57 protein-coding genes (1 of these 57 running past the window's edge) are annotated in these 57,671 nt (G+C 41.4%); 14 read left to right on the plus strand and 43 right to left on the minus strand.

The window, feature by feature from the left end:
* Positions 1-799 precede the first annotated feature (799 nt).
* From rplQ to H5180_RS14670, 18 genes are all read right to left on the minus strand, one after another.
* Entirely contained in the window at positions 800-1,201 is a 402-nt protein-coding gene (rplQ, locus tag H5180_RS14585; protein WP_016710207.1) for a 50S ribosomal protein L17, read from the minus strand.
* A 39-nt stretch (positions 1,202-1,240) separates the two neighbouring features.
* The gene (locus H5180_RS14590) at positions 1,241-2,227 is read right to left on the minus strand and encodes a DNA-directed RNA polymerase subunit alpha (RefSeq protein WP_145241913.1); all 987 of its coding nucleotides are present in this window, start codon (positions 2,225-2,227) and stop codon (positions 1,241-1,243) included.
* A 24-nt stretch (positions 2,228-2,251) separates the two neighbouring features.
* Positions 2,252-2,872: a 30S ribosomal protein S4 gene (rpsD, locus tag H5180_RS14595; protein ID WP_016710205.1), complete on the minus strand. Its 621-nt coding sequence runs from the start codon at positions 2,870-2,872 to the stop codon at positions 2,252-2,254.
* 21 nt (positions 2,873-2,893) lie between these two features.
* Entirely contained in the window at positions 2,894-3,280 is a 387-nt protein-coding gene (rpsK, locus tag H5180_RS14600; RefSeq protein WP_002959471.1) for a 30S ribosomal protein S11, read from the minus strand.
* A gap of 12 nt (positions 3,281-3,292) precedes the next feature.
* Positions 3,293-3,649: a 30S ribosomal protein S13 gene (gene rpsM / locus H5180_RS14605; RefSeq protein WP_145241916.1), complete on the minus strand. Its 357-nt coding sequence runs from the start codon at positions 3,647-3,649 to the stop codon at positions 3,293-3,295.
* A 125-nt stretch (positions 3,650-3,774) separates the two neighbouring features.
* Entirely contained in the window at positions 3,775-3,888 is a 114-nt protein-coding gene (gene rpmJ, locus H5180_RS14610) for a 50S ribosomal protein L36 (RefSeq protein WP_002959476.1), read from the minus strand.
* A gap of 22 nt (positions 3,889-3,910) precedes the next feature.
* On the minus strand, positions 3,911-5,239 hold the full coding sequence (gene secY / locus H5180_RS14615; RefSeq protein WP_145241918.1) for a preprotein translocase subunit SecY: 1,329 nt from the start codon (positions 5,237-5,239) through the stop codon (positions 3,911-3,913).
* Between the two features lie 10 nt (positions 5,240-5,249).
* A complete protein-coding gene (rplO, locus tag H5180_RS14620; protein WP_064668467.1) occupies positions 5,250-5,684 on the minus strand; it encodes a 50S ribosomal protein L15 in 435 nt (144 codons plus the stop codon).
* Between the two features lie 5 nt (positions 5,685-5,689).
* A complete protein-coding gene (gene rpmD, locus H5180_RS14625; RefSeq protein WP_016710201.1) occupies positions 5,690-5,872 on the minus strand; it encodes a 50S ribosomal protein L30 in 183 nt (60 codons plus the stop codon).
* Between the two features lie 3 nt (positions 5,873-5,875).
* Positions 5,876-6,382: a 30S ribosomal protein S5 gene (rpsE, locus tag H5180_RS14630; RefSeq protein WP_002959485.1), complete on the minus strand. Its 507-nt coding sequence runs from the start codon at positions 6,380-6,382 to the stop codon at positions 5,876-5,878.
* A 9-nt stretch (positions 6,383-6,391) separates the two neighbouring features.
* Positions 6,392-6,742 carry a 50S ribosomal protein L18 gene (gene rplR, locus H5180_RS14635; protein WP_008115388.1) on the minus strand — a complete coding sequence of 117 codons (351 nt, stop codon included), beginning with the start codon at positions 6,740-6,742 and terminating at the stop codon, positions 6,392-6,394.
* Positions 6,743-6,751: 9 nt separating this feature from the next.
* Positions 6,752-7,285, minus strand: a complete 534-nt coding sequence (rplF, locus tag H5180_RS14640; RefSeq protein WP_145241920.1) for a 50S ribosomal protein L6 — start codon at positions 7,283-7,285, stop codon at positions 6,752-6,754.
* Between the two features lie 13 nt (positions 7,286-7,298).
* Positions 7,299-7,691 (minus strand): 30S ribosomal protein S8, encoded by a 393-nt coding sequence (rpsH, locus tag H5180_RS14645; protein WP_145241923.1) that lies wholly within the window; start codon positions 7,689-7,691, stop codon positions 7,299-7,301.
* A gap of 21 nt (positions 7,692-7,712) precedes the next feature.
* On the minus strand, positions 7,713-8,018 hold the full coding sequence (gene rpsN, locus H5180_RS14650; protein ID WP_058562128.1) for a 30S ribosomal protein S14: 306 nt from the start codon (positions 8,016-8,018) through the stop codon (positions 7,713-7,715).
* 10 nt (positions 8,019-8,028) lie between these two features.
* A complete protein-coding gene (gene rplE, locus H5180_RS14655; protein WP_016710195.1) occupies positions 8,029-8,568 on the minus strand; it encodes a 50S ribosomal protein L5 in 540 nt (179 codons plus the stop codon).
* Positions 8,569-8,584: 16 nt separating this feature from the next.
* Positions 8,585-8,899 (minus strand): 50S ribosomal protein L24, encoded by a 315-nt coding sequence (gene rplX / locus H5180_RS14660; protein WP_016710194.1) that lies wholly within the window; start codon positions 8,897-8,899, stop codon positions 8,585-8,587.
* Positions 8,900-8,909: 10 nt separating this feature from the next.
* A complete protein-coding gene (rplN, locus tag H5180_RS14665; protein ID WP_011329449.1) occupies positions 8,910-9,278 on the minus strand; it encodes a 50S ribosomal protein L14 in 369 nt (122 codons plus the stop codon).
* 277 nt (positions 9,279-9,555) lie between these two features.
* On the minus strand, positions 9,556-11,496 hold the full coding sequence (locus H5180_RS14670) for an AsmA family protein (protein ID WP_182758461.1): 1,941 nt from the start codon (positions 11,494-11,496) through the stop codon (positions 9,556-9,558).
* A gap of 238 nt (positions 11,497-11,734) precedes the next feature.
* Here H5180_RS14670 and H5180_RS14675 point away from each other — a divergent pair, with 238 nt between their 5' ends.
* From H5180_RS14675 to H5180_RS14690, 4 genes are all read left to right on the plus strand, one after another.
* Positions 11,735-12,154 (plus strand): hypothetical protein, encoded by a 420-nt coding sequence (locus H5180_RS14675; RefSeq protein WP_145241927.1) that lies wholly within the window; start codon positions 11,735-11,737, stop codon positions 12,152-12,154.
* A gap of 8 nt (positions 12,155-12,162) precedes the next feature.
* Complete coding sequence (locus H5180_RS14680) at positions 12,163-12,363, plus strand: helix-turn-helix transcriptional regulator (protein WP_145241929.1); 201 nt, start codon at positions 12,163-12,165, stop codon at positions 12,361-12,363.
* 148 nt (positions 12,364-12,511) lie between these two features.
* Positions 12,512-13,675 (plus strand): hypothetical protein, encoded by a 1,164-nt coding sequence (locus H5180_RS14685; RefSeq protein ID WP_145241931.1) that lies wholly within the window; start codon positions 12,512-12,514, stop codon positions 13,673-13,675.
* Between the two features lie 289 nt (positions 13,676-13,964).
* On the plus strand, positions 13,965-14,642 hold the full coding sequence (locus H5180_RS14690; RefSeq protein WP_145241933.1) for a TorF family putative porin: 678 nt from the start codon (positions 13,965-13,967) through the stop codon (positions 14,640-14,642).
* Positions 14,643-14,784: 142 nt separating this feature from the next.
* On the opposite strand, the gene H5180_RS14695 is transcribed toward H5180_RS14690, so the two are convergent.
* The 3 genes from H5180_RS14695 to H5180_RS14705 all read right to left on the minus strand — a co-directional run bounded on the left by H5180_RS14695 (position 14,785) and on the right by H5180_RS14705 (position 16,548).
* Positions 14,785-15,678 (minus strand): aldo/keto reductase family oxidoreductase, encoded by an 894-nt coding sequence (locus tag H5180_RS14695; RefSeq protein ID WP_182758462.1) that lies wholly within the window; start codon positions 15,676-15,678, stop codon positions 14,785-14,787.
* A gap of 229 nt (positions 15,679-15,907) precedes the next feature.
* Positions 15,908-16,237 carry a Bor/Iss family lipoprotein gene (locus H5180_RS14700; RefSeq protein ID WP_145241937.1) on the minus strand — a complete coding sequence of 110 codons (330 nt, stop codon included), beginning with the start codon at positions 16,235-16,237 and terminating at the stop codon, positions 15,908-15,910.
* The gene (locus H5180_RS14705; RefSeq protein WP_182758463.1) at positions 16,234-16,548 is read right to left on the minus strand and encodes a Bor family protein; all 315 of its coding nucleotides are present in this window, start codon (positions 16,546-16,548) and stop codon (positions 16,234-16,236) included. Before H5180_RS14705 ends, H5180_RS14700 begins: the two co-directional genes overlap by 4 nt.
* Positions 16,549-16,740: 192 nt before the next feature.
* Between H5180_RS14705 and H5180_RS14710 the strand changes: the two genes are divergently transcribed.
* Positions 16,741-16,929: a hypothetical protein gene (locus H5180_RS14710; RefSeq protein WP_182758464.1), complete on the plus strand. Its 189-nt coding sequence runs from the start codon at positions 16,741-16,743 to the stop codon at positions 16,927-16,929.
* Between the two features lie 212 nt (positions 16,930-17,141).
* Entirely contained in the window at positions 17,142-17,516 is a 375-nt protein-coding gene (locus tag H5180_RS14715) for a DUF5329 domain-containing protein (RefSeq protein ID WP_145241943.1), read from the plus strand.
* A 55-nt stretch (positions 17,517-17,571) separates the two neighbouring features.
* On the opposite strand, the gene H5180_RS14720 is transcribed toward H5180_RS14715, so the two are convergent.
* Together H5180_RS14720 and H5180_RS14725 are read right to left on the minus strand one after the other, a co-directional pair.
* Positions 17,572-21,150 (minus strand): M1 family aminopeptidase, encoded by a 3,579-nt coding sequence (locus H5180_RS14720; protein ID WP_182758465.1) that lies wholly within the window; start codon positions 21,148-21,150, stop codon positions 17,572-17,574.
* 11 nt (positions 21,151-21,161) lie between these two features.
* On the minus strand, positions 21,162-22,043 hold the full coding sequence (locus H5180_RS14725) for an ABC transporter ATP-binding protein (RefSeq protein WP_182732365.1): 882 nt from the start codon (positions 22,041-22,043) through the stop codon (positions 21,162-21,164).
* A gap of 557 nt (positions 22,044-22,600) precedes the next feature.
* Between H5180_RS14725 and H5180_RS14730 the strand changes: the two genes are divergently transcribed.
* Positions 22,601-23,278, plus strand: a complete 678-nt coding sequence (locus tag H5180_RS14730; RefSeq protein ID WP_145241949.1) for a nitroreductase family protein — start codon at positions 22,601-22,603, stop codon at positions 23,276-23,278.
* Here H5180_RS14730 and H5180_RS14735 read toward each other — a convergent pair.
* Genes H5180_RS14735 through H5180_RS14745 form a run of 3 tightly spaced genes read right to left on the minus strand, consistent with a single transcriptional unit; the run spans position 23,271 to position 27,916 of the window.
* A complete protein-coding gene (locus H5180_RS14735) occupies positions 23,271-24,332 on the minus strand; it encodes an efflux RND transporter periplasmic adaptor subunit (RefSeq protein ID WP_145241951.1) in 1,062 nt (353 codons plus the stop codon). The two genes, H5180_RS14730 and H5180_RS14735, sit on opposite strands and share 8 nt — an antisense overlap.
* The gene (locus H5180_RS14740; RefSeq protein WP_182758466.1) at positions 24,322-27,609 is read right to left on the minus strand and encodes an efflux RND transporter permease subunit; all 3,288 of its coding nucleotides are present in this window, start codon (positions 27,607-27,609) and stop codon (positions 24,322-24,324) included. Before H5180_RS14740 ends, H5180_RS14735 begins: the two co-directional genes overlap by 11 nt.
* 4 nt (positions 27,610-27,613) lie before the next feature.
* On the minus strand, positions 27,614-27,916 hold the full coding sequence (locus tag H5180_RS14745) for a metalloregulator ArsR/SmtB family transcription factor (RefSeq protein WP_149983086.1): 303 nt from the start codon (positions 27,914-27,916) through the stop codon (positions 27,614-27,616).
* A 130-nt stretch (positions 27,917-28,046) separates the two neighbouring features.
* Here H5180_RS14745 and H5180_RS14750 point away from each other — a divergent pair, with 130 nt between their 5' ends.
* From H5180_RS14750 to H5180_RS14760, 3 genes are all read left to right on the plus strand, one after another.
* The gene (locus tag H5180_RS14750; protein ID WP_149983085.1) at positions 28,047-28,235 is read left to right on the plus strand and encodes a DUF2892 domain-containing protein; all 189 of its coding nucleotides are present in this window, start codon (positions 28,047-28,049) and stop codon (positions 28,233-28,235) included.
* 1 nt (position 28,236) lies between these two features.
* Positions 28,237-28,581, plus strand: a complete 345-nt coding sequence (locus tag H5180_RS14755; protein ID WP_182732369.1) for a rhodanese-like domain-containing protein — start codon at positions 28,237-28,239, stop codon at positions 28,579-28,581.
* 79 nt (positions 28,582-28,660) lie between these two features.
* Positions 28,661-30,442 (plus strand): alkaline phosphatase, encoded by a 1,782-nt coding sequence (locus tag H5180_RS14760; RefSeq protein ID WP_182758467.1) that lies wholly within the window; start codon positions 28,661-28,663, stop codon positions 30,440-30,442.
* A gap of 87 nt (positions 30,443-30,529) precedes the next feature.
* Here H5180_RS14760 and H5180_RS14765 read toward each other — a convergent pair whose 3' ends face one another.
* The 9 genes from H5180_RS14765 to H5180_RS14805 all read right to left on the minus strand — a co-directional run bounded on the left by H5180_RS14765 (position 30,530) and on the right by H5180_RS14805 (position 41,774).
* Complete coding sequence (locus H5180_RS14765) at positions 30,530-31,444, minus strand: DMT family transporter (protein WP_145241963.1); 915 nt, start codon at positions 31,442-31,444, stop codon at positions 30,530-30,532.
* Positions 31,445-31,711: 267 nt separating this feature from the next.
* Entirely contained in the window at positions 31,712-32,008 is a 297-nt protein-coding gene (locus H5180_RS14770; RefSeq protein WP_182758468.1) for a hypothetical protein, read from the minus strand.
* Between the two features lie 2 nt (positions 32,009-32,010).
* Entirely contained in the window at positions 32,011-32,301 is a 291-nt protein-coding gene (locus H5180_RS14775) for a hypothetical protein (protein ID WP_182758469.1), read from the minus strand.
* Between the two features lie 37 nt (positions 32,302-32,338).
* Positions 32,339-32,881 carry a PH domain-containing protein gene (locus H5180_RS14780; RefSeq protein ID WP_064668490.1) on the minus strand — a complete coding sequence of 181 codons (543 nt, stop codon included), beginning with the start codon at positions 32,879-32,881 and terminating at the stop codon, positions 32,339-32,341.
* A gap of 125 nt (positions 32,882-33,006) precedes the next feature.
* Positions 33,007-37,317, minus strand: coding sequence for an alpha-1,6-glucosidase domain-containing protein (locus tag H5180_RS14785; protein WP_182758470.1), 4,311 nt, complete (start codon positions 37,315-37,317; stop codon positions 33,007-33,009).
* Between the two features lie 21 nt (positions 37,318-37,338).
* Entirely contained in the window at positions 37,339-40,245 is a 2,907-nt protein-coding gene (locus tag H5180_RS14790) for a TonB-dependent receptor (protein ID WP_182758471.1), read from the minus strand.
* A gap of 303 nt (positions 40,246-40,548) precedes the next feature.
* The gene (locus H5180_RS14795) at positions 40,549-41,166 is read right to left on the minus strand and encodes a LysE family translocator (protein ID WP_145241971.1); all 618 of its coding nucleotides are present in this window, start codon (positions 41,164-41,166) and stop codon (positions 40,549-40,551) included.
* A gap of 9 nt (positions 41,167-41,175) precedes the next feature.
* Positions 41,176-41,364, minus strand: coding sequence for a hypothetical protein (locus tag H5180_RS14800; protein ID WP_145241973.1), 189 nt, complete (start codon positions 41,362-41,364; stop codon positions 41,176-41,178).
* 11 nt (positions 41,365-41,375) lie between these two features.
* Positions 41,376-41,774 carry a DUF3224 domain-containing protein gene (locus H5180_RS14805; RefSeq protein ID WP_145241975.1) on the minus strand — a complete coding sequence of 133 codons (399 nt, stop codon included), beginning with the start codon at positions 41,772-41,774 and terminating at the stop codon, positions 41,376-41,378.
* A 78-nt stretch (positions 41,775-41,852) separates the two neighbouring features.
* On the opposite strand from H5180_RS14805, the gene H5180_RS14810 reads away from it, so the two are divergent.
* Complete coding sequence (locus H5180_RS14810; RefSeq protein ID WP_145241977.1) at positions 41,853-43,634, plus strand: ABC transporter transmembrane domain-containing protein; 1,782 nt, start codon at positions 41,853-41,855, stop codon at positions 43,632-43,634.
* Between the two features lie 103 nt (positions 43,635-43,737).
* On the opposite strand, the gene H5180_RS14815 is transcribed toward H5180_RS14810, so the two are convergent.
* Both H5180_RS14815 and H5180_RS14820 read right to left on the minus strand, forming a co-directional pair.
* Positions 43,738-44,370 carry an OmpA family protein gene (locus H5180_RS14815; protein ID WP_149983073.1) on the minus strand — a complete coding sequence of 211 codons (633 nt, stop codon included), beginning with the start codon at positions 44,368-44,370 and terminating at the stop codon, positions 43,738-43,740.
* Positions 44,371-44,447: 77 nt separating this feature from the next.
* Positions 44,448-45,242: an ABC transporter substrate-binding protein gene (locus tag H5180_RS14820; RefSeq protein ID WP_182758472.1), complete on the minus strand. Its 795-nt coding sequence runs from the start codon at positions 45,240-45,242 to the stop codon at positions 44,448-44,450.
* 122 nt (positions 45,243-45,364) lie between these two features.
* Here H5180_RS14820 and chrA point away from each other — a divergent pair, with 122 nt between their 5' ends.
* A complete protein-coding gene (gene chrA / locus H5180_RS14825) occupies positions 45,365-46,513 on the plus strand; it encodes a chromate efflux transporter (protein WP_149983071.1) in 1,149 nt (382 codons plus the stop codon).
* On the opposite strand, the gene H5180_RS14830 is transcribed toward chrA, so the two are convergent.
* From H5180_RS14830 to speA, 3 genes are all read right to left on the minus strand, one after another.
* Positions 46,476-47,735, minus strand: coding sequence for a mechanosensitive ion channel family protein (locus H5180_RS14830; RefSeq protein ID WP_145241985.1), 1,260 nt, complete (start codon positions 47,733-47,735; stop codon positions 46,476-46,478). The genes chrA and H5180_RS14830 overlap by 38 nt on opposite strands.
* A 140-nt stretch (positions 47,736-47,875) precedes the next feature.
* Entirely contained in the window at positions 47,876-48,757 is an 882-nt protein-coding gene (locus tag H5180_RS14835) for an acyltransferase (RefSeq protein ID WP_145241986.1), read from the minus strand.
* 64 nt (positions 48,758-48,821) lie between these two features.
* A complete protein-coding gene (gene speA, locus H5180_RS14840; RefSeq protein WP_145241988.1) occupies positions 48,822-50,699 on the minus strand; it encodes a biosynthetic arginine decarboxylase in 1,878 nt (625 codons plus the stop codon).
* A gap of 203 nt (positions 50,700-50,902) precedes the next feature.
* Here speA and speE point away from each other — a divergent pair, with 203 nt between their 5' ends.
* A complete protein-coding gene (speE, locus tag H5180_RS14845; RefSeq protein ID WP_145241990.1) occupies positions 50,903-51,766 on the plus strand; it encodes a polyamine aminopropyltransferase in 864 nt (287 codons plus the stop codon).
* A gap of 276 nt (positions 51,767-52,042) precedes the next feature.
* Here speE and H5180_RS14850 read toward each other — a convergent pair whose 3' ends face one another.
* The 3 genes from H5180_RS14850 to H5180_RS14860 form a co-directional block, all read right to left on the minus strand.
* Positions 52,043-53,644 carry a methyl-accepting chemotaxis protein gene (locus H5180_RS14850; protein WP_182758473.1) on the minus strand — a complete coding sequence of 534 codons (1,602 nt, stop codon included), beginning with the start codon at positions 53,642-53,644 and terminating at the stop codon, positions 52,043-52,045.
* 67 nt (positions 53,645-53,711) lie between these two features.
* Positions 53,712-54,935 carry a hypothetical protein gene (locus tag H5180_RS14855; protein WP_182758489.1) on the minus strand — a complete coding sequence of 408 codons (1,224 nt, stop codon included), beginning with the start codon at positions 54,933-54,935 and terminating at the stop codon, positions 53,712-53,714.
* Complete coding sequence (locus tag H5180_RS14860; RefSeq protein WP_182758474.1) at positions 54,928-55,557, minus strand: methylamine utilization protein; 630 nt, start codon at positions 55,555-55,557, stop codon at positions 54,928-54,930. Before H5180_RS14860 ends, H5180_RS14855 begins: the two co-directional genes overlap by 8 nt.
* A 210-nt stretch (positions 55,558-55,767) precedes the next feature.
* Between H5180_RS14860 and H5180_RS14865 the strand changes: the two genes are divergently transcribed.
* Positions 55,768-57,671, plus strand: partial view of a glycoside hydrolase family 97 protein gene (locus H5180_RS14865; protein WP_182758475.1) — the 5' portion only. 139 nt of this gene lie beyond the right edge of the window; only the first 1,904 of its 2,043 coding nucleotides appear in the window; it begins with the start codon at positions 55,768-55,770; the stop codon falls past the right edge of the window.

Genomic DNA, 57,671 nt, shown 5'->3' on the forward strand with positions numbered 1-57,671 from the left:
ATTGCTTTATATTGTTAAAGAACGTTGCGGTTAAAGTTAAACTTTATCTCGCTAGGGCTGCGCATATTACGCTGTCCTATTTTTTTGTCAACACTTAATTTTAAACTTTATTAAAAATCTAAACTTAAGTTTTACTCGACTAACTGATTAACTCTTGCCTCGCTAAGCGTTGCTGTCTGCCGTCTCAGTGGGGTCGCATTATAGGGAGATCCAAAAACAGATCAACCTTTTTTTGAAGAAAACTTAAAATAAAACACTGTTCGCTGAGTATTTAAGCTAAACGCTCAAAAACAACACTAAACTAGACTGTTTTTAACTATATAAGTGTAAGTTAAATGAAGAAACCCAGATTCAATCTTTAATCGAAAAAACGATCCACTACTGAAATGATCAATATTTTGATCAAATGACCTAAGTTTATAATCTTTACCTATGTATATTGTTAATAACTTATGAGGGTCAAACACTGACAGTCGCAGTTATCACGCATTTAAATCATAGATAAAAGTAGACTCTATAGATTTATACAGCTACATATTCAGTAGCAAGATAACTTTCAAAGCTATAAATGTTATTACCGACCATGAAATTTAAATTAACAAGCTAGTTGAATAACAAATGGTTATTCAGGGAAGTAGATTCTAGTGACGCTTAGTGGGCTTACAAAGATGTTGGTTTGATAATGGTATAGTTGAAATGTTGCGCTATATACAGGGATACTGATAGCAATATTATTTTTTGCCAAATTTTAGATATTAAAAAGCCGAGCTTATGCTCGGCTTTTTGGTGTCTTTAAGACTTACTCAGCAGACTGCGCGTCTTCTTGAACTTCTTCGTTCGCAGATGTGCGACCTACTAGTTCAATATAAGCCATTGGTGCATTGTCACCAGCACGGAAGCCACACTTAATAATACGAGTGTAACCACCTGGACGGTCTGTATTGCGAGGACCGATTTCACTGAACAACTTACCAACTACTTCTTTATCACGCGTGCGAGCAAACGCTAAACGGCGATTTGCTACACTGTCAGTCTTAGCCAGTGTGATTAAAGGTTCAATTACACGACGTAACTCTTTCGCTTTTGGCAAAGTAGTTTTGATGATTTCATGTTTCACCAAAGAACCTGCCATATTGCTGAACATCGCTTTACGATGGCTGCTGTTACGGTTTAATTGACGACCACTCTTACGATGGCGCATGACCCTATCCTTCTAACTAAACTAATATAGTGATTTAGATTATTCAGCTAGGCTTGCAGGTGGCCAATTTTCTAGGCGCATACCTAGAGATAGACCACGTGAAGCTAGCACGTCTTTAATTTCAGTCAGAGACTTCTTGCCTAAGTTAGGCGTTTTAAGAAGCTCGACTTCTGTGCGCTGAACTAAATCACCGATATATTGAATTTGCTCGGCTTTCAAACAGTTTGCTGAACGCACTGTTAGTTCAAGATCATCAACTGGACGAAGTAGAATAGGATCGAATTCTGGCTTCTCTTCTTTCTCTTCTGGCTCAGTAACATCACGTAAGTCTACGAATGCTTCTAGCTGCTCAGCTAAGATAGTCGACGCACGGCGGATCGCTTCTTCTGGATCTATAGTGCCGTTTGTTTCCATATCAATGATTAACTTGTCTAAGTCTGTACGTTGTTCAACACGTGCTGATTCAACCGAGTACGCAATACGTTCAACTGGGCTAAATGATGCATCAAGCAACAATCTACCAATTGGACGCTCATCGTCATCAGAGGATAAACGGCTAGATGCCGGCACATACCCACGACCACGTTCAACACGAATTCGCATGCTGATCGCACTATTATCTGCCGTTAAATGACAAATAATATGATCTGGGTTGGCAATGGTTACATCGCCGTCGTGCTGAATATCAGCCGCAGTCACAGGGCCTACACCAGACTTAGTCAGGGTAAGAAAAACTTCATCTTTACCTTCCAAAGTAACTGCTAGACCTTTAAGATTTAACAGAATTTCAATGATGTCTTCTTGTACGCCTTCTTTCGCGCTGTATTCGTGCAACACACCGTCGATTTCAACTTCGGTTACTGCACATCCTGGCATTGACGAAAGAAGTATACGGCGTAAGGCATTCCCAAGAGTATGACCGAAGCCACGCTCTAATGGCTCTAAAACTACTTTAGAACGAGTTGGGTTAATAGCGTCGATATCGACTAACCTTGGTTTTAGAAATTCTGTAACAGAACCCTGCATTTTATCCTCTCTTAACTCTTAACTTTACTTAGAGTAAAGTTCGACGATTAGTTGTTCATTGATGTCCGCAGACAGGTCTGAACGCTCTGGTAGGCGTTTGAAATTACCTTCCATTTTCTTACCGTCAACTTCAACCCAAGTCGGTTTTTCACGTTGCTCGGCTAGTTCTAGAGCAGCGATGATACGAGCTTGTGTCTTAGACTTTTCACGGATAACTACTACATCTTCTGGAGTAATTACGAATGAAGGAATGTTCACTACACGACCATTAACTAAAACCGCTTTGTGGCTTACTAACTGACGTGCTTCAGCACGTGTGCTTGCAAAACCCATGCGGTATACAACATTGTCTAAACGTTGCTCTAAAAGCTGTAACAAGTTTTCACCTGTGTTGCCCTTAAGGCGAGCAGCTTCTTTGTAGTAGTTACGGAATTGCTTTTCTAATACACCGTAGATACGACGTACTTTTTGCTTTTCACGTAATTGTAAACCGTAATCAGATAAGCGACCTTTACGAGCGCCGTGCTGACCAGGTGCAGTCTCAAGTTTACACTTAGAGTCGATAGCTCTTACGCCGCTCTTAAGGAACAGGTCAGTACCTTCACGACGACTCAGCTTGAGCTTAGGGCCCAAATATCTTGCCATGTTATTTCTCCTAACCTATTGTTAAACGCGACGTTTCTTCGGTGGACGACAACCATTGTGTGGTATTGGCGTCACGTCAGTAATGTTGGTGATACGGTAACCAGCAGCATTCAAAGCACGTACAGCAGATTCACGACCTGGACCTGGACCTTTGATGAAAACTTCTAGATTTTTTAAACCGTATTCTTGAGCAGCAGTACCTGCACGCTCTGCAGCAACCTGAGCAGCGAATGGTGTAGATTTACGTGAACCACGGAAACCTGAACCACCGGCAGTAGCCCATGATAGTGCATTACCTTGACGGTCGGTAATTGTAACAATAGTGTTGTTGAAAGAAGCATGAACATGAGCCATACCATCAGCAACTTGCTTTTTAACCTTTTTACGACGAATTGGTGTCTTAGCCATAATACTATCCCCTTATCGCTTAATAGGCTTACGAGGACCCTTACGGGTACGCGCGTTAGTCTTTGTTCTTTGACCACGTAGTGGTAAAGAGCGACGGTGACGTAGGCCACGGTAACAACCAAGGTCCATAAGGCGCTTGATATTCAAAGTAACTTCACGACGAAGATCACCTTCTACAGTGTACTTGCCAACTGCTTCACGCAATACGTCAAGTGTTTCGTCTGAAAGTTCACCGATTTTTGTGGTTTCGGCGATACCAGTCGCTACTAAGATAGCCTTAGAGCGAGTCTTACCTATGCCATAAATAGCTGTTAAACCAATAACTGCATGTTTATGATCAGGGACGTTAATGCCAGCGATACGGGCCACTAACACATCTCCTATATTTGAATTCGGTTATCATCTGTTTGAAGAGCCCGTAAGGATACTCAAACGAAGACCAAATCACAACTGAAAACACAGGCCGAGAAACCTCAGCCTGCACGACTTATAAATTAACCTTGCCTTTGCTTATGCTTAGGCTCACTGCAAATTACACGTACAACACCGGCACGTTTAATAACTTTACAGTTACGGCATATTTTCTTAACGGAAGCACGTACTTTCATTGCTCAACTCCGTAAACTGACCTTATCGACCGTAGCCTTTAAGGTTCGCTTTTTTCAGCACAGAATCATATTGATGAGACATCATATGAGTCTGTACTTGTGCCATAAAGTCCATGATCACAACAACGATAATCAAAATTGATGTACCGCCGAAGTAGAATGGCGTTTGCCATGCCATGGTCATGAATTCGGGCACCAGACAGATAAAGGTTATATACAAAGCACCTGCCAATGTCAGGCGTGTCATCACTTTATCAATGTATTTCGATGTCTGCTCGCCTGGACGAATACCTGGGATAAATGCGCCAGATTTTTTCAGGTTATCTGCTGTTTCACGTGGGTTAAAAACCAACGCTGTGTAGAAAAAGCAGAAGAAGATAATAGCCGCAGCTAAAACTATTGCATACAAAGGCTGACCTGGAGTCAACGTTGTAGCAATCGCTTGTAGCACATCAGCGACAGGACCTTCACCCTGGCCGAACCAGCTGGCAATAGTACCAGGGAACAGAATTATACTGCTAGCAAAGATTGGTGGAATAACACCCGCCATGTTTACTTTTAGTGGTAAATGCGTGCTTTGGGCAGCAAATACTTGACGACCTTGTTGGCGCTTTGCGTAGTTAACGACGATACGACGTTGTCCACGTTCAAAGAACACTACAAGATAAGTAACAGCGAATACGATTACCGCAATCAATAACAGTGCTAAAACATGTAAATCACCTTGGCGCGCCATTTCGGCTGTCGAACCAATAGCAGACGGCAGGTTAGCTACAATACCAACAAATATTAGAACTGAGATACCGTTACCGATACCACGTTCAGTTATTTGCTCGCCCAACCACATCAGGAACATAGTACCAGTTACTAAACTCACCACTGCGGTGAAGTAGAAACCGAGACCTGGGTTAACAACTAACCCGTCCATCATACCCGGTAAGCTTGTGGCAATACCGATCGATTGGATAGTAGCAAGCAAGAGCGTGCCGTAGCGTGTGTACTGGCTAATTTTCTTACGACCTTGTTCACCTTCTTTCTTAAGCTCTATAAACGGAGGATACATATGCGTTAATAGTTGCGTAATAATTGAAGCTGTGATGTAAGGCATTATACCCAGTGCTAACACCGAAGCGCGCTCAAGCGCACCACCGCTGAACATGTTGAACATTTCAACAATGGTGCCCTTTTGTTGCTCGAAGAAATCGGCAAGTACAGCGGCGTCAATCCCAGGGATTGGCACAAATGAACCTAGACGGTAAATAATGATAGCGCCCAATACGAATAGTAATCGACGTTTCAATTCCGAAAGCCCACTTTGTGCACTTTGTGTATCTTGACCTGGTTTAGCCATTAGTACTTCCTTAGTCTTCTACCTTGCCTCCGGCGGCTTCGATAGCTTCGCGAGCACCTTTAGAGGCTTTAAGGCCTTTAACGGTAACAGCGCGTGAAACTTCGCCAGATTTAACAACTTTAACGAACAGAACGTTCTTTTTAACTAGACCAGCTGCCTGTAGCGTACCTAGGTCTACCACATCGCCTTCAACTTTAGCGATCTCGTATAGGTTTATTTCTGCAGATACTAAAGATTTGCGAGAAGTGAAACCAAACTTAGGTAGACGACGTTGCATAGGCATTTGACCGCCTTCAAAACCAACGCGTACTTTACCGCCAGAACGTGACTTTTGACCTTTGTGACCACGGCCACCAGTCTTACCTAGACCAGAACCGATACCACGACCAACACGTTTACCAGCAGATTTAGAACCTGCAGCAGGAGAAAGTGTATTCAAATGCATTCGAATTACCCCTCAACCTTAACCATGTATGAAACTTGGTTGATCATACCACGTACACATGCTGTGTCTTCTAACTCAACAGTGTGATTGATACGACGTAAACCAAGACCGCGTAATGTAGCTTTATGTTTCGGTAAACGACCGATAGAGCTCTTTACTTGTGTTACTTTTACAGTTTTATTAGCCATGGTTTACCCCAGAATCTCGTCTACTCGAAGACCACGTTTTGCAGCGATCGACTGAGGAGAATTCATATTCTCAAGAGCTGAGATCGTTGCACGTACAACGTTGATCGGGTTAGTAGAACCGTAACATTTAGAAAGTACGTTCTGCACACCAGTAACTTCTAGTACTGCACGCATAGCACCACCTGCGATGATACCAGTACCTTCAGATGCTGGTTTCATAAACACAAGAGAGCCAGCATGACGTCCTTTAACAGGATGCTGTAATGTGTTGCCATTTAGGTCTACGTTGATCATGTTACGACGTGCTTTTTCCATTGCTTTTTGAATAGCAGCTGGAACTTCACGTGCTTTACCATAACCGAAACCTACTTTACCTGCGCCGTCACCAACTACAGTTAGTGCAGTGAAGCTAAAGATACGACCACCTTTAACTACTTTAGACACACGGTTCACCGCGATTAGCTTTTCAGCTAGATCAGGCTGTTGTTGCTTTGCTTCTACGTTAGCCATTGTCTACTCCTAGAATTGCAAACCGGCTTCACGCGCAGCATCTGCTAGCGCCTTCACACGGCCGTGATATTTAAAGCCACTGCGATCAAAAGCAATCTTTTCGATGCCTTTGTCAGCCGCACGTTCAGCAACCGCTTTACCAACTGCTTGCGCAGCTGCAACGTTGCCTGTGCCTTTAACTGTTTCGCTAATAGCTTTCTCAACAGTAGAAGCAGCAGCCAGTACATTACCCTCAGCGTTTACAACTTGAGCGTAAATGTGACGTGGCGTGCGGTGGATAACAAGACGCGTTGTGCCTTGTTCAATATAATTTCTACGAGTGCGTTTAGCACGACGTAGACGAGCTGTTTTTTTATCCATCGTCTTACCTTACTTCTTCTTAGCCTCTTTACGGCGTACATTCTCATCTGAATAACGAACACCCTTACCTTTATAAGGCTCAGGTTTACGGTATGCACGAATGTTAGCAGCTGTTTGACCAACTAACTGCTTATCTACGCCCTTAACTAGAACTTCTGTTTGGCTTGGAGTTTCAATCGTAATTCCTTCAGGAACTGCGAAATTAACTGGGTGTGAGAAACCAAGAGTTAAATCTAATGTTTTACCCTTAGCTGCAGCACGGTAACCAACGCCTACTAACTGAAGTTTCTTCTCGTAACCTTCATGCGTACCAACAATCATATTGTTGATTAGAGCGCGAGCAGTACCTGCTTGTGCCCATGCATTGGCTACGCCTTCACGAGGTAAAGTTGTAATAACGTTGTCGTTAAGTTGTACTTCAACTGCAGAGTTGATAGTACGCGTTAATTCGCCGTTTTTGCCTTTAACTGTGATGTCCTGGCCTTTTAATGTAACTTCTACACCGGCAGGAACATTAATTGGTGCCTTTGCTATGCGAGACATAGTTCCCCTCCGATTAAGCTACAAAACCAATGATTTCACCACCAACACCAGCACTACGTGCGGCGCGGTCTGTCATTAGGCCTTTAGAAGTTGATACGATAGCGATACCTAGACCACCCATTACCTTTGGTAATTCGTCACGTCTCTTATAGATACGTAAACCAGGGCGGCTAACACGCTGGATATTTTCAATAACAGCTTTGCCTTCGAAGTATTTCAACTCGATAGAAAGCTCAGGTTTAACATCACCGCTGATTGTGAAATCAACGATATAACCTTCATCTTTTAATACTTTAGCTAATGCTACTTTCAGCTTTGAATTAGGCATCGTTACAGATACTTTTTTCGCTGACTGACCGTTACGAATTCGTGTAAACAAATCCGCGATAGGATCTTGCAAGCTCATAGTCTTACTCCCGTGATTCTATTACCAGCTAGCCTTTTTAAGGCCAGGAATTTCACCGCGCATAGCTGCTTCGCGAACTTTAATACGGCTCATGCCGAATTTGCGAAGGTAACCATGTGGGCGGCCCGTAATGTTACAACGATTACGTTGACGTGCAGGGCTAGAATCACGTGGTAAAGCTTGTAGCTTAAGTACCGCGTCCCAACGATCATCGTCAGATGTTTTCACATCACTGATGATAGCTTTTAGTGCTGCGCGCTTTTCAGCGAACTGAGCAACTAATTTCGTGCGCTTTGCTTCGCGCGCTTTCATAGAATTCTTTGCCATAACCCTACCCTTATTTCTTGAATGGGAAGTTAAACGCTTCTAACAACGCACGGCCTTCCTCATCTGTTTTCGCAGATGTAGTGATTGTGATATCCATACCGCGTACGCGGTCTACTTTATCATAATCAATTTCTGGGAAGATGATTTGTTCACGTACGCCCATGCTGTAGTTACCACGTCCATCAAAAGACTTAGCACTTACACCACGGAAGTCACGGATACGTGGGATAGCGATTGAAACCAAACGCTCAAAAAAGTCCCACATACGCTCGCCGCGTAGGGTTACTTTACAACCAATTGGGTAGCCTTCACGTACTTTAAAGCCAGCAACAGATTTGCGTGCTTTAGTAATGAGTGGCTTCTGACCAGCGATTGCTTCTAGATCCGCAACAGCGTTGTCTAGAATTTTCTTGTCAGCTAGGGCTTCGCCCACGCCCATATTCAATGTGATCTTTTCGATCTGAGGGACTTGCATGACAGAGCTGAAACCAAACTTCTCTTGAAGTTCAGCAACTACTTTGTCTTTATATACTTCATGCAGTTTCGCCATCATTCTACTCCAACTATTAGATAGTTTTACCAGTAGATTTAAAGATACGTAATTTCTTACCATCTTCAATCTTGAAACCTACACGATCTGCTTTACTCGTTTCCGAGTTGAAGATCGCAACGTTTGATACGTCAATAGACGCTTCTTTCTCAACAATACCACCTGGCTGGTTCAATTGTGGAACCGGCTTTTGGTGCTTCTTGATTAAGTTAATGCCTTCGACAAATACTCGACCAGACTCGGTAACAACTGAAAGCACTTTGCCGCGCTTACCTTTGTCTTTACCTGCTAGAACGATTACTTCGTCATCACGACGGATTTTTGCTGCCATGATTGACTCCTTACAGTACTTCTGGGGCTAGTGAAACGATTTTCATGAACTTATCATTACGAAGTTCGCGAGTCACAGGGCCGAAAATACGTGTACCAATTGGCTGCAAGTTATCATTTAAGATAACAGCCGCATTGCTGTCAAAACGGATCAAAGAACCATCTGGACGACGAACGCCTTTCTTAGTACGCACAACTACCGCGTTTTTAACATCACCTTTCTTCACTTTACCGCGAGGAATCGCTTCTTTAACAGAAACTTTAATGATGTCACCAATCGCTGCATAACGACGGTGCGAACCGCCTAAGACTTTAATACACTGCACTTTGCGAGCGCCGCTGTTATCAGCAACTTCCAGCTGAGTTTGCATTTGGATCATGTTAATGACCTCCGGTGTAGTTATTACAACTGTCTTAAATTTGTTTAAAATCAAGACATTTAGGTTAAAAACCACTCAAAAAACAATCTAGTTGTCTCCCAAGGGCGGGCAATTGTATCAGCATTGCGGGGGTAGTGGTAGGTTATTTTTTAATTAATTTAGAATAACGAGGATGGTTGTTTTGTCGATGAAACATATTTTGCTATTTTAGCATTGATTATAAAACAATCAGGGCAATTTTATGCCCTGATTGTTTTATCACCGAATAAAATCGGCATTATTTGCCAAACAAACCTTTTAACTTATCTTTAATTTTATCTTTCGCTTTTTCTTTTACTTCATCTTCTGCCGCTTTGCTTACATCTAAGCTGATGCCAACATCATGAAATGGTCCTTTGATTCGCACTGGAATTTTAAAGCCGGTACTGTCATCTTGGGTACCCTGTCCTTCGAGTGAATCGACTATGCCTGTCACTAAGCGGTAGTTAACTGTTGTTGCAGGTAGATTAACATCCCCTTCACCACTAATACGTACTAATGGACTTAACAAACTCAGATCTGTGTTTTTACCTACGCCATTGGTAAAGTTAAAGCTACCCGTTAGCGCAGAGAAGTCGGTTTGCTGGGAATTATCAAAGCCAGTATCTAGTCCTTGTGATATTGCACCAAAGTTACCCTTAATTAGCTCTTTGCCTTTGCGAACCATTTCAGCAATGTTGGCGCCTTTTACTGCACCATCGGCAAATTCAAATGCTAGTTTACCCTGCAGGGCACTCATAAAGTCTTTTTGGCTCTGACCTGATGTTGCTAAGTCCCAATTGAGTGAGCCTTTGCCCATTAGCTTATCGAAGCCAGCGGCATCTGTTAGCAATGGTTGTGCATCTATTTTATCTAACGAGAAGTTGGTGCTGATTTTGTAAGGGGCTTGTTTCGCATTAACCGTTACTGTGCCTTTACCATTACCTTCGTAGGCGGCAAACTTATCTAGGCTGATTTTTGCTACGCCTTTGTTAAGGTTTACAGTGAATTGATTAGCACCAAGTTTGATTTCATTTGCTTTTAAGCCACTTGAACGGATCACCACATTCGCATCTAAGGCATTTAAGCCACTTAAATCCATTTTTGTGTCATCCCATACAATTGGTTTGGCTGGCTCGTCACTTTTAGGTTCTGGTTTATCTGCTGGCGCTACCACCTCAGGTAAGTAAGGATTTAAGTCCAGCATACCTAAATCGATGTCAGCATTAACGGCTAAACGCTTACCTAAATTAAGCTCGCTTTTTCCTTTGATCTCTAATGCATCAAGAGTGGCGACTAATTCAGCTAGGTTGAACTTATCACCTTGCATACGCATTTTGCCGCTAACACTAAATGCATTAAAGGCGCTTTCTTTAGCGTTCAGCTCGACTCCCTGCCATTTAGCAATGTCTTTTACTGAATCACCACTGAGCGCTAATTGACCTTGAATATCTTTACCTTGACCGGCTATTAAGCCTTTAAACTCAACATCAACTAACTTTGAAGTGACATCAGTTGTCACATTAAATGTATCACCTTCTATTGCTTTAGCTGGGTTATCAACTGTTACATCAAGCTCAAAGCGCTCTTGCATATAAGTGATCCCACCTTTTACTTCGAGTGATTTATGCAGTGAAGGCAGTAAAATAGCTAATTCTAAATCGCTAATTTGCTGTTTAGCTCCCGTTTGACCATCTAAATAAGTAAACGACCCACCATATATAGCTACTTCACCTAATTGAATATCAAAGTTTTCAGGTAGTTTGACTGCCTCACCTGCTTGAGTTTGCTGCTCAGGTTTCGTAGCTACTGCATCAAATAACTGCCAGTTAGCTTTACCATTTTTATCTGTTTCAAGCAGAATGTTTGGTTCATTGATCACAAACTTTTCTAGTTTAAGTTCACCACCAAATAGCGAAAACCAAGGAATATGAACTGCAAGTTGCTGCATGCTTGCCATATCTGCACGTGAGCCAGTTTTCATATTGGCAAAATGCACATCTTCAAGTTCAAGCTTCAAAGAAGGAAAAACGGATAATGTTTTATCGCCTTTAATAGTTAAAGTACGCCCTGTGGTTTGCTCAACCTGCTCAGAGACTTTATTAAAAATGGCATCGGTTGGAATTAAAAACGGTGCAGCAATAATTAAAGCAACAAGCAATAATAATATGACACCAATAACTTTAAATAAGGTCTTCATGATGGTCCTTTCAAATGTGCAAATAATGTTCTTATCATAGCGGGAGTTAGCATTAAAATCATTGTGCAACGAATAAAAATGCTATTCCCTGCATTCTACATTGAATATATGAATTGTGACTGAAATATTTTGATACCTTTAGGTTACAAAAAACAACTTGACCAAATGATACCCCAAGGTTACATTGATACCTGTAGGTTACAAAAATATAAATTAACACTTTCACAGGATGGACTTTATGAAACAACAAGATATTAAAACCGAAGAAAAATTTATGAACCAAAACGCATGGTTTTCGATCTTCATGGGTATAACCTTACTAATTATTAGCGTTTACCCCATGCTTAATCACACATCAGCACCGCTGCTGTTTTTAGGAAGTGCTGCTTTTCTTGGTTCATTTTTTATGTTTGTGATCAGAGGTGGCTTTACATGGAAATTAAGTTACCGCCTGACTTATAAAGATGAGTATTTAAATACTATAGACACGATAGCCTATAAACATGTTGTACTCGCTCTGCTGTTTAGCATGGGGGCGATATATTTAGCTTCAGATAACCTTGCTGTTGATGTAACACACAGTACCATGGCCACCTTTTACTTAGCTGTTATGAGTTTGGTATATGGCTTTTCAATTTTTTGGCAAAGCCGTGATTAGGAGGTAATGTGCAAAACCATATAGCTGAATTTCGCAAAGCCGCTGGGCTTTCACAGCAAGAGCTAGCCGATGCTATCGCCGTTTCACGCAAAACAATCAGCACGGTCGAAACATCACGCTTTACACCTTCAGTGATCATTGCATTGAAGATAGCTCGGCAGTTTGAAACTACTGTGGAGCAGTTATTTTCACTTGAAGAAGCAGATTAACCCCTTTAAATGCAATCTTGTGCAGATTTAACTTATCAAGATTGCATCCCCTGTATTCTCCGGTATGATGCACAGCCCTGTTGTTTTAAGACGTTTTGCGCTAAAATTAAACAACTGAAAAATGTATTTAACCGGAGTACCATCAGGCATGAAAAAATTGCTCATTTCACCTTCACAAATGGCATTAGGCGAACAAGAAGGCCATATTTATCAAAATATTCTAAAGCAGGCTTCTGAAATCAGCTTAAACCTGATGGCGGTGAAAATAGAAAATCATCCTGAAGACTTCTTAGGTTGGTGCTATGAACTACTTAATGCTAGCCGTGACCGTATTAATCATGACTTACTCGAAACCAATCAATTACCAATTTTAAAAAAGCTTAATGACTTATTAGTTTCAGCAATTAGCTTCTTACAATTGAAAACATTACGCGTAGCACCTTGGCCTGTAGTTAGTGTATTTATAGAGCAACATAAAGATGTGTTAGCCCTTGATGAACAGTTACGCCTTGCCAACTATATAGCTGGTATTCGCGAGCAATCACTGAAAGAGATGATCCCTGAAGATTTATTAGCATTTAGTGGCAAACATACTTCTGCACTGGATCCAAGTAGTTATAATTTTGATGTTGAATGGTTTAGCTCTACTAAAAGCGCCAAAGCTTTTCATCAAATGCTTGCCGACCTGCCTGCATTATTTGATGAAGCATTAGCACATATACCTTTAGAAGGTGAAGTAACTGAAGCTGATTACCAAGAATTTGTGGTCAAATATTTAAAAGCCTTTACTGATAGCAATGAAAAGCCAACTCTTGCACCGGCAACTCGTCTATTAGCAATGCGCCGCCCAGATGTTTTTACACCAATTAATAACACCCGTTTAGATGCACTTTGCTCAGCATTGGCTATTACTAAATTAAATAATCGTGACTTTGCGCGTTATTGGCAGGATATTGTCCAAGCAGTTCATGGTATGTCTTGGTTTAAAATGGCAAGTGGTGACAGCGAGCTGGATCAACAACTTGTTGCAATCAAAGCGTTAATTCCGTGCTTTTTCTATCACGCAGACAAAAACACGCCTGAAAACTCTAACTACATCAAGTTATTGAGTAAACCAAAGCGTACAACAACCACTGGCACTAGAAAAGTGCGTCGTGGTAAAGAGTCTGCTGAAATACTTGTTGATCGCGCACTTGCTGCTGACGATATGCCTGAGCATATTCGCGCAAAGCGTGATTCAATTATCAGCGAAGTACAAAAAGGCCGTGGCGTGAACGAAACAATCAGCCTAATGCGTACTATTTTTGGTTAAACCACAGTAAAAAATACAAAAACCCGCTGCAACTGAGTTGTGCATGCGGGTTTTTTTACGCACCAATAAAGTGCGCAGGCTTCGTAAAAAACAATCTCCTCCTTTCACTATAAATATTTATACCTTTGTTTATAAAGTAATTTAAATATAAATTATTGCTTTTCATTTAACTTGGCACAAGCAGTGCAATTATCCTGGTAGACAACTAAAAATAGGATCCGCAATTATAGACTGCAATCTAATTAATAATTGCGAGCCAAAAAATCAGCATAACAACAGGATACCAAACATGTTAAAACTAAAATCAGCAATTGCGATCAGCACACTTGTACTCATGGGTGCAACATCTACAGCAGCATATGCAGAAGTAACAGCCAATGCCGCAGCAACTTCAAACTACTTATGGCGTGGTCAAGAACAAACCGGTGGTGATGCTGCAATTTCAGGTGGTATTGATTATGCCAACGAATCAGGTTTTTATGCTGGTACTTGGGCTTCAAATGCAAGCTGGGCCGATGAAATGACCTACGAGCTTGATCTCTATGCTGGTTTTGGTGGCGATATTAATGAAAATATGAGCTACGACGTTGGCTACATCTATTACGCTTACCCTGATGCAGCTTCTGGCGCAGACGCTGATTTTTCTGAAATTTACGGTAGCATCAGTATGGGTGGCTTTAGCTTTGGCGCATCAGTTCTTGCAACTTCAGCCGCAAGCGGTGATGGCACAGACTTTGGTGATTCGTTATACCTGACTGCAGATTACGGTTTCGCAGTTGGTACTAATGGCACTGAAATGGCTTTACACTTAGGTCACTACTCTGGTGATTTTATTGGTGATGACGATATCATCGACTACGGCGTATCTATCTCTAAAGATGGCTTCACTTTTGGTCTATCTGATACCGATATGGATGACAGTGATATTAAGGCTTACGTTGCTTTTTCAATGGACTTTAGCCTATAAAAAAGAATGTGTTACTTGCTGCAACACTAAGGGCCGTAAGGCCCTTTCTCGATCTTGGTAAGCGGTAAAAGCGACTAAGTTCAGATTTTATGTCAAGACTTACCCTAAACTCAGACTGCTTATAGCTTAAAACTTACAACTCCTATGGCACACTGTGCCCTGTTGAACCCTGCCAAATACGATACCATTGTTCACGACTGAGTTTTAACTGCTTAGCGGCAACAGCCGATTTAACACGCTCAATGTTGCCAGTACCCAGTACCACTGATGGGGAACTTGGGTGCATTAATAACCACGCGTAAACCACTTGATCAATAGAACTTGCACCAATTTCGCTGCCGACTTGCTCAAGTACTTGACGCAGGCGAATCGCTTTTTCATCATTTTCTGCAAAAATGCGACCGCCAGCCAAAGGTGACCAACACATAGGTTTAATATCAAGTAACTGACATTGGTCTAAACTACCATCATCAAGTGCTTGCATTTCATACGGTGAAAATTCAATTTGATTGGTCACCAATTCAAAATCAAGACGCGACTGCAATAAACTTAGTTGTGATGGCGTAAAGTTTGATACACCAAAATCGAGTACATCACCATTTTGCTTAAGAGTAGTGAATGCCTCAGCTACTTCGTCTGCATTCATCAAATAATCAGGGCGATGAATAAGTAATGCATCTAATCTATCGGTATTAAAATGCTTTAACGATTGCTGTGCTGAGCTAATAATATGTGCGGCACTCGAATCGTAATGATTAGCTTGGCCTGCTAATCCTAAGCTTGCAAAAGCAGGTTTAATACCACACTTGGTAATAATTCTAATCTCATCTCGAATACTTGGCTTTAAAGCCAAGGTTTTACCAAACTCTGCTTCACAGCCATATCCACCGTAAATGTCAGCGTGATCGGTGTGCCTTACGCCAGCTTCAATTGCTTGCTCGAGAAAAGCTAAACACTGTTGTGGAGTAATTTGCCAATCTAATAATCGCCAAAACCCTAGTACTAGTTCGTCAATTTTACGCTCTGCGTTGTTCATTATTATCTCTCAACTATTTGGTGCACGACGCTAAAAAATGCCAGCCTCTATACGAATGGACTATATTCTACTAACTTAATATACTTTTAATAGAGAGAAGAAGATAATATATCCAGCATAGAAAAAGCACCCATTAAAAAGTGAGTGCGATGCTAACTATATGATTGAGTTAAATAAGGTTAAGGTACTTAACTAGTACAACTTTAACATGATCTTTGATTATTAAAAATTACTGCACTTTATACGGTACCTGTGCACAACTCACCTCAACTGTTTTTGGGTACCAAATAGGCCCAACTTCGTTAACAACCAGTTCTGCTAAGCCATTAGTAAATGATTTATAAGTGTGCACACTTTGCCATTGCGGATCAGGGCAAATCTCAGATAAATCAACCGCATTCGAGCCCTCATAAAGAGCGGCGGCAAAGTTGTGATGCCATTGCTCACTTTTATGGTTTTCAGCTAAGTCATCATATTCACCGTTATCAAAATGAATATTAGTACACCCCGCTAACACGACAATAAATACAATAGTGAACAACCCTGTTAACTTTTTCATATTCCAACTCCTTCGCTACCTTGCTCCTGACACCAGACTTTAATTGTGTGTGGTGCATAAACACCTAACGTGACTAACCCTAGCGCACCATCGATAAATGTTTGTTGTGATTGCATTTGCACCACAGTTTGATCGCCACATACCTTTTTTACATCAACACGCTGCTCACCAACCAGTCCCCACATAAAAAATGGACGGCTATCTTGATAAGTTGGTTTTGAGCTAAGTTTAGCCATTTTTTGTGGTTGGATTGTTACAGCTGAACACCCTCCAAGCACAATAAATAACAAACTTATTAAAAAAATTCGCATAACTTAATCCTGATTAATTTAGTGGTGCAGAGTGTAAAATGAATGCCTACTAAAAAAAGTAAGAAACTGTATTGAAAATGTAGAAACAAACTGTATTCATTAGCTTGGCAAGCTTTTTTAGGAACTTTTTCTTATTTAGAGCACCTAAAATGCAGTAACATTCTTTTTAGTCAAATTGCTTTAAGGTCATTGATGCAGATAAAATCATTTTCTTTTATTGCTATTGTAGCAATTGCAATTGCTTTGCTAAGCATCACAGCATTGGCCACTGCACTATTGTCAGACGAATATAAAGGCTTTACTGAAACAGCTCATACACTCACGCAAGATGTAACAACATCAAGGACCGATTATTTTTGCAGGGGAACTCAATGCATGTAGTGATGCAAGGCAAAAGGTAGCTATTACCGCACTTTATAAGCTTGGTTTCTCAAAAACGCTTTATATTGATGATAAACGGACAAATGCTTTTGGTCTTGCGCTTTAACAAATATAGCCCCGCGGTGTGACCGTTAATACAACCCGTGTGCCACAACAACAAAGCTCAGATCACAATCCTATAATGGTAAATTTACACCTAAATGAGGCTATAGATGAAACACTTACCCCATAATATATACGTTTTTATAGCGTGCCTTTTACTGTGCGTTAGTCGGCTAAGTGTTGCAGCAAGCGCAGATCAGGAAGTCAGTCACTTAATTAGTTTTATTAAGCAAAGTAAAGCAACGTTTATTCGAAATGGCGATGAACATAACAGTGAAGAAGCGGCTGAGCATTTAGCCATGAAATACCGAAAAGCCAAACGCTATGCAAAAACCGCTGATGATTTTATTGACAACCTTGCCAGCAAAAGTTCATGGAGTGGTAAAGCCTATACGGTTATTTTACCTGATAGTAGCACATTAACCGCTAGCAAATGGTTAACTGATGAATTAGCCCGTTTTAGAGCAATAGAAAAGCCGCAATAAATGCGGCTTTTCACCTTGTGAAAGTGGATATAAACCAAGTCTCAGCTAACGAACTCTAAAACTTAGCCAAGTTATCAACACTATCTTTATCAATTAACTTAACAAAAGGATCAACCCCTGCGAAAAGCGGCTTTTCTTTCACTTTTAGTTCAATGGTGTTAGTGCCGGTTACTAACCGGTGCTTTTGTGAATAAATCACAAAATCTTCAGCTAGTAGGTTTTCAGGATCATCGTTAAATAATGCAATATCAATCATTTCATCAAGTGGTTGCTCTGCTTCTTCACCTTGACCATCGGCACGCTTTTTAGCGGCCTCGACAGTTAGAGTGACCGTGTACAAGCCATCACTATCAGCCTCATCAGATACTTTCGCTTCTTTCATTGTCAGCTCATATAAAGTGATATACATAAACTGATCATCAATGAACGCTTGCTCTGCGGGAGTCGCGTCACGTTTCAAATAACTAAGTAAATCTAACGTGGTCGGGTAAGGATTACTTTGATATTTAAAGTCACTAACAAACTCTTTTAAAATGCTGTTTAAACGCTCCTCACCAAACAAATCATGCATGGCCATCATCACCACTGAACCTTTTTGGTAATAAATATGCGCTTGGCTTTCTACTTTATACAACGGCATTTCTTGATACGCTTCAACCGAGCGACCTTGCAAATACTTATCAAGTTCATACTTTAAGAATTTACGTAGCTTTTGCTCACCGTATTTTTTCTTAAGTACCATAATTGCGCTGTATTGCGATAAACTTTCTGACAATACTGCAGCACCTTGCACATTAGCTCCGGTAACCTGATGCCCCCACCACTGGTGAGCCACCTCATGAGCAGTAACATAGTAAGGCACATCAATCTTAGTACTGTCTCGGTTATCTGTAATAAAGCCTATTTGCTCTGAATAAGGTACAGTATTAGCAAAGCTTTGTGCAAATGACTCATAACCAGGGAACTCAATAATACGCATTTGCTTATGTTGATAAGGACCAAACTCCGCAGAAAAATAATCAATTGAATCAGTAACCGACTCAATCATACGATCCACGTTCCACGTATGGTCTTGATGGTAATAGACTTCAACATTTACTCCATTATGCGTTATTTTTTTAGACTCTAAACGAGCGGATAAAATGGCATAAAAGTTTATTATTGGTGAATCCATTTCATAACGGAACGTGCGTCGTCCGTCAGTCACTGTTTCACTTTTTAAATAACCTGGTGCAATTGCAAATTGCGACTCATCAGTAGTAATGGTTGCAGCAAAGTTGATAAAACCACCATTCGCGCCAAACATGCTTTGTTTGTAATACTGAGTGTCTTCAAGTTTATTAGCACGCTGTAGCTCAGGTAAGCCACGTTTACGACGCTCATGTTTATCCGTTAATTGATAACTGTCGTTATAACCAAAGCGCGGGAATAAGCGCCAATTATCAATAAAGGTGCCATTAGCAACAAGCTTAGTATCGGTGTTGCTATCGGCAAAACCTTGGTGGCTGCGCTCGACTGAAATCTCACCTTTGCGCACTTCACCAGGCATTAATGGCTGAGTAAATTCAAACCACGCTGAGTTATAGTCAGGCAATTGTTCAGTGATGTCCCCTCCGGCAATTTTAACACTCCACTGAGGGCTGTTATCCGGTTTACTCACCAAAAATCGCTTAATTGCTTGCTCACTAGTATTGGTAATAAGCACATTGGCAGTGGCGAGTATTTTGCGCTGCTGTGGATATATCGCAACATTAAGATCAACGTCAGTGATTATCGGCAGTGGGTCATCTTTATACTGCACAAACTGTTGCTCGTATTCAACTTGCAAGTTTTCAAGTTGATCTTTAGTATAAAAATCATTCAGCACTCTTGTATTATAATAAATTTGTGCGCCCGCAGCGATAAATACCACTAACCCAAGTACTGCCGCCGCTTGCCCTTTTCGACCTAAGTTATATTTTAACTGCGCAAAACGATTGCGTAAGCTTTGTGACGGGCCACGGTGCCACAATGCAAGCCCAATAACGGCTAGCACCACACTTAACCCTCCCCAATAAAGTGTGTACCATGCCACTCCAGTTAAGTAATGACCATAACCGTTAATATCTGAATAAGCAGCAGGACTTAATTGGGCAAAATGAAACATATTATGACTAAACCCATAATTACTTAGCACTATTGACACTAAATAATACAGTCCAAATAATCCCATGCCGATGTATTTATTAGCACTGATTATCTGCAGAAAAAAGGCCAGAATAGCGAGCATTACAAAAGGTAAAAAAGCAAAATAACCTAACCTAAATAGGTATTGTCCAAGCTCTAAATTAAACTGTCCTTTAATTAGCTGTACAGTAATTGTCAGTACCATACTAAAAATATAAAGCAGACCAATAACACTCACTAAAGCCAATAGCTTAGACACCCAAAACACACTATTATGCACCGGAAAGCTATCGACAATATCACCCATGCCGCTATTACGTTCACGCCATACTAGCTCAGCGCTGTAGTACACAATAACAACAGTAATTAATAGTCCTATTGCATTTTGAATGATACCAACCATGTTTTGAGTAACAGGCCAATTAACTGTGCCATACCAACCAACTGGAGCTAGTAATGGCACCATAAGTACAGCTAAAGTAATAATACCTAAAATCAAAAATGGCGCACTGATAACAACTTGTTTAAACTCAAAAGCACAGCGCAATAATAGCTGTTGTTTGAAAGAACTTGCGCTCGCTTTGTGATTTACCGAAGAAGCAATGAGAGCCGCCTCTTTTTGTTTAGTTAAATTAGAGGCAGCGAGTTTCTTCTTTTCGCGCTTGATAACAATGCGAGATGACAGCTTGCCTGAGGCAAAAAATATAACAGCTGCCAATATAACCCATAATATACGATTAAATAGTAAAACCCCTGTTAGCTCTAACGTTTGAGTATTTTTATCACTCGCAGTCCAATAACGAGTAATATCAAGTAATGAGCCACTTGCAAAAGGATCGGCATAACCCACTATCCATCGAAACGCTAAATCATCAAAGTAAACAGATACGGTAGAGTAGGCGATTAAAAATGCAACCGCGGTAAGATATACTGCCATCATTGAGCGAAAATACGTTGCCACACCATTAAATATAGCCGCTAAAACAAACAAGCTAGGCACTGCCATATAAAAATAGGCCGTTAAGTAATAGCCTAACTTGTTATCTCCTACCAACTCAGGATCAAGCCAACCAACTAGCAAACCAAAACCAGATCCTAAATATATTCCCAGCGGTACAAACGCAAAAATAAGCGCAACAACACAGTACGAACCTAAAAAGCGCCCTAATTGATACATTAATGGCTTGAATGGCTTGCTAAAAACCAGCTCTGACATATTCGTTTCATCATTACGAATCGCAGAACCAGCAACAAAATTTACCACTAAAAAAATAGCAAACTGAAGCAAAATACTAACTAGCATCAAGATACTAAATGGTGAATTCACATTAACGTTGCTGCCACCAAGTAAGACGTTGTCACTGCTACTTGCAAAAAAAGCCACTAAAAAAAAGATTAAAGCGGTTACATAAAATGAAGGCTGACGTATAAAATAACGCAGCTCAAAGGTAAGCATATTTAAAAACATGATATCCTCCCCTACGCTGCACTGATATTACGATGCTGATGCAAAGTAGAAAAATACACATCTTCTAAGTTAGCATGACTAGCAGTAAACCCTTCAGGAGCTTGCTCACCATACACATTTAAAATTGTCTGCCCAGCGAATAAACGCTTTGAAATCACTGGTAGATGCTGTTCAAGCTCTTGCGCTTCAGTTTGGTTGGTTGTTTTTTGCCAAATTTTACCTTGGAGTTTATCAGTAAGTGCTATTGGGTTACCTTCAAGTAAAATTTTGCCACTGGCTAATACCGCCATATTAGGGCAAAGCTCCGCGACATCTTCAACAATGTGAGTTGATAAAATGACCACTTTTTTCTCGCCAAGGCTTACTAATAAATTATGAAAACGATTACGCTCTTCAGGATCAAGACCTGCTGTTGGCTCATCAACAATCAGTAAATCAGGGTCACCAAGTAATGCTTGTGCGATACCAAAACGCTGGCGCATACCACCAGAAAAACCACTCACGGCTTTATTACGATGCTGATACAAATTTGTATGTGCCAACAAGCCTTCAACCGACTCTTTACGCAGTGCTTTATTATCGAGCCCTTTTAAAACAGCCATATGATCAAGTAAGTCATAAGCTGAAACTCGCGGATAAACACCAAAATCTTGTGGTAGGTAGCCTAAACGCTGACGAAGCGCTTGTGGGTCTTTAAATGCATCAATACCGTCAAAGATCACAGAACCTGCATCGGCTGACTGCAAAGTGGCAACAGTACGCATTAACGATGATTTACCGGCGCCATTTGGTCCAAGTAATCCAAACAGACCTTTTCCTATTGATAAATCAACCCCTTGTAGTGCGTGCACCCCGTTATCGTAAGTTTTTGATAACCCAGTTATTGATAGCATTTTTACTTCCTAGTATTTGATTATAATAATTATTTATACGAAGTAAGTTACATTACCAGTAAGTTAGTAACAATAGCAGGAGGTTGTAATTTTGTAACAGAATGAAAACAGAAAAGCCGCAATAAGTGCGGCTTGGTTTCACTCTTAGGAGAGGTGAACTTAAATTCTGAAGTAACACTAACTCAAAGCTGTATTTAATACTGCAGTAGTTATTTTCATCATCAGTTTGCACTAGCGATAACTTTATATAACTAAGTTATCGACAAAATCTGCCTGCACTAATGATTTTTGAATGTCTAAATAATGACTGCCGGTATGCTCGGCTGAGTATTCAAAGCATGTGCTTGTAATAATGTTGCTTTGTTTTTAGCTACCCATGCATTCTTAATTTCGAACTATACTGTATGAAAATATAGCTGAACAATCTGTGAACACAATGTGCAATTAACAATCATTATTTTAGGAAATAACATAACTGTAAAGTAGATATTACTTGCACCTAATCTCGCTACTGGGTATAAAAATAGTTATCAACATTTAATAAGAAGCGAAAAGCCATGCAGCAACATGACCACCAACCACTTACAGACTTTATTGAATATCCACATGAACAGATGCTTGAACGCGCTAATGAGTTTTTAACGACAAGCCAGCGTCGTCATACAATTCGTAGTTTTAGCGACCGACCGGTGCCAAAAGATATTATTCAAACCTGCATTAAAGCCGCAGCTACAGCACCAAGTGGTGCAAACCACCAACCGTGGCATTTTGTAGCAATTAATAGTAGTGATGTGAAAAAGCAAATTCGTGAAGCAGCCGAGAAATTAGAACGCTCATTTTATGAAGGCCGCGCTGGTGAAGAGTGGTTAGATGCTCTAAAGCCATTAGGCACTGATGCCAGCAAACCTTATTTAGAGCATGCACCTTGGCTAATTGCCGTATTCAGCCAAAAGAAAGGCGGCTTAAATACTGATGATAAAAACACCAACTACTATGTGCATGAGTCAGTCGGTATTGCCACCGGCTTTTTAATTCAAGCATTACATCGCGCAGGGCTTGCAACACTAACTCACACACCTAAACCAATGAGCTTTTTAACCGACATTTGTGGCCGCGACAAAGACAACGAACGCCCCTATATGCTGCTCATTGCCGGTTACCCAAGTGATGATGCTACTGTTCCTAATCATGCCTTGGTGAAAAAATCACTCGATGAAGTTGCGACCTTCATTTAGGTTTAAAATCCACCGCTAATGTGTCGCCGGCGTTAAGCCCGGCGATAATATGCTGTTTAGCATTAATCACCTCCCCTAAACGAACAAAGCGGCGCTCAATCTTTTGCTCGTTAATAACATATACCATGGCTAATTGACCGTACTCATGCACCCAACTTGGCTCAATTAAAATTCCTTGCTCGGTATCCAGTGGCAAGTGAAGCTGTGCATATAAACCAGGCATCAAGTTTGATTGTGTTGGCAACTCTAAACGAATTAACATACTACGTGCAGCACTATCGGCAATCGGAACAATTTCACTCACCACCGCAACAGCGGTTATATTAAGTGAAGGCAAACTGACCGTTAAGCTTTGACCCAGTGTGAGGCTAATTGCCTGACGTTCTCGCACATTAAATTCAAGCTGTAATTGTTGTGGATTATAAAGTGCCAATAAAGGTGAACCAGGCACTGCGGTATCACCTGGTTCAACTAACCGCTCTACAACAACTCCAGAAATGGGCGCTTTTATACGGGTAAATTCAAGTGCGACTTGTGCTTGGGTTTGCTGTTGCTTGGCAACAGCTAAGCTTGCGGTTAAGTTATCAAATTTCGCTTTAGCCTCATCATTATCACTAACCGATACCAACCCTTGTGAATATAAGTCAGTTACGCGCTTAAGCTGTTTATCAGCTTGTGTAAGTGACGCTTGAATGGCTTTTATTTGCGCATCACTTTGTGCCAATTGCGCTTTAAAATCGTCTTGCTGCAAAGTAATGAGAACATCGCCTTGCACAACACTATCACCAGCACGTACATTTAAACGTTCCACTTGTGCCATCACTCGTGACGAAATTTGCGTGTTTTGTTTTGCAATCACAGTACCGGGAACATCTTCACTGCGCTTGATCGCCGTCAGCTCAACGGTAGCGACTTTTCCCTCATATGTCGTTGCTAATACGGGTTTATTTCCTGCGGCTTGTTTATTTGAAAAGCTGCCTGCCATATAAAGCACAGCAACAATAATCACTAACAACGCAATGATTGAGCCGAACAGTTTTGATTTACCTTGCATGAGCTTCATCCTCGGTTGTTTGTGTGTTCGCAAACACTAAATAATAAACTAGCGGCACCACAAACAACGAAAACAATGTTGATGCCACAATGCCAAAAATAATAGCGATAGCAAGACCACTAAATACGGGGTCTAACGTAATCACTAAGTTGCCTAATAAAGTTGTGCCAGCAGTCAGTAATACTGGCCGCATCCGCGTTGTGCCTGCGGCAATCAATGCCGCTTTTATTGCCATCCCTTGCCCGCGAGCTTGATTAATAAACTCAACTAAAATAAGCGAGTTACGCACCACAATACCAGCAAGTGCTATCATGCCGATCATCGCTGTTGCGGTGAATAGCACAGGCTCTGGAGCACCGGCTATGGAGCGCTCACCAAACTGATTTAATAACCAAAAACCCGGCATAATACCAATCACAGTAAGTGGAATAGCCGACATAATAATCAGTGATAAACTGGCAGATTGCGTTTGTATTCGTAAAATAATAAAAATGGCGGTTAACGCAAAAGCAAACGCAATTCCCATATCTCTAAACACATCAATTGTGATCCGCCATTCACCTTCACCACTAAACGTTACATGCGTGCCTTGTGGTAATTGCCAAGCCTGAGTTCCACCGTTATTAAAAAAGCTGCGGGCTAACCAATTTGTTTGCTCAAAATCATCGCTACTTACATTTAAATCAGCGTTTACGTCCGCAATGATTTCTGCAGGAGTACGGCCATTAAGCTCTGCCATCACGTATACAACCTCGCGTTGGTCTTTACGCATAATCGGTTTTGCGACATTTAGGTTATGAAATTCACCCAGCTCAGATAAAGCCACCAACGGTCGTGGCGCACTAGTTAAACCAAACTCATTAGTTGATTTTGCCAGCTCTCTATCACCTCTGATTTGTATAGCAAGCAGTTGCGCTAATTGGTTTCGCTGCTGATATGGTAATTGCATTTTGATCTCAACGGGCTGCGTTTCACCACTGACATACATTACACCCACATTTTTACCCGCAGATGCAATCGTTAATGTATTGGCAATATCTTGTGTTGATACCGCCGACAAAGCCGCCTTGGCTTTATCGGTAATAAAGCGCTGCATCGGTGCCGTGGCTGCAATACTTGTATCAACTTCAACCACATGGGGCTCTTGCTTCAGTCGTTGTGCAACTTGTTGAGCCGCTTGATGGTGGGTTTGCGTATCAACAAACGGATCACGATACACTTCAGCCACTAAGGTGCTAAATACTGGCGGCCCGGGTGGAACTTCAACCACTTTTATCACAATGCCATTAACGGCCAATGGCTCAAGCTGTTTACGTAAACGCATCACGACACCATGAGACTGTTGCTCGCGCTGCGCTTTGTCTAATAGTAATACTCTAAGCTCAGCTAAATTAGCGGCCTCACGGCGATAATAACCGCGCACCATACCATTAAAATCCATGCTTGATGGTTGCCCAACATACGCAGCTATTTCACTTACTTCACTAAGCTGCCATGTTATAGCTTGTACTTTACGAACGGTCAGTGTTGTTTGCTCCAGATTCGTCCCCTCGGGCATATCTATCAGTACTTGTAGTTCATTTTTATTATCAAACGGCAATAACTTCAGCGGCACCATTCGCATCACGGGCAGCAATGCACTGATAATAAATAATCCTAAGGTTGCCCATAAAATCAGTTTTGCGCGCCCTTTACTGGCCAGTAAAGGCGTTAATAAGCGTTCATAAATAGCTACTTTAGGGGAAGTTAAATCATTGTGCTCAACAACCGGTTCTTTTAATAACTTCATGGCAAGCCAAGGAGTTACAAAGAATGCCACAATGGTTGAGACCATCACGCTTACAGGCACATTAAATGCCATTGGTGCCATATATGGGCCCATCATGCCAGTGATATAAGCCAAAGGAATAAAAGCCACCATGATGGTCAGTGTCGACATTAATAATGCACCACGTATTTCGCTCATTGCAGCGACAATCTGTTGTTTTTTATTGCCTTTGTTTTGTAAAAAACGGCTAATATTATCAATGCCCGTTATCGGATCATCCACCAGCAAGCCCAGTGATAATATCAATGCAAATAACGTTACTCGGTTGATGGTGTAACCAAACGCAAAATCGAGGCTTAAGGTTATGCCATAACAAATTGGCACAGCTAAACCAACAACGATAGCGGGTCGCCAGCCTAAGAACACGCCAACAAAAATCACTACGGTAAATACCGCAAACACTAAGCTTGAGGTTAAGTTATTCACTTTTTCGTTAGCGGTTTGCCCGTAATCTCTAAGTATTGTGTAATCTATTTGCGAAGGTAAAAAATTAGTTTTTAAATCAGCCATCATTGCGTGTACATCATTTGCGACCGCGACTGCATTTGTGCCCGCTTTTTTAGCAACACTTAAGGTGACTAAAGGATGCTCTTGTGTGGTATCAGATTGCGCTAGCCACTGATAATTTTCAGGCTCACTTGGTCCATCGAGTACTTTTGCAATATCTTTTAAATAAACACTTTTGCCGTTAATAACATTTACAACAAGCTGCTCAATCGCGGCTTTTGTTCGTAACACATCACCAGCTTGTAGCATGATTTGTTGCTCTGCATTAACAACACTGCCAACCTGAGATAATTGATTAGATACACTCAGTGCATAATAAATATCGCTGAGCGTAGTTTGATGAGCTGCTAGGGCCGTCGCATCTAAATTGACCGTTAAAGTGCGTTGGCGCCCAGCAATCACTTTAACTTCACTGGTGTTTTCTATGCGCTGTAAACTATTCGCAATTTCGTTAGCAAAACGGGTTAACTCATAGTCGTTATATAATTTAGGATCTTTACTAAATAAGCCTAGCATCACAATCGGCACGTCATTTACTTCGACCGGGCGCACCTGCCATGAGCTAATAACTGACGCCATGGTATGTTGATAACTATATAGTTTGGCGTAAGTATCGAGGATTGCTTGTTCACGATCATGACCCACAGTAAAGCGCAATGTCACCACAGTGCCATTACTTTGTGTGGTTGAATAAATATGCTCAACACCGCGTAATTGCGCCAATAACTTCTCGAGTGGTTGCGTGACCAGCCTTGCCACTTCGGGAGCTTCAATGTTAGGAGCTGAGACATAAATATCCAGCATCGGCACCACTATTTGCGGTTCTTCTTCACGGGGAGTTTGCTGTAAAGCCATAATGCCAAGCAACACAGCCATTACAAAAATAATGATAGGAATACGCCCGTTAAGACTATTTTTTACTGCACTGTCGAGCTTATCCATTTGGTTATTCCTTACAAAATAAACCATAGAGCGTGGCTAACATAGCCTGTGCGTTGTCGTTAATCACCCGATAATAGATGGTCTGGCTTTCGCGACGAGTACTAACAATATTTGCTTTTCGTAGTGCAGCCAAATGCTGCGATAAAGCAGACTGTGCCAGTGGTACAGCCGCATTTAATTCAGAAACACTCATTTCACGCCCCTGCAAAGAGCACAAAATCATTAAACGGTTTTTATTTGCTAAAATTTTTAATAGCTGCTCAGCATGCTCTACGTTATTAGCCATAGCTGCAAAGTCGATAGTCATAGTTCCACTCTTATATTCAAAGTACAGCAGATTATAGTTAGCTATATTAGAAAAGTCTAATATTATAATTTACTAATGTAGCTTTATCTAATATATTAAATAGTAACAGTCACTATTACTAAGGTTAACCGTGAAACTAAACGATGCTCTTCGCTTGATAGCAGGTGTAATGATTTGCATATCATTGTTACTACAGCAATTTCATGATCCATTGTGGATTTGGTTTACAGTGTTTATTGCTCTAAACTTAATTCAATCAGCATTTAGTAAATGGTGCCCGATGATCACTCTTTTAAAAAAACTAGGTTTCGAGGAATAACATGCTTACTTCAATCCCAGATCTAATGAAAATAATTACGCCAAATCAACGCCGCATTGAGGCTACACAGGCCAAGCAAGAAATTGCTGACAACAAAGGGCTATTAATTGACGTACGTGAACCCGCCGAACATGCGGCAAAAGCAGCTATCGGCGCAATTAATATTCCCCGAGGTTTACTAGAAATGAAGTTAATGGAAATCGAAAAAGACCCAGCTCGGCCAATTTACTTACACTGCGCCAGTGGCGCACGCGCAACATTAAGCGCTGAAGCACTTACCCGCGTTGGTTATGAAAACGTCACCGTTATTACCTGTAATGCAGAACAGGTTTGCCAAGTATTTTAATGCAATTGGCATAACAGCTTCACATAAAAGTCATACTGGTCGGATAAGCTCTTACTTTTAAATTTAGCGGTACAGAGCAATGACGTTTACGCGAAGAAATTTTTTAAAAGCCTCGGCGGCAGGATTTGGTGTCGCCGTTTTATCATTAGGATTAACAGCTTGTCGGTTTGACGATGAAGATGACGACATTCTTGACGTGAGCTTTGTTCATGGTGTTGCCAGTGGTGATCCATTAGCTGACAGCCTAATTCTGTGGACTCGTGTAACCCCTCTAGATCCAACAACCACCAGCATTAAAGTACAATGGCAAGCAGCAACCGACCCTAACTTTGCTAATATCAGCCACAATGGTGAAACACATATAAGTGCAGCTACAGACTTCACCCTAAAAGTCGACTTACAAGGCTTAAACGCCAACACCACTTACTATTATCGCTTTAAATCGAATGGCAAAACCTCACCTATTGGTGCAGGTAAAACACTACCAACAGGCAGCATTGATAAAGTGAAATTTGCTGTTATATCGTGTGCCAACTACCCCGCAGGCTTTTTCCATGTGTATGGTGAAATAGCCAAGCAAACAGACATAGACGCTGTATTGCATTTAGGTGATTACATCTATGAATACGGCAATGATGGCTACGCTACTGAAGATGCTGGTATTTTAGGCCGTTTACTGCCAGAAGATAACAGTGACGAAATAATTAGCTTAGCTGATTACCGTAACCGCTATGCCCACTATCGTACTGATTCAAACTTACAAGCTGCGCATAGTAACTGTGCATTTATTACTGTGTGGGATGACCACGAAATTACCAATGACACATGGCGAAATGGCGCAGAAAACCATAATGAAGGCGAAGGTGAATTTAGCGAACGTAAGCTACATGCCCTACAGGCCTATTTTGAATGGATGCCAATTCGTAATGTAGCTGATAAAGAAAGAATTTACCGTCGCTTTGAGTTTGGTAATTTAGTCTCTTTATACATGCTAGACACGCGTGTACTCGCCCGTGATGAACAGCTAAACTATGCTGATTTTGACCTAACCAGTGCACAAGGACAAAGTGATTTTGCAAACGCACTAAGCTCACCATCGCGCGCATTACTTGGCAATGAGCAGCTAACATGGCTCACTGATGGCATGACAACATCAAACTCAAAATGGCAGGTACTTGGCCAACAAGTACTGATGACCAAAATGCATTTGCCGTTTGAAGTACTGCAACTACTAGTGAGCTTACAAATAAGTCAAGCAAATGGCGGCGACACAAATGCATTATTAGCACAAGCATCGGCATTATTTGCTGAACTTGCACAAATCAAAGGCCGCGTGCTTGCAGGCGATCCAAGTGTTACTGATGCCGAACGCGCTCGAGTTGATACTACTGCACCATACAATTTAGATGCATGGGATGGTTACGCCTACGAACGTGAAGTGCTGCTTGGTACTGCCATTGCCGCACAAAAGAACTTAGTGGTTTTAGCGGGTGATACTCATAACGGTTGGGCTGGGCAATTAGTTACTGATGCTGCAAACCCAATTGCAGCGTCACAAAATGCCGGTGTAGAATTTGCTACCTCTTCTGTGTCTTCGCCTGGTCTTGAAGAATATCTAGCACTGAATACGCAAGGGCCAGAAGCAACCGCACAAATGGAGCAAGTAATCCCATTATTGGTTAATGATTTAATCTATAACAACCTCGTAGATCGTGGCTACTTAACCGTTACTTTTACCCCAGAGCAAGCCACCGCTAAGTGGAATTACGTGAGCAGCATTAAAACCGCTTCATACGAAATGCAAACCGAGCGCAGTAAAGAACTACGTATGCTAGCAGGTCAGCCAGTAATACAAGGGTAAAGATTCTAGGTGCTAGGAAAAAGCTTTAGATGAAAGATTAAAACAGCCCGGCGATCACTTGATCGCCGGAATTTTTGCGTTAAGACTTTAATCATTGGTAATTCCTTTCATATTCTTAGTGTCGCTATTCCTCTCAAAGTGCATGAATAAAACATGAGCGATACTTGATAGCACGATCAATACAATGCCTGCGATACCCAATAAAGTTTGAGTTTGTTGAAGAAAAATGTAGCCCAAAATACTAGAAAATAGAATTTGCGCATATTCAAGCGGCATTAGCTTAGATAAGTCACTTTTATTAAAAGCGAAAAAACGTGCTGCAAGTTTAGTAATAAGGAGCCCACCATATAGCATAATTAGTAGAGCACTATTTGTATCTAAAGGTTTCCACACAAAAATAGCGACGGGTAATAAGATAATCGCCGAATAGAGGGGAGCAAAAACCATTTGAGGCACAACTTTCTCTGCATTGCCTATTTTCTTTAAATTAATATTATAAATGACTAAAATAGCTACCGCTGACAGTGCAAAGATCAATCCTAGATAGAGGTTTTGCTGCGTTACTTGGCTCGCCATTAGTTTTGGAGAAAGCAGCATCATCACTCCAGCTAAATTCAAAATAATAGCGATATAGACATAGGCTTTTGGTTTTTCTCTAAAGATAAACACCGACAAAATGGACGTTATAAGTGGCACAAAAAAGTTAATCGCGGTTACTTCCGCTAAACTTAGATATTGCAGAGCATAAAACAAACATATTGTTGAACTAACACCAAGCAGTCCTCTGAAAATATGTAGCTTCATTTTTTGGGGTTTGATATTTTCCCATTTGCCTTTCGAGAATAATATAATGGCCGCAAAAGCTGCAATTACATTAACCAAAAAGACAACTTGGAATGGGCTGATAGCTTTACCTAAAAAACCACCGATTAGTAACATCACACTTAAGATAAATGAATCTGACAACATCCAAATCACTGCGGTTGACTCTTTACTAGCCATTTAACTTCTCTCCATGTGTTTGTGTAGCACAAATATATGCTACGAAATTAGAGCCCTATTAGAAATCAACTACTTTGAACCCTAATAAAACTGCATCCTTTTCAGATAAAATCGCTTTAAATTACACCCACAAAAGGTACAAAACAAGGGGTTTAGAGATAATTTGAGCTAATAGCATAAGACACTTTGGGAGGGTTAAAACAACAGGAACCAATGATAGTTAATGTAATAGTCTTCGGTTATCGAATGTAAACTTAAGCTCTCTGTTTAGTGAATACATTGGCGTAGCACTGTATTAATTTGCGGATACTCGCACATTGCCATATACCAATTGCCAGTTACATGTTCGTACTTACCATAATCTTTAGCACCGTAACCGAGCACACATAAACCTATTTTCTCAGGGTTACCAAAAACAAAATAACCTTTTTGTTGCCTATCCTGGTATGAAAAGGTAAATGCTTTTCTAATCAACCAAACACCCTGAAAATATTGAATCCAAAGAACATCTATATTTTTATTCAGTAAAAACTCAGTGAGCTCATCCAAACTTGAATCGGTCACCTTCACGAATTCTTTACTGCCTTTTTTCTTATTAACTTATGCGCGAAACGCTCACCACTTTTATCATCAATCCATTGTACAGCCTGAAGATCCCTTTGCTCTGCAAGTAAAATGGCGTGCTCCAAATCATTCTCGTGTTTTTTGAGAAAGTTTTTAGCTTTTGATTCAGGGCTATTAACCGTAAAAAATAAAAAGCTTGCTAGAAAAATAACTACAAGCACCGAGAATAAAACAATGAATCTTGGTATCAGAGTCTTCCTACGAAACAGCTTAATATAAGGTGTATTTTCCATATGTTCCTTAAAGCAAAATAGGATTACTCATATCTAACTATTTCCGCTCATCCAATAACGTCACTAACATTTGTTCAATATTTTTCACACTGTAAGTAAGTGCGCGTATTAGCTCAACTTGGCTTTGTGGCTCATCACTGTTCGCTTTTGTTGGTTGCTGTGCGGTTAGATTATCTTTTTGAGTTAAGATTGCCTCGCGAAACTCACTGGCATCAACTACCCCAAGTAACGATACTAATGCGCCATGACCAGACTGACCTGCGGTTTCAAAGCTTAGTCGATATAAACCAAATAAACGCATCAACGGGCCTTGGCTTAACCCGACGTCAGTTATTTTTTCAAGTGGGATGGACTTTTCTTCTTTGAAAAATACACCGCGCTTTACTACCAGTTTACGCTCAAGTAATTGAGCCGACATAGCGGCTAATATACTGCCACTTACAATCCAAACAATCAGTACTATTACCGGGATAAGCGGAATAGTCACAACTCCTAAGGTGCTTGCACATACTGCAAAAATTAACCAATAAGGCTTTATTTTAGGATCAAACGTAGCACTTTTTAACATAGCTTCTGACATCGTAGTTACCCATAATCGTATTATGATTATAAATTACGCTAACTTTGCCTAGGCTGCAATTTGATCATAAAAAAACCGAGCATCTAGGATACTCGGTTCTGATTGTTTATAAAGTGTATTAATGCTTAGTTCTTATTGATCAGTACCTGCACATTATTACGATTAGGGCCAATAACCGTAAAGGTATAATTGCCTGCGTCAGCAATGGCTACATTAATATTTGCCCCTACAGCTTCAAGCAAACTTTGCTCGCCAACTATAACCTGTGGAGATTCACCTTTGCCGCCGTAGTCCACAGTGTTCCAATCTTCAGAGGCTATTTTGAACTCATAATCACCGGCATCTAAATCAAGTGATGTACTATAAATAGCATTCCCTTGATAGATTAGGGGGTTGTCGGTACCCCAGCCATTTAAGCTGCCACGTAAGTAAACTTGAGTGTCTGCAAACATTTGCGCATTAAATACACTCAGCGTGGGTGCATTCAAATCACTGGCATCAAAAATGAACTGATATTCGCCCTCGGTTGCAACATCCATCGTCATATTAGCGCCTTTAACAGCTAATAACTTATCTTCGGCAACGGTTACGATTGCATCCGCTTCACCGGAACCATAATCAACGGTATCCCAATCTTCAGAAGCAATTTTAAATTCATAACTACCTTTACTGAGAATTTTAGTAAAGGTATAAACGCCTTTACCTTGATAGATTAACTCATCACTGGTGCCCCATTCATTTAAGCTGCCACGAACAAATACAGGCGTGCCAACGAATCGTTCTTCGTTATAAATTCTCAGCGTTGGATTGTCTTTATCGCTGGCATCAAACGAGAATACATAAGTTGCATCAATTGCGGCATTAAAGGTCATATTCGCGCCACTGCGCATTAAAGGCTCGGTTTGATTTTCCAACACTGCTTTATCAGCATCAGACAGCGCGCCAAAATCCACACTCGACCAATCTTCAGAGGCAATTTTAAATTCATAATCTCCCGCAGTTAAAGTAATAGCGATACGGTATTCACCATTGCCCATATACTCAAAGCTGTCAGCTGTGCCCCAATCATTTAAACTACCTCGCACATATACTGTGGTGCTGCCAAAAGGCACTACGTCTGGCGCGCCCACTGTTGCATTCGCACTTAAGCCTACACCTTGGTTCTCGCCTTGTGGTTTTACAAATACCGCGATTGTATAAGCTGGGACTGTAAATGTACCGTCGGTTTCACTGGCAGTAAAACTCACTCCAGACATACTGCTATCGGTGCTGTTTTTAAGTATTGGATGTAATTCAAACCCAGCAGCGGTTGGTACTGTATGTGAAAGCGCTTGCTCAGTTGCATTAATTACTACTACGAGCGCGTCAACTTGGTTATCTAAATCTGCAAAACCTTGACCGTCATCAATGCTCATTACAATCAAACCATGTTGCTGGTTTTTACCAACATTGTGAAAACCTACACGGTCAATAACATCTTGCTCTGTGGTTAATCTAAATAATGGGCTGCTACTACGAATAGCTAAAAACTCTTGGAACACATCCCCTGCGTAAGCTATATCTTGCGGCTGTGCAGCAGCTTGTGGATTACCTGAGACCTTAATGATTTCAGGCCATTTCTGTTGGTTTTTCTCAGCATTAGGTAAACCAATATTCCAATTATTATTTTCTTTCGTTAAATCTACCGCATTAAACCAATCCCCTGCATTGTAGCTGTCACGATCCATTGATTTTGAGCGTAGTAAATCAGCCCCAAGTTGCATAAACGGGATACCTTGGCTTACTAATGGAATTGCTAATGCCATATTATGCGCACGCACTCGTTGCTCAATACTCATACTTGTTGCATGTTTATATTGCAGTTGATCCCATAAGGTTTCGTTATCGTGCTTTGATACGTAGTTAATGCTGTCAGCAGGGTCTAAAGCATAAGCCGTCGGCTGAGTATTCCAGCTAAAGCTATTACCTTTTGCCGAATTACCTTTAAAGTCTTTCAGGATATAGTTTTGTAAATTACCCGCCAGTGATAAACGCAGAGTATCTTGGTCCGCTAAATTACCATCGGTCGGGTTATTGCTAAACATAGCACCACCGCGCACAGCCTCACGGATGCGGTCATTGAATGTGCCAACTTCAGAGCCTGCCATATCAGCTTGCTTAGCTTGAGTGAACAATCGGTTATTAGCGACTTCACCAAAATTCCAGCCTTCGCCATAAAAGTAGTTGTCAGGGTCAACAGCTTGCACCGCTTCACGCGCTGCTAAAATTGATGATTTAGGCATGTGCCCCATAACATCAAAGCGAAAGCTGTCGTAACCAAAATCACGGGCAAGAATGACCAGTGAATCGCTAACAAACTTGTCCATCATCACATGTTCAGTCGCTGTGTTTTCACAACAGGTTGAACGCTCGATATCCCCCGTTATTTCACTGTATCTGTGGTAATAACCCGGCACGAGTTTATCAAACACTGATTTTTCCCAAATGCCTGATGACGTTGTATGGTTGTATACCACATCAAGAACCACGCGAAGGCCGATCTCTTGAAGTGACTGTACCATGGCGCGTGTATCTTTAACCCGGGCAACCCCTTCACTGCTTGATGCATACGAACCTTCTGGGGCAATAAAGTGATGCGGGTCGTAACCCCAGTTAAAACCGTCTAAATCACGCATCGCGCTGGCAAGTGCTTGAGCATCATCAGAACCCGGAAAGTAGCTTTGCATTAAATCAGCAATGATGCTGTTTTTATTTTCGATTTTACAAGCATCGGCGGCATCGTCTATTCGCTCACATAACTTACCTAGGGTGTCAGTGATTTCAACGCGCTTATCCGCATCTTCTTCAATGGTGCCAATGTCTGTTACAGGGAGTAAGTGAAAATGCGTTAAACCTTTGTCAGCTAGTTGCTTAAGGTGCTGCATAGGGATGCTTTCAAGCTCAGTAAATGCTAAATATTTACCTTGGTTTGCTGCGCTTACTGACGTATCGCGAATACTAAAATCACGTACATGACCTTCATAGATAATGGCATCTTCCGGGTTGGTAATTGTTGGTACACTGCGCTCATCCCAGCCTTGTGGTTTGGTATCGTCATCATTTAAGTTGATCAACTGCGAATACAGGCCATTGCTTGATACATTCAGTGAGTAAGGATCGGTACTCCATAAACTTTCAATCGCTTGAGTAGTAGGGTGGTAAACATCAAACGCATAGCGGTAATAATGACGGTCGTATTTGCTGTCTAAACTCACTGACCAAATACCTGTATTGCTGTCTAACGTCATGGCAGTGCTATGTACTTGTGCTTTATCGGCGTCAAATACATTAAGCATCATATTGCTAGCGGTTGGTGCCCATACTGAAACATCAATTGCATTGTTATTATAATGCACGCCTAGCATGGCTTCATTTGCGTCGTTTTCACCTTGGGTGTAAAGTGCATCAAGGGCTTTGGCGGTTTGCACAAAACTTGCTTCAAGTAGCTTGCCTTCTGCATCGTAGCCCGCTAAAACGAGCTGTTGTTTTATAAGTTGTTTTGCAGTAGCGGCATCCCAATTACCTTGATAGGCAGTCCAATCTGTTAAGTGCGGTACTTTCGCTGCTTGTGCATCGGTTAAACTCGTTGCCATTAATTCAACTGTTTCACCATTTAAGCCAGTATCAACATCAACAACCAAATCGGCAGCAGCTGATGAATGCAGCTTAATAATCTGCGTAAGCTCATTACTTGGCTTATACAGCACAGTATTTAAATCAATCCAGTGTGCTGATGCACCGTCAATTGCAACGGGGCTTTCGCCAAGCGCTTCTACTGGGTATTCAAATACTGTTGGCTCACCGTCAAAGGTAAAGTTCATACGTACAAAACGCTCGTCGTCCTGCATCAGTGGCATGGTTAAATCCACATCACCATGGGCTTTACCTGAACCTTCTGTGCCAATATGAATAATAAAATTAGCGCACTCGGTATAACCGTCTTTTAGCGCGACAATCCAATAAGCTCCATAGTTTGGATCGACACCATTATATTCATGGCCATTAGCCCAATCGGTGGCATCAAACGGCGGCGCGTAAGCATCACAGCCGTCGGTATTCCAAGAGTGTAAACGATAGCCTTCGTACCCTTCATTCTTATCACGTTTATAAAATAAAATAGCCTCACCTTCGCCTGCAAATACCACAGGGTCTGGTAAGTCGGGGTTATAGCCACTGGTACAGCTTTCATTATTTGCATCTGGAAACCGCGGTGCGTCACAAGAGATAGGTTCAGGATCAACGCATTGAGTGCCTGTTGCATTAGGGACTTGCGGTACATCACAAGTCAATAAGGCTTGGCCTGCTTTTACATCGCTACTGCCTGAGCCTCCACAGCCAAACAGTAGTGTTAAGCTCACTGCTAATAGCAAATGAGTCAATTTAGTTATTTTATTCATTATTTATGCTCCAATTTGCTATTAGTGGCTATAGGTAAAACCTAAATAAACCTGACGACCAAAGTACTGGGTAGTACCGGTGATGTTTTCATTGCCAAAGTAACTTTGGGTTGGTTCATCAGTAAGATTATTAACCTGTAGCAACATGCCAAATGAGTCTGTAAATTGATAAGAGGTTTGAAAATCGACCACGGTCTCGGCATCAAAATTAACCACTTGCTCATTGATCGCCACTTGCTCTGAAACAAAGTCTGAGCGGTAACGCACATTAAGGCGGGTTTCAAAATTATCTAAGCTGTAAAATAAAGTGCCGTTTAACACGTTTTTAGACAAACCAGGTAAACCTTGTGTAACCGTTTCACCACCTAAGCTGGTGATAGATTCAACTTCGCTCTCGGTGTATGAATAGCTACCGTTAAACCCAAGGCCATCAAACGGCGCGGGTAAAAACGAAAATACTTGCGTGTAGGCAAGTTCAATACCGCGAATATAACCGCCATTGGCGTTATTTACCGCCGTTGTGTAAGTGCCGTTAGTTGTGGCAACTTGCTCACCACTGACTGGATTTTCTATATAGTCAGGGACGTTAAAGCCATTACCTTTGAAGTCAAACCCTTCAATGGCGATGGTATCGATAAACGAATCGATGTTTTTATAGAAACCTGCGATCACTAGCGCACCATCTGACTCATCAAAATAATGCTCGTAAGAGATATCGTATTGGTCGGCATAAAATGGTTTTAAGAATGGATTATTGGTACTTGAGCCGTTAATTTTGCCACTGGTTTTATCAGCTTGCGCACTGGCGTCCCCCGCTAGGCGATTAATCGGTGGGCGCGACATTACTTTAGCCGCCGCAAAGCGTAATTGCGTGTTATCCGTTAGCTGAAAGTTTAAATTAAGGGATGGCAGATAATCGGTATAAGTTGTGCCAAGTACATTAGGTAAATAATTTTGATTTATGATGCCGATACTGTCGGTAATGTTTTGTGCACCGAGTGATAAATCACCATTAACATTTTCTAAAATAGTGGCCGATTGGTCGGTATCAACACGGCGAATACCAATATTACCCAGTACCGGCATAGTACCAATTTCAGTATTAATATTAAGCATGGCGTACGCTGAAAGCACTTCCTCATATACTGAGCCACTTTGTAACATGGTCCATGAGTAGTTAGTGGTATAGCCTTGTGTATCAGGTATTTCATCACCATCAAGATCGACAACGCCATCGGCGTTACCCCAGGTTTTAACTGGCTCCGGTGCGCCTTCAGGAAACCAAGCATTAAGCGCTTTGTCTAAATCAATCGCCAAATATGATGGGAAATAACTAAAGTCACCTTCCCAGTCAACAACATTTACCATGTCATTGGTTAAACGCAGTGGCGGCTCACTCACTGAAAAATCACCATCATTACCGTATTCAAATACTGAGCGGTTATTGCTGTATTCACGATCTGAATAACGCGCGCCAAATTCAATAGAGCTAAACCAGCTGTTATTCAGCTCGTATTTAAAATCAAGGCGATAAGCGCTTACTTCATCTTCATTTTGATAAGGGTAAATACCGTATTTACTAACCATTACTCGGTCGATATCGCTAAATGCAGCCGCTTGATTAAAGCCTACATCAGGTAAATTTAAACCATTAAGTTGGTAGTTTATTGATACGTTTTTATCTAACACAGGTTCTTCGGCTGAGGCGTCTTCGGCAACCAACGCCCACAATAAGCCATTGCGAAAGTTACTTTTAGCCCGTGACAGCGACACATCAACATTAACGTTTAAACGTTCTGTCACTTGCCAATCGGCGTTAACACCGTAGCTATCTACTTCATCAAAGTCTTGGTTATCATCATTCACAATTTCAACGCGAGTGTAGCCTTTTGAAGTACGATTAACAGAGGCACCAACTACTGAATTTCCCTCTAGCTGAGCGTTTGTATAAGTGGCCGTTGGGCCACCTAATTTCACTCGTAACCCACGGGCAAATGACTCAGTATCAAAGCGTGATAAAAACACGTCCCCTTTTAATTTAAAATTATCCACCGGTGCCCATTCAATCGCCGCCATATAACCGTTACGGGTTTCTTCTCCACCTAAATGCTGAAGCTCAAAACCTTCGCTGATATACTCATTTTCAGGTTTAAGTTCGGGGCCATTAGTATCATTTGCAACACCATCAACGTCTTTATTATCGTTATAGGCAAGGCCAATAAACTGTGTTGCTACGCTGGGTTGAAATAACCGTGCATAACCAAGTGCGACACCTAAAGTATCGTCAAGATATTTACCTTGATAGGAAAAACTAATGCGGTCGCCAAACTCAGTGGCATCGTTCACCTCTGACGCTCGGTCGTTGTACATACCTCTGGCGTTAACCACAAACTTATGTTGCTGATCATTATCAAGCGGGCTAGCTGTTTGCAGTTCTACCGTACCTGCAACACCACCTTCGATAAGCGATGCTTTTGGTGATTTATACACGGCTGCTGAGCTGATCAATTCAGACGGATATTGGTCAAACTCAATACTACGGCTGCCACTAGTTGATACCTGTTCACGGCCATTTAAAGTTGAAAATACAAATCCACCGGACATACCGCGAATGTTGATTTCTGCCGCCTGCCCGCCGGTTCGTACCGCTGAGATCCCCGGTAACCGAGTGAGCGCATCAGCCATAGATACATCAGGCAAAGCACCTAAGTCATCCGCCGATAACTGCTCAGATACCGTATCAGTAAAGCGTTTTTGATTAAGTGATTGGATTAAACTACGACTAAAGCCACGCACTTCAATGACTTCAAGATCTTCTTCTAGTTGTGGTTTTTTTACGGTACTTTGCGCGTCACTTTCAACCGCAGCTAATACACTGCTGGCTGCAAACATTGCGAGCATTAACGCACTTAGTTTGAATTTCCCCATGAGCTTTCTACCCTATTGATTTTATAATTGTGTGCTGTTTGTTTTGAAATTGTGGATAAAATAAAACCAATAAAGTGTAACTAAAAAGTAAAATAAGTGTGATGAATACGTATGCAGCAGTAAGGGCAATAGCTAGCAAGGTGAGGAACTTAGTTTAGAAGTGCTGCGATCATGTAGATAACGTAAAATAAATTGACTGACTAACGGAATAACTCAGTCATAAGCCACTATTACACAGGTGAATTAGAAATTGCTAAAAACAGCTTTAAAGGGAAGTAGTAAGGATTAGTTAAGTTTAATAAACTACACCATTAGCACCACCCTTATTGCTAGACCAATAAAAATCACCGCTAATATTTTATCAAACCATGGGGATGATTTAGTAAAAGCAAAGCGCTTCTTTGAAAGCTCTGTCAATGCTGCAACAATCAGATACCAGCCAGTATCAATAGTAAAAACCGTTAAGCACATAATCAAACCGACCTTAAAACTGAGATTGGCAGGATCTATAAACTGTGAAAACAGGGCTAAAAAGAATACCGCTAATTTAGGATTTAGAAACGCAATAGCAAAGCCGTCTTGCAAGGCTTGTTTTGCACTGCCACTTTGCTGAGCCACTTTTAACTCACTATTACTTGGTTTGGCTAATAAGATTTTAACCCCTAAATATGCCAAGTACGCTGCACCTAAGTAAACTAACACTTGATACACAGTAGGAAATTGCAACATTAGTGCACCGAGGCCAAGTAACGATGCTGCAGCATAAAAACCGACGCCAACACCATGACTCAGCGCTGCCAACATGCCGTTCTTCATACTGCCATGAATGCTGTGTTTTAACACCACAGCCAAACTTGGCCCAGGAGACATTGCACCCATCATACAAATGGCGACTAAGCTTAGCCACAGTGATAACGTCATTTATATTCCTTATAGTTCTTCATTTTCAATAAGTAAGATGTATGCATAAACTTGGCCGTATAATCCTGTAGAGGCGCTAACATTTATTACTTTCCAGCCATCTTGGTTTAATTGATAAATTCGCTCATTAAGTGCGTCAATATCAATACCGCCTCTAAAAAAGCCACGCTGCTTTTTAAACTCAATTATTTTCTGCATGGCTGTATCGCTTATAATTGATACTCAAAATCATAAATGTGTATACCTGCTTCGATGCGAATTGCCATTTTTCCGCTAAGGCCTGCAAGTTCATTACTGCCAGAATCTGGCACCACGTTTAAAATTAATGAATCTTGGCCTTTATCCATAGTGCCAAAATGTTGCAGCACAAAGCTGCCTTGAAGACCTGCAAGTGTGCCAACTACTTGTTCAATTGCCACATAACCGGCACTGCCTTGAGTTGCGGTCATGGCACTGAGCATTTCGCCAGTGCTGGTTGCATCAAGCTCACCTGTAAACGTTTTATCAATCGACATACGACCCAGGTTTACGCCATCAATGCCCTTTGCATAACCTTCAATAGGATTGAGTTTAACGTTAAATTCGCCCGTTACTTTTTCAGTTGTCATGGTTAGTCCCTTAGTTAGTTATTGAAATTATGATTTAAGTAACCATATCTATACCCTATTCATCTAAAAGAATCCACTATGAGCAATAGTAAAACCGAGCAAAAAGACAAAGCTGCTTTTAGTAGTTTAATTCCTATTTTTCAGTTTATTAAGCCGTATAAATGGGTGGTTTTTGCAGCTCTTGCAGCATTACTTGTTACTGCCGGGGTTAATTTATCATTGGGCCAAGGAGTTAAATTTGTTATTGATCACGGCTTTATTGCGGGCTCTCAAGAACAATTAAAACAAGCCATAATCGTGCTAATTGGCTTGATCAGCTTATTAGCCATAGGAACATTCAGCCGTTTTTATTTAATGTCATGGATTGGTGAGCGCGTCAGTAATGATATTCGTAAAGCGGTATTTGATCGCATAGTCACCCTGCACCCGAGTTACTTTGAAGAAAACCGCAGTGGCGAATTAATGTCGCGCTTAACAACCGACACCACTTTGTTGCAATCAATCATTGGCTCGTCATTTTCAATGGCACTGCGCAGCGCTCTGATGCTAGTCGGTGGTTTAGCCATGTTGTTATTTACTAACTTAAAACTCACTTTAGTTGTAGTTGCCTGTGTGCCGCTGGTGTTAGTACCCATGATGATTTTTGGTAAAAAAGTACGCAAACTTGCCAGCTCCAGCCAAGATGCGATTGCCGATATCAGCACTTATGCGGGAGAAATAATTCAAAATATTAAAGTAGTGCAAAGCTATAGCCACGAACAACGCGAACAACACGCTTTTGCACTAGAGACCGAAAAAGCCTTTAACGTTGCGAAAAGCCGCATTAAACAGCGCTCATTTTTAATTGCTGCAGTAATATTTTTGACCTTTAGCGCAATTAGCGTGATGCTGTGGATAGGTGGTAGTGATGTACTGGCAGGCACAATGACTGGCGGTGAGTTAGGTGCATTTGTGTTTTACGCCATTATGGTAGCGATGTCGGTAGCAACCGTTGCTGAGGTATATGGCGAGCTACAACGTGCAGCGGGCGCTGCGGCGCGGTTACTTGAACTGCTCGCGGTTAAAAGTGAGATCACAAACCCTGCAGCACCACAAGATCAGTTATTACATAACAACTCTAACGCTCCAGCCATTAGTCTTGATAAAGTAACTTTTAATTATCCATCGCGTCCTGATGTGAGCGCCTTAAAAACTATTTCATTAACGATTGAACAAGGCCAAACAGTAGCAATCGTTGGTCCGTCAGGTGCTGGTAAAACCACGTTATTTGAATTACTACAACGCTTTTATGACCCTGCCGGTGGCGACATTAAGTTTCATGATATTAATATCAAAGATCTATCCCTTAATACACTCAGAAACAGCATGGGCATGGTGGCACAAAACCCGATTTTATTTAGCTCTGATGTGATGCATAACATTCGTTATGGCAACCCAGATGCAAGCGACGAACAAGTATATGCTGCCGCTAAGCATGCTCACGCGGATGAATTTATTGCACAATTACCTAACGGCTACGAGAGCTTTTTAGGCGAGCAAGGGGTGCGCTTATCAGGCGGCCAAAAACAACGAATTGTATTAGCAAGAGCAATATTAAAAGACCCAGAAATACTGTTACTCGATGAAGCAACCAGCGCTTTAGATGCGCAAAGTGAGCATCATGTACAAGCTGCGCTTGAACATTTAATGCAAAACCGTACTACGCTTATCATTGCCCACCGCCTCGCCACAGTAAAACATGCTGATATGATAGTGGTAATGGAGCACGGAGAGATAATCGCAACAGGTACTCATCAACAATTGCTAGCGAGTAATCCACTTTATCAAAAATTATGTGAGCTGCAGTTTAATAGGGATTGAAGCGGTAAGCGGTAAGCGGTAAGCGGTAAGCGGTAAGCGGTAAGCGGTAAGCGGTAAATAATCTCAATCATTTGCTTAGGTAGCAAATGATTGAGATAAAACATTAACCTTTAGTATTTGGTACAATTTGAACTTCCACGCGGCGGTTTTGCGCGCGGCCGTTGGCACTGTCATTGCTGGCAATTGGGCGAGTTTCGCCGTAACCACGTGTACTAATACGCCCAGCTAGAATTTGCTGATTCACTAAGTAACCTTTCACACTCTGCGCACGCTGTTGCGATAACGTCATGTTGTAGCTATCTTTACCTGTGCTATCGGTATGGCCTTCAATACTTAAATAAGTTTTTTCGTACTTATTCATCACTTTAGCAATAGCATCAAGGGTGTTATGAAAGCCAGATGAAATATACGATTGATCGGTGGCAAAAGTTATATTAGCTGGCATCACTAAACGTAAGTTATCGCCTTCACGCACAACTTCAACACCGGAGCCGGCTAACTCATCACGAAAAGCCGCTTCTTGTTTATCCATATAGTCACCAACCGCAGCGCCGGCTAGCGCGCCAATAGCGGCACCAATGAAGATACGTTTATCATCATGATCTCCGGTTGCCTTACCAAGTACTGCGCCTGTAGCTGCACCAATACCAGCTCCCATTCCTGTGTTGGTGGTCTCACAACCCGTTAATAATAATCCAACAATAGTCGCTGTTAGTAATGGTTTGGTTAAAGTCATGGTATTTCCTTGGTTATTAATTCTTTCATTAACAGCTAGTATGCAAACATTGTAATGAACGAAATATGAAGAAGATGTTAAAAGCTCAGCGCTTGCTCGTTAAGAGGAGGAAGTTCATAGGGAGCAATTAATGTATTTAGCTGACCAGTGGCAGCCATTGTTTTCATTAGCGCATCAACCCGCTGCGCTAATGGGGTTACTGAAAACTGTTTACTTAAAGCGAGATAACCATAGATTGTATCATTAAAACGATACTGCATTTTAACCAGTTTTTTGGCTGGCTGATTCAGCACACTCATAGCATGATCCGCGGTATCTTCAACGGCAATAACTAAATCTGCACGCCCTTTCAATAATAGGTTAATAGCTGTGCTTTCTGTTAAAACAGCTATTTTAGTCAGTTCATCGTCTTCATCAAAACGTTTAAAATGTACGGCACCTCGCATAATCGCAATTTTTTTACCATATAAATCGTCATAGTTGTTGATTTGTAATTGGCTATCTTCGCGTGCATAAAATACAAATGACGAGGTTAAAACCATATAAGGTGGGGTTACAAATTGCATTACTTGCTGACGCATAGGTGTGAGGATCAAACCTCCCATCGCATTAACTTCGCCTTGCTCTAACATTCTTACACAGCGTGAAAATGGGCAACCAACCAGCTCTAACTTAAAAGGAAGTTGCTTTTTCATCTCCCGAAAAATATCAACAATCGCGCCTGATACTTCACCATTTTGATTAATTTGGCTATACGGTGGTGCATGATCCACGGCTAACGATATTTTTTGCACAGCCGCATTAGGTTCATTTGCAGCATAGGCATAGTTTATAAAGGCAAAAATTATAAAAATATAAACAATAAATCGCATAACTACTTAACTTTAACAAAGCCTTTTTTACATTGTAGACAGGTACAAAGATTAAAAACCATAAAATTGTCACGAAATTTTGTCATACTAAGCTGTTACGGCAATAAGAAACGAGAGAATTCATGTTACTAGCTATTTTTAAGCAGTTTTTTTTACTTGGTTGCATGAGCTTTGGCGGGCCAGCTGCACATTTAGGTTATTTTAAACGTCATTTTGTTGATAACTTGCAATGGCTCAATGCTCAACGTTATGCACAACTAATCAGTCTTAGTCAGGCTCTGCCTGGACCTGGGTCTAGCCAAGTGGGTTTTGCTATTGGTGTGGAGCGAGCAGGCGTATTAGGCGGTATTGCTGCTTTTGTTGGCTTTACCTTACCTTCCTTTTTGATCATGGCTTTATTAGCGATTAGCGCCCACCAATTTGATGCTATTTACTTTGCAATAGTTGCCGGTTTAAAACTATTTGCCGTAGTAATTGTGGCCGATGCTACGCTGAGTATGGCAAAAAGCTTTTGTACTAGCTGGGTACTCAAAGCGCTTGCTATGTTAAGTACCTTAGTGCTGATCTTATTACCGAGCCTGAGCAGTCAAATATTGGTTCTATTAGCAGCCGCTGCTATTGGCGCAATATGGCCATTGCTTAATCTAGCTCAAAGTAATCAAACAGCAACTAAGCAGCGCACAGTTAACTGGCCTGCACTCATTCTATTTGCACTATTATTGCTAGTGAGCTTTGTCCCACTAGGTTCTCAATTTGCAGATTTTGCACCCTTTTATCAAGCTGGGGCTATGGTTTTTGGCGGCGGTCATGTGGTATTGCCGATACTTCAAGCTGGCTTACCAAGTTTAAACACTGAGCAATTTTTATCAGCTTACGCCAGCGCACAAGCGGTGCCTGGGCCAATGTTCACCATTGCTAGTTATTTAGGCGCAGAGCTTAATAGCGAGCAGCCGCTTGTTGGTGCGGTGATTGCAACCTTACTGATTTTTACTCCTGGTTTTTTATTAATGTTAGCATTTCAAAAAAGCTGGCTGCAATTATCTGAACGCCCCCGCTTTGCCAGCTGTATTGCCGCGCTTAATGCCGCTGTGGTGGGTTTTTTAGCGGCTGCATTGTATTCACCAATTTGGACATCCGCAGTTCACAACATTTGGCATATTGTGATTGTTGTTGCAGCTTTTGCATGGCTAAGGTTAGCAAAGCCACCTATTTGGTGGCTATTAATCGTATTTGTTAGCCTTGGCCTACTTCAGTATTATTTGCCACTTTAATGGTAGGTTTAATAGCGGTTGGGGTGATTGCTGCAGGACTAAATTGCCCCGAGACACTTTGATAAGCGCGTAGGTCAAAAATAGGTAATACCGCAAGTAGATGATCCATGATCTCTGCTTGCAGATGCTCGTACGATATCCAGCGCTTATCTTCACTAAAACAATAAAACTCTATCGGTAGGCCATGATTTAACGGTTGTAACTCCCGCACCATTAATGTCAGTGACGTGTTTATTTTACTGTGCTGCTTTAAATATCCTTCAGCATAACGACGAAATAACCCTAAATTTGATACCGGATCAGGTAAGGTATTCATCTTAATATATTCTTTTAACGCGATAGTTTGAGAAATCGTTTTAGTCAGCTCGTCATCAGCTAAACGAATGCTATTCATATCTATATTGAGTGAGCGCTTGATCCGACGACCTCCAGATTCTTGCATACCACGCCAGTTTTTAAATGAGCCGGCCACCAGCATATAAGTGGGGATAGTGGTGATAGTGTTATCCCAGTTTCGTACTTTTACGGTATTTAACCCAAGGTCAATTACTTCGCCGTCAGCACCATAGTTATCTACTTGGATCCAATCACCATAGGTTACTAAACGATTTGCTGCAATTTGAATGCTGGCTACAAAACCTAATATAGTGTCTTTGAATACTAACAAGGTCACCGCAGCAATTGCCCCGAAGCCTGAAAGAATATAGGTTGGCGATTTTTCCAGTACGATACTGACAATCAAAATCACACAAATCATAAAGGTAATAAGTTTTACTACTTGGATCAGCCCTTGAATCGGCACTTCGCGAGCAAACTCTAGTTGGTTATAAATGCCACCTGCAATACTTACTATGCTGCTGATGATAAAGCCAACATGAATAATTAATAAAGTTTGGCCAATCGTCTTCAGCACTTCAGCAGCAAATTCAGTAACTGGATAAACACTATCAAATGTTGCTAAGAATAATACACAGCACAACATCCCGGCAAAACGACGATTAAGTTTTGTCAGCATAGGCGCCAATAGCCCAATTCGCTCAGGAGAAAGTTTAGTCACCACCTTTTGAATACCTGGTAGCATTAAACGGCGGGTAAATAAATACACCACTAACAGCGAGAACACCCCAATTGCAGTGGCTGTAAGAGAACTGAATAATACTGTGTCAGGCATCCCCTGAAACCAAGGCTGCACAAATTGCTGTAAATGAGTTGGAGTCGTCATGATAATTCTAATTCCTTGCTGCGGGAGGCTCAATAACAGTCATTTTAGCTATATTGATTGTTGCTTAACACTGTAACAAACCCAAAACCAATACAAGCTTAACAGTACTGATTTGGGCCGTTACCTATTAGCATTTGCGACTATGACTTAAGTTTTTGCTCAAACTCGCTAAGCTGTTGTTCTTTCTCTTGCCATAAGCGATTTAATTCTGATTGAAAACGTACTCTAAATTCAGAATCTCCCGTGTAATCACCTATCAACTCTTGGCTTACCGGCATCACTTCTACATAAATATTAATTTGTTTTACTCGTCCACTGGCAAAATCCATAAACGTAGGAATGCCCTCAGGATACTGAATAGTGACATTTACCACTTTAGAGATTTGCTCACCCATAGCTTGCATCACAAACGCCACCCCACCCGCTTTAGGTTTGAGTAAATGAGGAAACGGGCTATTTTGACGCGAATGTTTTTGCGCTGTAAAGCGAGTACCTTCAACGAAGTTAACCACACTCACCGGCATTTCTTTGAACTTTTCACAGGCTTTACGGGTTGTTTCTAAATCTTTACCACGTAATTTAGGATTCTTTTTTAATTGGCTTTTGCTGGTACGAGTCATAAAAGGGAAGTCGAGCGCCCACCAACATAGCCCCAGAACAGGAACGTATATCAATTCTTTTTTCAAAAAGAAGTTTAAAAATGGAATTTTACGATTAAACACACGCTGTAAAACTAAAATGTCCACCCAGCTCTGATGATTGGCAATCACTAAGTACCAGTCTTTTAGTTTGAGCTCTTCAAGGCCGGTAACACTTAGCTTGGTTGGTGTTAATAACTTTTGATTTAACGTATTAAACGTAACCCAAATAGAGGCGCATTGCTTAGCTGTCCAACTCATTAACTTTTGTAACGGTTTGATAGGGATAAGTTTAATTAGGCCACAAATAAAAATGGGAACAAACCAAATTAGTGTATTTATGGTGTAAAAGAAAATACTAAAAACACAACGGATCCAAGACATTACTACTTAATTCCTTTCATTAAAACTGTTCGGCAATTTAGAATGCAATACAAGAGTATCGCAATTAATCTTCAAAATATGTATACCCTTCAAGGCCCGCATTTAGCTCAGCTAAATACTGCTGCTTAATAGAGTCACTAATGTCGAGTTGCTGTACTGTGGTAGCAAAGTTATCCGAGAAAATATCGCTATCATAATCAACAAACTTTAATACATCCTTAACGCTATCACCCTTGATCGCATTGGTTAGTTGATAACCTTGTTCGGTGAGCTCTACATGGACTGAATCAGTATCACCAAATAAGTTATGTAGATCACCTAAAATCTCCTGGTAAGCTCCCACCATAAACATCGCAATGTGGTATTGTTGCCCAGGTACATATTGTGGAATAGGTAAGCTTGTTTCGATCCCTGCTCCCTCAACATATTCACGAATTTGCCCATCTGAGTCACAGGTAATATCTTGAATGATTGCGCGTTGCGTTAACGGCTTATCAAGGTTTTCAATCGGCATTACCGGGAATAATTGCTGGATCCCCCAGACATCTGGCAATGACTGAAACAATGAAAAATTCACAAATAATTTGTCGGCTAATTTTTCGTTTAAATCATCCAGTACTTCACGGTGAGCACGCGCATTGCTTAATGACGCTCGCACGCGATGCAAAATAGTAAAATACAGCTGCTCTATTTTCGCCCACTCCAACATGCTTACTAAACCATGTACGTATTGGTCATGCGCTTCGCTAAATAAGTGCATTGCATCATGGTAAATTTCTAGCGCCATACGTGGGTTTAAGCGTTGTAAACACTGCCACATTTCATCTAACACTAACGCACTATTTGGCTCAGGTGCACTAGGGTTGCTGTGATTTGGTGCTTGCTCAACATCAATCACATCAGTGATCAGCACTGCGTGGTGAGCAGTTAACGCACGGCCTGATTCAGTAATAATAGCCGGATGCGCTAAGTCATGCTGTTCGCACACTTCAGCAAACGCATTCACCACATTACGAGCATATTCCTCTACTGTGTAGTTCATTGAACAGGCACTGCGCGAGCCAGAACCTTCGTAATCAACGCCTAAACCACCACCTACATCAACGGTATTTAATGGCACACCTAACTGGCTTAATTCTGCAAAGTGGCGTGAACATTCACGTAAAGCACGATGAATATCGCGAATATTGGCAATTTGTGAGCCTATATGAAAATGCACCATTTGCATTAAATGCAACTTATTGTGTTTTTTGAGTACTTCGACGGCCGTTAATACTTGCCCAGCTGTTAAGCCAAATTTACCTTTTTCGCCACCGGTATTTTGCCACTTCCCTTTACCCACTGAGTTTAAACGGATGCGAATACCAATGGCAGGCTCGATGCCTAGATCTTCAATCTCGGCTAATAACGTTGTTAACTCAGATAGCTTTTCAACTACGATTTTAACTTTATGGCCCATCGCTTGGCCAATACATGCTAAACGTAAAAACTCACTGTCTTTGTATCCATTACAAACAATAGTGATCGGTTGTTTTGCCACACCTAAAATCGCCATTAACTCAGGCTTTGAACCGGCTTCTAAACCGACTAAGCCACTTGGGTGCGCCAATAACTTACTTACTACTGAACGCTGCTGATTTACTTTGATCGGATATACGCAAGTATATTGACCTTGGTAGGCACGGGCATTGCGCGCGCTACTAAATGCGCTGGTCATAGTATCTACACGATTTTGCAAGATATCGGTAAAGCGTACTAATACTGGTAACGTTAAACCCTGCTTTTTAAATTGTTCCGTTAACTCGGTTAATGAAATAGCGGCTTTCGTTTGATCGCCATCTGGGAAAGCAACCAGCTCACCTTGGCTATTAATATCAAAGTAACCATCGCTCCAATGAGCAACGTTATATGTAGAGCGTGCTGTATCTAAACCCCAAGTCATGGCAAATTCTTCTATAGTTAACAAGTTTCGCGGAATCACGCATTTTAGTACGTCATAACCCTCTACGCTAACAAAAAATGACCTTTAAGCCAAAGCTAAGATAAAATATATTCGCTATACTGATAAAATTTCATTGAGCAAAACGCCAAGCACTGGCAGAATTGCCCCTTTTTCATACTCAACTCAAAAGTGTAACTAGCGACATGGCAAATTTAGATCAAAGTAAATGGTTTACAGAAATCAGTGAACGTGACGGCAGTGCGTTTTCTATGCGCATCAACAAAAAGCTAGAAGAACAGCAATCGCCTTTTCAAAAAGTCGAAATGTACGAGACAACAGACTTCGGTAATCTAATGATTATTGACGGTTGTACTATGGTAACTAGCCGTGAAAACTTTTTTTACCATGAAATGATCAGCCACCCTGCACTACTTGCACACCCAAACCCAAAAAATGTAGTTATTATTGGTGGTGGTGACTGCGGCACTTTACGTGAGGTACTCAAGCACCCGGGCGTTGAGTCTGTTACACAAATCGATATCGATGAAGTAGTGACGCAAATGTCACTTAAATACTTCCCTGAGTTATGTGAAGCAAACCAAGATCCTCGCGCTACAGTAATGTTTGACGACGGTATTAAATACATGCGTGAAGCTGCAGCAGAATCAATCGATATCGTGATTGTTGATGGCACTGATCCAGTCGGTCCTGGTGAAGGTTTGTTCAACCATGCCTTTTACACGAGCTGTTTAAATGCACTACGCCCTGGCGGCATTATGGTACAACAAAGTGAATCACCGCTTATGCATATGCCATTACTGGTTGAAATGCGCGATGCGATGACTGATGTAGGCTTTAACGACTTACAAACACTGCCATTCCCACAACCTATTTACCCAAGTGGTTTATGGTCAGTAACACTTGCTCGTAAAGATGAAGCATTCGCCGGTTTTAGAGAAGACGCAGCAGCAGAGCTTGCGCAAACTACAGAGTATTACAATAATGGTATTCACCATGGCGCATTAGCAACACCGAACTTTATGAAGCGCGCTTTCGAAAAAAAGTAAACGTTATACCAATCGTTTTAAGTTACTGACCATTTATAGCGACAGAAAAATACAGTGGTAACAAGGCAGAGATTTTGACATGTAGTTGTTCTCGGCAATTGCTCCTGCATTGCTCTACCTCTTGCATCCATGCAGTCGTACATGAAAAATTACTAACGCAGTTAGCGCTTTATTTAGCGCGCTAGAATGGTTAAATATTTAAGTCGATTGGTATTAGATACTAACAACGCAAAAAAGGGTTCTCTCGAACCCTTTTTTATTGCCTACAGCAAACAATTAAACTTTAAAGCGCTGCACTAGGCGGCTTAATTCATCGGTTAATTGGTTCATTCTTACCGCAACTTCTTCAGTTGAACGTGCCAGCTCGCCACCTTGCATGGTTTGTTCGTTCAATGATGATAAATTATGACTGATTTCTTCAGCTACTGCTGTTTGCTCATCGGTAGCTTGGGCTGTTTGCATAGCCATATCATTCACTTTTACTGATGACTCTTGCATCGCATTAAGTACATCATTGGTTTGCGTAAACGATGCTACGGCTTCATCTGCAAAGCGTTTGCCACCATTAATTGCCGTTAAAGACTGCTCGACACTATTGGCAAACTGCTCAACCATTTTTTGAATATCGTTGGTACTTTCTTGAGTACGCGTTGCCAAGGTGCGTACTTCATCGGCGACCACCGCAAACCCCCGCCCTTGTTCGCCAGCACGCGCCGCTTCGATAGCAGCATTTAACGCAAGTAGATTAGTTTGCTCTGCAATCGCGCGGATCACTTCCAGCACTTTAGCTATATTATCAGAGCTTTGTTGCAGTTCGGTTGATTTGTTACTGGCATGTTCCATATTTTCAGATAGCGCGACTATTTTATCACTCGAATTAGCCACAGCCGTTAAACCTTGCTTAGCCAGTTGCTGTGAGTTATCAGCTTCTTTTGAAGACTGCTGCGCCACATTAGCCACTTCGCGACTAGCAACACTCATTTGATGAACCGCACTGACAATTGATTCTGATGCTTGGCTGAGTTTTTGAGTGATCTGATTATTTTGATTTGCGAACTGACTTAAATCAGTACCTAAATGGTTAAGCTCATTAGCTTGGCCTAAAATATCACGGATCAGTTGCTGCAAATTATCTAAAAAACGATTAAATGCCGTTGCCAGCTCGGCAAATTCATCTTGGCTTTCTATCGCTATACGTCCTGTTAAATTACCATCACCAGAGGCAATATCATTAATTCTCGCAGTCACGTAATGCATTTGCTTCGTTAACTGACGTGGGATCACATAACTGAACCAAGCTGAAATGGCTAACAGCACCACCACCATAGTCAGTAAAAACAATTTCGTTGTAGTTATCTTCTCAAGCAATTTTTGTTTTTCTTGTTTCGACGTCAACTCAGCTTGTTCACCTGCTTTATCTAAAATATCGCGCAGCGCTGCAAACTCTGTATTGGCCTGCTGATTTTTTTGCTTGTTTTGCGGGTCGTTGATAAACGCGTTTGATGCTGATAACCATTTTTCAAAGGCACTATCAAAGCCAGTAAACTGCGTCGTTACTTGCGGGTAGGCTGATAAGAAATGTAAATATTGATTAAAACGATCGGTCACTTGCTGTGCGTTTTCTTGATGATCTTGCAGTTCTTCGGCATTACCTATCTTATTGGTTACTAAGTGTAATTCAGCTACCTTAGCTTGGTAGAGATCACGATCACTATTAACCACTACTGAAATAGCATTTAAAAATCGCTCAGATTGTGCTTCTAACGCATCTTTTTGTAAGTTAATTAAGTGCGTGTAGCCTGCTATCAGTACTATTATCGCAATCCCAAGTAACACAATTGGGAGTGAGCTCTTGATTCGAATACTCTGTAAGTTCATTTTTCACCTTTGCATAAAATACAACATCAGCCACACCTTAATATAGTTCAAACTATCTGAATTACCATTAAAAGCGCCACTGAACATTTAAGCTAATTTGTTGCTGTGATAGGTTTTTGGGATTATTCATCGCCATGCGATTATCTGCTTGGCTGTGTAATGCAGAACCTTCAATCCCTAGTTGCCACTGCGGCGTTAATTGATAACGCCAGGTCGCGGTTATACCTTCACCTTCACTGGCATTAGGATCAAATTGCCAGTCGTCATGATCGGTTACCTCAAAATAATCATAACGCATTGAAATACGATGCTTGGCCATTTTATGACTTACTAATACAAAGTGACTATAGAAGCTATTATTTACACCGCGTTTAGCACCCATAGCGGTAGTGCCCGACATCATTTGCGCAATTAAGCGCGTATTCGCAGTAAATTTATATAGCCACGCGACGCTGCTAAAACGAGTGTCCCATGCATATTGCCCAGTACTTCTATTTAGTGCTGCAGGATCGCCATTATTATCGTAATAATAAAAACGAAATTGTGATTTTTTTAAATAATCCCAGTGAATTCCTGCATAATAACCAAAGCGCCCATCAACCTCTTCAAAGGGCAATACCTGATTTGCCTGATACTGAAGTGCGGTGGTATTAAATGAAGCGATTGGTGCAAACGCAATACTTTCATTAAAGGTCGTTTGGCGGTCATGCATTGCAAAGCCACGCCAAGCTAATAATGTTCCTGCAGGATCATTACCTTTAAATGTCGCGCCAACCAATGCAAAGCTATGGGTACTGTTAAAGCTGCGCCCTGGCCGCTTGATAGTGGCCTCAACCCCAACGGTACGTACCTCTTCACCTATCCATGAGTTTATTGCTGAGTTAGTGTAATTATATGGTGAAAGCCAGCCCATATCTGGATTTTCTAATGATAATAACGGGTAAAAACCACCCACCCGCAGATGCCATTTATAGTTACTCGCTGTTAGCGGCTTATATTGCAAATATGCTTGGCTAAAACCTAAAGTCGGCTGCGGATCTTGATAAGCATTAATAACCCCATGTGCTGACCAAGCGGTGGTTAAATTAGTTCTAAAATCAACGACTCCCTGAGAGAGAACAATGCCATCATTGTCACTATCGTACCGGTATAGCCCTACGCCACCTTGTTGCCAACTTACGTATTGATCACCCTGAACTGCACTTAGTTGCACTAAGCCCTTTACTTGTGCAAAAGCATTGCACGTTAATGTTAGCCCCACTACACCTAGGTAAAAGCAAGCTTTATTCATAATCGTCAAATTCATCAACGCCCACCGCAACACGAGAAATAATCGCCTGTTTTATTTGATAAACAACCGGCGCACTAGTGAGTGAAATGGCTTTGCTTTCAGTTTTGCTGATGTCACTAAATTCGGAGTGCCAAATATTGAGTGTAAAATCTCCGGCCTCAAGCGCCAGCTCAATTTGTCCTTTTTCATTGGTCATTGCGTAATACGGACTATCAACCACCACAATATACCCCAACATCCAATCATGAATATTACAGCCTAATTCAACTACGCCCGTTTGCTCAAAACTGATCGGATCCTGTGGTTGCTCTCGGTATAGCTTTAGCTCAAACGATTTAGCTTTGGAAAACGAATACACGTGGTGCATGATTGAATCTGCATTTGGAAACTCAACTTGAGCATTTTGCGGTACCACCAACACATGGGGAATAAACTGCCGGTCTTTTTGAGTCATTATAAAGGGTGTAGTTGGCGCGGGGAATTCAACACTTTTATCCGCAGGCGTTAACCAGACGACGGCATTAGCGAGCGGCTTTTGCTGTTGATCATTAATGGTGATAGTACCAGCGTAACTATTAAAAACCATTAAACACAATGAAAGAATGAAGGTCTGCTTTAACATTTTAATATCTTCTTATTTAACTTCATTCATTATAAACCAATTAGATTAATCTTTTGTTAATTATATTCTGTTAAAAATATCTCGTTAATTATTTTTCAATATTTAACCTAAGCTAACTAATGAGCTGAATACGTATGCAGTCATCTCGTAATCTAGGCCCTTGCGCTTTATGCTAAATGCTTCAATTAGGTTACACCTCAAGGAACAGCTATGCGATTACCTTTGCTACTTCTGCTTGGACTTTCAAGTGCTTGTTTTGCTAAAGACGCGACGATTCAATCCCCAAACGGAAATATAACAATAACCATTTCGGATCAGCGAGCTACACCAAGTTATAAAATCAGCTTTAACGGCAAAGATGTTATTGAAAATTCAGCTCTTGGCTTCGAATTTAAACAACAAGCCGCCTTTGCTGAAGGTTTTACAATAACCGACGTCAACAACTCCCAACATAACAGCCAATGGCAGCAACCTTGGGGTGAACGCCAAACTATTATAGATAAACATAATGAGCTCGCGGTTACGTTTAAAAAGCCAGCGCCACAAGGCGGCACTTACACGGTTCGTTTTCGAGCTTTTAATGATGGCGTCGGTTTTCGTTACGAAGTACCTAAACAAGCTGGATTTGAAAACATTGAAATCACTAAGGAGCTAACCGAATTTGCAATTAGTGGTGCGGATAAAGCCACCGCATGGTGGATCCCAGCTCGTGGTTGGAACCGTTATGAATATGTTTATAACACCACTCCACTGCAACAAGCTGCTCTTGCACATACTCCATTTACCTTTAAAAACGCTGATGGCGTCCATGTGAGCATTCACGAAGCTGCATTAGTTGATTATGCAGGGATGGTGCTCAATCAACGTCGCCCAGGGACTTTACAAGCCGACTTAACGCCTTGGTCTGATGGTGTTGCGGTTAAAAAACACGGCGCATTTAATACTCCGTGGCGCACCATTCAAATTGGTGACAAAGCCGTTGATTTGATCAACTCAGATATTATTTTAAACCTCAACGAACCAAATAAACTCGGTGATGTATCGTGGGTTAAACCAGGTAAATATGTCGGCATTTGGTGGGGCATGCATATCAATGAGAACACTTGGGGCAGCGGTGAAAAGCACGGTGCGACCACCAAAGAAACCAAGCGTTACATGGATTTTGCAGCTAAATACGGTTTTGATGGGGTACTTGTCGAGGGCTGGAATATTGGCTGGGATGGCGACTGGTTCTTCAATGGTGATGTTTTTAGTTTTACCAAACCTTACGCTGACTTTGATATTGCAGAGCTAACTCGCTATGGCAAAGAAAAAGGCGTACAGCTGATTGGCCACCACGAAACGTCTGGCAACGTAACCAACTACCGCAACCAGATGGAAGACGCCTACGCACTGTACGAAAAATCTAACGTTAGCCAAGTAAAAACAGGTTACGTAGCAGATGGCGGCAACATCAAACGCATTGATGAAAACGGCATTGCTCGCCATGAGTGGCACGATGGCCAATTTATGGTTAATGAATACCTACACAGCGTGCAACTGGCTGCAAAACATAAAATCAGTATTAACACCCATGAACCGATAAAAGACACAGGTCTGCGCCGTACTTATCCGAACTGGATAGCCCGCGAAGGTGCTCGCGGCCAAGAGTTTAATGCATGGGGCACACCGCCAAATCCACCAGAGCATATTCCAATGCTCGCCTTTACCCGTATGTTAGCTGGGCCAATGGACTTTACACCGGGCATTTTTGATATGAGTTTTAATGGATTAGGTGGTGATACAAATCGTCCACAAACCACACTTGCGAAACAACTCGCGTTATATGTCGTAATGTATAGTCCAATCCAAATGGCCGCTGATCTTCCGCGTAACTATTTAGCCAAACCGGACGCATTTAAATTTATTCAAGACGTACCAACAGATTGGCAACAAAGTATCGCACTAGCGGGTGAGGTTGGCGATTACGTGGTGTTTGCTCGCAAAGAGCGTAAGCGTGATAACTACTCTGGTAACGACTGGTTTTTAGGAGCAGTAACCGATGAGCAAGCTCGCAGCATAGAGATAAAACTCGACTTCTTAGAGCAAGGTAAAAAGTTTGAGGCACAAATTTA

This window comes from Pseudoalteromonas sp. SR41-4 (genome assembly GCF_014163985.1).
GTDB classification, from domain to species: domain Bacteria; phylum Pseudomonadota; class Gammaproteobacteria; order Enterobacterales; family Alteromonadaceae; genus Pseudoalteromonas; species Pseudoalteromonas rhizosphaerae.

Coding starts and splice junctions, on each gene's coding strand:
- rplQ (WP_016710207.1), bottom strand. CDS start 1,201: ATGCGCCATCGTAAGAGTGGTCGTCAATTAAACCGTAACAGCAGCCAT.
- H5180_RS14590 (WP_145241913.1), bottom strand. CDS start 2,227: ATGCAGGGTTCTGTTACAGAATTTCTAAAACCAAGGTTAGTCGATATC.
- rpsD (WP_016710205.1), bottom strand. CDS start 2,872: ATGGCAAGATATTTGGGCCCTAAGCTCAAGCTGAGTCGTCGTGAAGGT.
- rpsK (WP_002959471.1), bottom strand. CDS start 3,280: ATGGCTAAGACACCAATTCGTCGTAAAAAGGTTAAAAAGCAAGTTGCT.
- rpmJ (WP_002959476.1), bottom strand. CDS start 3,888: ATGAAAGTACGTGCTTCCGTTAAGAAAATATGCCGTAACTGTAAAGTT.
- secY (WP_145241918.1), bottom strand. CDS start 5,239: ATGGCTAAACCAGGTCAAGATACACAAAGTGCACAAAGTGGGCTTTCG.
- rplO (WP_064668467.1), bottom strand. CDS start 5,684: ATGCATTTGAATACACTTTCTCCTGCTGCAGGTTCTAAATCTGCTGGT.
- rpmD (WP_016710201.1), bottom strand. CDS start 5,872: ATGGCTAATAAAACTGTAAAAGTAACACAAGTAAAGAGCTCTATCGGT.
- rpsE (WP_002959485.1), bottom strand. CDS start 6,382: ATGGCTAACGTAGAAGCAAAGCAACAACAGCCTGATCTAGCTGAAAAG.
- rplR (WP_008115388.1), bottom strand. CDS start 6,742: ATGGATAAAAAAACAGCTCGTCTACGTCGTGCTAAACGCACTCGTAGA.
- rplF (WP_145241920.1), bottom strand. CDS start 7,285: ATGTCTCGCATAGCAAAGGCACCAATTAATGTTCCTGCCGGTGTAGAA.
- rpsH (WP_145241923.1), bottom strand. CDS start 7,691: ATGAGCTTGCAAGATCCTATCGCGGATTTGTTTACACGAATTCGTAAC.
- rpsN (WP_058562128.1), bottom strand. CDS start 8,018: ATGGCAAAGAATTCTATGAAAGCGCGCGAAGCAAAGCGCACGAAATTA.
- rplE (WP_016710195.1), bottom strand. CDS start 8,568: ATGGCGAAACTGCATGAAGTATATAAAGACAAAGTAGTTGCTGAACTT.
- rplX (WP_016710194.1), bottom strand. CDS start 8,899: ATGGCAGCAAAAATCCGTCGTGATGACGAAGTAATCGTTCTAGCAGGT.
- rplN (WP_011329449.1), bottom strand. CDS start 9,278: ATGATCCAAATGCAAACTCAGCTGGAAGTTGCTGATAACAGCGGCGCT.
- H5180_RS14670 (WP_182758461.1), bottom strand. CDS start 11,496: ATGAAGACCTTATTTAAAGTTATTGGTGTCATATTATTATTGCTTGTT.
- H5180_RS14675 (WP_145241927.1), top strand. CDS start 11,735: ATGAAACAACAAGATATTAAAACCGAAGAAAAATTTATGAACCAAAAC.
- H5180_RS14685 (WP_145241931.1), top strand. CDS start 12,512: ATGAAAAAATTGCTCATTTCACCTTCACAAATGGCATTAGGCGAACAA.
- H5180_RS14690 (WP_145241933.1), top strand. CDS start 13,965: ATGTTAAAACTAAAATCAGCAATTGCGATCAGCACACTTGTACTCATG.
- H5180_RS14695 (WP_182758462.1), bottom strand. CDS start 15,678: ATGAACAACGCAGAGCGTAAAATTGACGAACTAGTACTAGGGTTTTGG.
- H5180_RS14700 (WP_145241937.1), bottom strand. CDS start 16,237: ATGAAAAAGTTAACAGGGTTGTTCACTATTGTATTTATTGTCGTGTTA.
- H5180_RS14705 (WP_182758463.1), bottom strand. CDS start 16,548: ATGCGAATTTTTTTAATAAGTTTGTTATTTATTGTGCTTGGAGGGTGT.
- H5180_RS14710 (WP_182758464.1), top strand. CDS start 16,741: ATGCAGATAAAATCATTTTCTTTTATTGCTATTGTAGCAATTGCAATT.
- H5180_RS14715 (WP_145241943.1), top strand. CDS start 17,142: ATGAAACACTTACCCCATAATATATACGTTTTTATAGCGTGCCTTTTA.
- H5180_RS14720 (WP_182758465.1), bottom strand. CDS start 21,150: ATGTTTTTAAATATGCTTACCTTTGAGCTGCGTTATTTTATACGTCAG.
- H5180_RS14725 (WP_182732365.1), bottom strand. CDS start 22,043: ATGCTATCAATAACTGGGTTATCAAAAACTTACGATAACGGGGTGCAC.
- H5180_RS14730 (WP_145241949.1), top strand. CDS start 22,601: ATGCAGCAACATGACCACCAACCACTTACAGACTTTATTGAATATCCA.
- H5180_RS14735 (WP_145241951.1), bottom strand. CDS start 24,332: ATGCAAGGTAAATCAAAACTGTTCGGCTCAATCATTGCGTTGTTAGTG.
- H5180_RS14740 (WP_182758466.1), bottom strand. CDS start 27,609: ATGGATAAGCTCGACAGTGCAGTAAAAAATAGTCTTAACGGGCGTATT.
- H5180_RS14745 (WP_149983086.1), bottom strand. CDS start 27,916: ATGACTATCGACTTTGCAGCTATGGCTAATAACGTAGAGCATGCTGAG.
- H5180_RS14755 (WP_182732369.1), top strand. CDS start 28,237: ATGCTTACTTCAATCCCAGATCTAATGAAAATAATTACGCCAAATCAA.
- H5180_RS14760 (WP_182758467.1), top strand. CDS start 28,661: ATGACGTTTACGCGAAGAAATTTTTTAAAAGCCTCGGCGGCAGGATTT.
- H5180_RS14765 (WP_145241963.1), bottom strand. CDS start 31,444: ATGGCTAGTAAAGAGTCAACCGCAGTGATTTGGATGTTGTCAGATTCA.
- H5180_RS14775 (WP_182758469.1), bottom strand. CDS start 32,301: ATGGAAAATACACCTTATATTAAGCTGTTTCGTAGGAAGACTCTGATA.
- H5180_RS14780 (WP_064668490.1), bottom strand. CDS start 32,881: ATGTCAGAAGCTATGTTAAAAAGTGCTACGTTTGATCCTAAAATAAAG.
- H5180_RS14785 (WP_182758470.1), bottom strand. CDS start 37,317: ATGAATAAAATAACTAAATTGACTCATTTGCTATTAGCAGTGAGCTTA.
- H5180_RS14790 (WP_182758471.1), bottom strand. CDS start 40,245: ATGGGGAAATTCAAACTAAGTGCGTTAATGCTCGCAATGTTTGCAGCC.
- H5180_RS14795 (WP_145241971.1), bottom strand. CDS start 41,166: ATGACGTTATCACTGTGGCTAAGCTTAGTCGCCATTTGTATGATGGGT.
- H5180_RS14800 (WP_145241973.1), bottom strand. CDS start 41,364: ATGCAGAAAATAATTGAGTTTAAAAAGCAGCGTGGCTTTTTTAGAGGC.
- H5180_RS14805 (WP_145241975.1), bottom strand. CDS start 41,774: ATGACAACTGAAAAAGTAACGGGCGAATTTAACGTTAAACTCAATCCT.
- H5180_RS14810 (WP_145241977.1), top strand. CDS start 41,853: ATGAGCAATAGTAAAACCGAGCAAAAAGACAAAGCTGCTTTTAGTAGT.
- H5180_RS14815 (WP_149983073.1), bottom strand. CDS start 44,370: ATGACTTTAACCAAACCATTACTAACAGCGACTATTGTTGGATTATTA.
- H5180_RS14820 (WP_182758472.1), bottom strand. CDS start 45,242: ATGCGATTTATTGTTTATATTTTTATAATTTTTGCCTTTATAAACTAT.
- chrA (WP_149983071.1), top strand. CDS start 45,365: ATGTTACTAGCTATTTTTAAGCAGTTTTTTTTACTTGGTTGCATGAGC.
- H5180_RS14830 (WP_145241985.1), bottom strand. CDS start 47,735: ATGACGACTCCAACTCATTTACAGCAATTTGTGCAGCCTTGGTTTCAG.
- H5180_RS14835 (WP_145241986.1), bottom strand. CDS start 48,757: ATGTCTTGGATCCGTTGTGTTTTTAGTATTTTCTTTTACACCATAAAT.
- speA (WP_145241988.1), bottom strand. CDS start 50,699: ATGACTTGGGGTTTAGATACAGCACGCTCTACATATAACGTTGCTCAT.
- speE (WP_145241990.1), top strand. CDS start 50,903: ATGGCAAATTTAGATCAAAGTAAATGGTTTACAGAAATCAGTGAACGT.
- H5180_RS14850 (WP_182758473.1), bottom strand. CDS start 53,644: ATGAACTTACAGAGTATTCGAATCAAGAGCTCACTCCCAATTGTGTTA.
- H5180_RS14855 (WP_182758489.1), bottom strand. CDS start 54,935: ATGAATAAAGCTTGCTTTTACCTAGGTGTAGTGGGGCTAACATTAACG.
- H5180_RS14860 (WP_182758474.1), bottom strand. CDS start 55,557: ATGTTAAAGCAGACCTTCATTCTTTCATTGTGTTTAATGGTTTTTAAT.